Source organism: Kitasatospora sp. NPDC041917 (assembly GCF_055589745.1).
In genome coordinates this window covers 1-57,671 of sequence record NZ_JBVJBI010000008.1, presented here as the reverse complement: position 1 = coordinate 57,671, position 57,671 = coordinate 1, and the positions used below count along the sequence as shown (strand labels likewise).

Here is a 57,671-nt window from a genome sequence, read left to right as displayed (position 1 = left end):
TCTACGCCGTCGTGGAGAAGCTCACCTCGGACGCGCGCTCGGGCGTGATCGCGGCCGGCATCTGGGCGATCGTCCCGGGCTCGGGAGCCGAGTGGGCCGTCTACTCGGACTCGCTGTTCGTCGCGCTGGCCGCCTGGGCCTGCTACTGCGTGATGACCAAGCAGTGGATCGCGGCCGGGGTGATCACCCTGGTCGCCGGGCTCAACCGGCCCACCTCCGCGGCCCTGATCGGCGCCGTCGGCCTGGCCGCGATCGTCGAGCTGTACCGCCGGGAGAGCGGCGTCCTGCGCCCGCTGACCGCGATGGTGCTGGCCCCGGTCGGCCTGCTCGGCTACGTCGGCTGGGTGGGCTGGCGGACGGGCGAGTGGGGCGGCTACTTCCGGATCCAGCAGGACGCCTGGATGCACTACTTCGACTGGGGCCAGGGCACCTGGCACGCGATCCGCGGGGTGATGCTGGGCCGCAGCGACTACCCCTACGGCTTCCCGGTGCCGGACCTCCTCGCCACCCTGATCGTGTTCAGCCTGCCGGTGCTGATCGTGCTGCTGGTCCGGCTGCGCCCGCCGCTGGTGCTGACCGCCTACACGCTGGCCACGATCGTCTCGGTGCTCGGCAGCCTCGGCATCTTCGGCAACGTCTCGCGCTACCTGATGCCCGTGTTCCCGCTGTTCATCGCGCTGGCGGTGGCGATGCGCAAGCTGAGCCTGCCGGTGCTGGCCACCGTCCTGGGCACCGGGGCGGTCGCCTCCGGCTGGTACGCCGGGTACATCATCTTCGAGCTCGGCGTGCCGTAGACCCGGATCACCCGAGCCCACGGGGGCGCGTCCGCCATGGACGCGCCCCCTGTGCGTTCCCGCCGGATTCCCCCGCTGCACCCCCTTGAGCCGACCGATCGTTCGGTTACTCTGTGACGTGTCCCGTCCTGCTTTTCGAGGCCCTCCGAGGAGCGCACAGATGTCCGCAGCGGTCACCCACCCCCTCGTCAGCGAGCTGGTCGAGCGCCACCAGGCCACCCTGGACGCCGCGCTCACCGCCGCCACCGAGCGCGACTACTGGTCGCCCTACCCCGAGTTCCCGAAGGCCTACGGCGAGAGCGGCCCGGCGGACGGCAAGGCCGCCTTCGACGCCCTGCTCGGCAAGCCCTTCGCCCTCGACGGCCACCCCACCGACGGCGACCAGGTCGGCGGCGAGGCCTCCCCGTACGGCGTCGAGCTGGGCATCACCTACCCGCACGCCGCCCCGGACGCGCTGATCGCCGCGCTCACCGCCGCCCGCCCCGGCTGGGCCGCCGCGACCCCGCTGGAGCGCGCCGCCGTCTGCCTGGAGATCCTGCACCGGATCAACGCCCGCTCCCACGAGTTCGCCCAGGCCGTCATGCACACCACCGGCCAGGCCTACGGCATGGCCTTCCAGGCCGGCGGCCCGCACGCCCAGGACCGCGGCCTGGAGGCCGTCGCCTACGCCTACGCCGAGCAGACCCGGCTGCCCCGGCAGGCCGCCTGGACCAAGCCGCAGGGCAAGCGCGACCCGCTGGTGATGACCAAGGAGTTCACCGTCGTCCCGCGCGGCCTCGCGCTGCTGATCGGCTGCAACACCTTCCCCACCTGGAACGGCTACCCGGGCCTGTTCGCCTCGCTGGCCACCGGCAACCCGGTGCTGGTCAAGCCGCACCCGCGGGCCGTGCTGCCGCTCGCGCTGACCGTGCGGATCGCCCGCGAGGTGCTCGCCGAGGCCGGCTTCGACGCCGATCTGGTCTGCCTGGCCGCCGAGCACGAGGGCGGCACCGTCGCCCAGGCGCTCGCCGTCCACCCGGCGATCAAGCTGATCGACTACACCGGCTCCACCGCCTTCGGCGACTGGCTGGAGGAGCACGCCAAGCAGGCGCAGGTGTACACCGAGAAGGCCGGCGTCAACGCGGTGGTGATCGACTCCACCGACGACTACAAGGGCATGCTGGGCAACCTGGCCTTCGCGCTCTCGCTCTACAGCGGCCAGATGTGCACCACCCCGCAGAACGTGCTGATCCCGCGCGGCGGCATCGCCACCGACCAGGGTGACAAGTCCTACGACCAGGTGGTCTCCGACCTGGCCGGCGCCATCGAGGGCCTGCTGTCCGACGACGCCCGCGCCGCGGCGATCCTCGGCGCCGTGGTCAACCCCGGGGTGCTCCAGCGCTCGGCCGCCGCGGCCGGCGGCGAGTACGGCGAACTCGCCCTCGCCCCGCGCGCGGTGACCTCGCCGGACTTCCCCGGCGCGACCGTCCGCACCCCCGCGCTGGTCAAGCTGGACGCCGACAAGCCGGACGACCGCGCGGTCTTCCGCAGCGAGTGCTTCGGCCCGGTCTCCTTCGCCGTCGCCGTCGAATCCACCGCCGCCGCCGTCGAGTTGCTGCGCACCACGGTCCGCGAGAAGGGCGCCATGACCGCCTCCGGCTACACCACCTCGCCCGCGGTGGAGGCGCTGCTGGTCGAGGCCGCGCTGGACTCCGGCGTCTCGCTCTCGCTCAACCTCACCGGCGGGGTCTACCCCAACCAGACCGCCGCCTTCTCCGACCTGCACGGCACCGGCGCCAACCCGGCCGCCAACGCGGCCTACTGCGACGGCGCGTTCGTCGCCAACCGGTTCCGCACGGTGGAGATCCGCCGGCACGCCTGAGCCGTTCGACGAGTACCCGGATCCCGGCGGTCACCCACCGCCGGGACCCGGCGGTTCACAGCCCCGACGGCGCCCGCGATGATGGAGGCTGGGAGAACGCCGGGAACGGCGTCCGACCGCCCTCCGAGGAACGGGAGCTGAATACATGGCCGTGAAGCCGACGACCGAAACCGACGTCCTGATCGTCGGCGCCGGACCGACCGGACTGCTGCTGGCCGGCGACCTCGCCGCCGCCGGGGTCGGCGTCACGGTGCTGGAGAAGCGGGCCGCCGAGTCCAACCTCACCCGGGCCTTCGCCGTGCACGCCCGCAGCCTGGAGCTGCTGGACGCCCGGGGCCTGGCCGAGGAGCTGATCGCCACCGGCCGTCCGCTCGCCGAACTGAGGATGTTCGACCGCTTCGGCATCGACCTCGGCTCGCTGCCCACCCGCTTCCCGTTCGTCCTGATCACCCCGCAGTACCACGTCGAGCGGGTGCTGCTGGAGCGCGCGGAGCACGCCGGCGCGACCGTGCTGCGCGGCGCCGAGGTCACCGGGCTGCACCAGGACGCCGAGGGCGTGACGCTGGAGACCCGGGACGGGCACAGCCACCGCGCCGCGTACGCGGTCGCCACCGACGGCGCCCACTCCACCGTCCGCGACCTGCTGGGCATCCCGTTCCCCGGGGAGTCCGTGGTCGACTCGGTGGTGCTGGCCGACGTCCGGCTGGACCGCGAGCCCGCCCAGGCGATCACCGTCGGCGCCAACCAGGCCGGCTTCGCCTTCATCGCCCCGTTCGGCGACGGCTGGTTCCGGATCATCGCCTGGGACCGCGAGGAGCGGTACCCGGACGGCACCACCCCCACCACCGAGCAGCTCACCGACCTCACCCGGGCCATCCTCGGCGAGGACTACGGCCTGCACGAGGTGCGCTGGAGCTCCACCTTCCACAGCGACGAGCGACAGGCCCCCAACTACCGCTCCGGCCGGGTCTTCCTGGCCGGCGACGCCGCGCACTGCCACTCCCCGGCCGGCGGCCAGGGCATGAACACCGGCCTCCAGGACGCCGCCAACCTGTCCTGGAAGCTCGCCGCCGCGCTCCGGGGCCACGCCACCGACGCCCTGCTGGACACCTACCAGACCGAGCGGCACCCGGTCGGCCGGACGGTGCTGCGCACCTCCGGCGCGCTGATCCGGCTGGCGCTCGCCGAGTCCGCCCCCACCCGCGCCCTGCGCGGGGCGCTGACCGCGCTGGGCGGCCACCTCGACCCGGTCACCGAGCGCGGCGCCAGGCTGGTCTCCGGCATCGGCATCTCCTATCCCGCCCCCAAGGACGCCCACCCGCAGGTCGGCAAGCGCGTCCCGGACCTGCGGCTGACCGCCCTGAGCAAGCCCGTCGAGGGCGCCCCCGCCGCCCCGGAGCGGCTCTACGAGGCGCTGCGCGCCGGGAAGTTCGTCCTGGTCAGCAATGACGAGCTGGCCGCCGCCGAGCCCTGGACCGACCGCGTGGTCTGCGCCGCCCCCGCCGACCCGCACGGCAAGCTGCGCGACACCGTCCTGCTGATCCGCCCGGACGGCTACGTCGCCTGGGGCGCCGTCGACCCCGGCCAGGGCGAGCTCCGCGCCGCCCTCACCGACTGGCTGGGCACTCCGGCCTGACCGTCCTGCGGGCGGGCGCGCGATGAGCCGCGGGCCCGCCCGCACTGCTCCGGCCCGCCCGCCGGCCCGCCGGCCCGCCGATCAGCCTCGGGCCTTCACATAGTGCCGCGCCGCCTTCGCCCGGTTCCCGCACACCGCCATCCGGCACCACCGCCGGCGGCCGTTCTGCGAGGCGTCGAAGAAGTGCAGGATGCACGCCTCGTGCGCGCACTGCCTGACCCGGTGGGCCCCCTCGCCGAGCAGCGCGAGGAAACCGTCCGCCGCCAGCCAGGGCGCCAGCCACTGCGACCCGTCGGCCTCGATCCGGTCCTCGGCCCCGCCCGGTGCCGCCGTGCGCCGGATCCGGCCGCGCGCCAGCACCGCGTCCAGTCCGTCCCGCGCCGCGGCGCCCAACTCGCCGTGCTCGCGGGCGTCCCGGGCGGCCGACAGGATCGCCTCGCGGGTCTGCCGGATCGCCGCCAGGCCCTCCTCGTCCGCCGCGCAGCGTCCGCCCAGCCCGGCGGAGGAGAGCCAGATCGCGTACCCCTCGACATCGGTGAGCAGGTCGTTGACGGGCGTTCCGGCCCAGCGGGTGTTGAGCAGGTCGAGCGCGAGCGGCTCGCCGATCAGCGGTCGCGGGTCCCTCGGGTCGGGCTGCGCATCGGTCATGGCTCTCCCTCGGCTCGGTCCGATTCTACGTCCGCCCCCCTCGGCCGAACCGGGCCGGACCGGCCCCGGAATCCCGGCCATTCACTGTATGGAACCGCCGAGTTTCCCACTCTCCACAGTTGACTGTTTTTTAGCAACGAATTGCCCGGCCATGAGCCAATTCGCACACGGGTTCTGTCATGTTCGAGCCAGCGTTCTCGACCCCCTGAACGCCTGGCCCCGGGCCGGCCCCCACAGCCGGCCAGAGGAGGATCCGTTGCGTCCCCGCTCCCTTGCCCTCGCCGCGGCGATAGCCGTGCTGCCGCTGACCGCCGTCTCGCTCGGTGTCTCCACCGCGCAGGCCGCCACGCCCAACGCCACCCCGCGCGTCGCCCTGCCGAACACCGTGAACCCCGCGGTGGCCCACTCGGAGAAGAAGGGTGACGTTCCGGCCGCGCAGCAGATCGCGGTGTCCGTCAGCCTGAAGCTGCGCGACACGGACGCCCTGGACCGCTTCCTCGCCGCCGTCGCCACCCCGGGCACCCCGGAGTACGGCCACTACCTGACGCCGGAGCAGTTCACCGCGCGGTTCGGCCCGACCCAGGCCGCCGTCGACCAGGTCAGGACGTACCTGGCCCAGCAGGGCCTGACCGTCGGCGACGTGAGCGCCAACCGCCAGGTGGTCAACGCCCACGGCACCGCCGCCCAGGTCTCCCAGGCCTTCGGCACCCACGAGAGCTCGTACCTGGACCCGCAGCTGCAGCGCGCCTTCTTCGCCAACGACGCCGCGGCCTCGATCCCCTCCGACCTGGCCGCCGTGGTCCAGGGCATCAGCGGCCTGGACAACCACGCGGTGCGCAAGAACCGCATCGCCACGCCGAACGCGGTCACCCCGAACGCGGCGAGCGCCACCCCGAGCGGCATGGCCCCGGCCCAGTACACCGGCGCGTACAACCTCAACAAGACCGGCGCGGACGGCACCGGCACCACGGTCGCGCTGTGGGAGTTCGACGGCTACAAGTCCTCGAACCTGACCACCTACGACTCCCAGTACGGCCTGTCCGGCCCGGCCGTCTCCACCGTCTCGGTGGACGGCGCCAACTACGACTCCGCCCCCGGCCAGGGCCAGGGCGAGGTCGAGCTGGACAGCGAGATCGTCCGCGGCGCGGCGCCCAAGGCCACCCAGCTGGTCTACGAGGCGCCCAACAGCGACCAGGGCGAGATCGACATGGCCAACAAGATCGTGACCGACAACAAGGTCTCGGTGGTCTCGATCTCCTGGGGCTCCTGCGAGCCGGACACCACCGCCTCCTCGATGACCGCGGTCGACAACGCCTTCAAGCAGGCCGCCGCCCAGGGCATCTCGATCTTCTCCGCCTCCGGCGACGACGGCTCCCGCGACTGCACCCGCTCCACCAGCGGCTCCTCCGTCAAGGCGGTCGACTTCCCGGCCTCCAGCCCGCACCAGACCGGCGTCGGCGGCACCAACCTCAAGGTCTCCAGCGGCAACGCCTACTCCTCGGAGAGCGCCTGGAGCACCGCCGGCGGCGGCGTCTCCACCGTGTTCGCCAAGCCGAGCTGGCAGACCGGCACCGGTGTCAGCGGCACCATGCGCACCGTCCCGGACGTCTCCTCCAACGCCGACCCGGCCAGCGGCTTCGCGATCTACACCGCCGGCGGCTGGCAGGTCTACGGCGGCACCAGCGCCGCCGCGCCGCTCTGGTCCGGCTACGCGGCCCAGTTCAACCAGAAGGCCAAGACCGCCGGGCAGCCGGTCCTGGGCGAGGCGAGCCCGCGGCTGTACTCGGTCGCGAACAGCAGCGCCTACGGCAGCACCTTCCACGACGTGACCACCGGCGCCAACCAGGACTTCTCCGCGAAGACCGGCTACGACCAGGTCACCGGCTGGGGCTCCCCGGTCGCCGACGCGCTGACCACCGCCCTGCTCGGCGGCGGCACCACCCCGCCGTCCGGCGGCTGCACCGCCGCCCAGCTCGTCACCAACGGCGGCTTCGAGACCGGTACCGCCTCCCCGTGGACCACCTCCAGCGGCGTGGTCGACAACAGCTCCTCCCAGGCGGCCCACTCGGGCAGCTGGAAGGCCTGGATGAACGGCTACGGCTCGGCCCACACCGACACCATGTCGCAGACCGTCTCGATCCCGGCCGGCTGCGCCTCCGCCAAGCTGACCTTCTGGCTGCACATCGACACCGCGGAGACCGGCACCACCGCGTACGACAAGCTGACCGTCCAGGCCAACAGCACCACGCTGGCGACCTACTCCAACGCGAACGCCGCCGCGGGCTACGTCCAGCGCACCCTGGACCTGACCTCCTTCGCCGGCCAGACCGTGACCATCAAGTTCACCGGCACCGAGGACTCGTCGCAGCAGACCAGCTTCGTGATCGACGACGTCGCGCTGAACGTGAGCTGATCACCGACCGATAGCACCACCGAACCCCCGCCGGGGCGGAGCCGTCAGGGCCCGCCCCGGCGGTGTCCGTCCGGGCCCGCCCACGGCGGTGTGCGGGCCCAGGTCGGCGGCTCGTGTTTCCGGACTGTTTCAAGATCGCTAACCCTTCGGTCCACCTGCCGTGACCACTGTCATACGCACGACTGATGACGTAGCCTCTCGACCGTGCATAGGGTTCCCCAAAGCTCGGTGAAGCCGCTGGCGGCGCGCCCCGGCGCCGGCCCGGTCCCGCCGAACTCACCTGGTGGGGAGGGTCACCGCATGGCCGCACAGCAACCACAGGACGCCGCGCGACTGCGGCTGGTCGGGTCGCACACGGAGCGCCCCGGACCGGCTCCCGCCGGCGCCCCCGCACCACCGCCCGGCCGGCTCGCCCCGGTCGGCGGCTTCGCGGACACCCTGCACCTGGCCATCGAGGCCAGCGGCCTCAGCCTGGACCGCATCCGCGCCGCCCTCGCCGGACGGGGCGTCAGGGTCAGTGTCACGACCCTGAGTTACTGGCGGCGCGGCCGCAGCCAGCCCGAACGGGCCAGCTCGCTGCGCGCCGTCCACCTGCTGGAGGAACTGCTCGGCCTGCCGCACAGCGCGCTCTCCTCCCTGCTCGGCCCGCCGCGCCCGCGCGGCCGCTGGGCCGCCGCGGCCAACACCTGCCACCTCGGGCTGGAGGACGTCTGGCCGGGCGAGCAGGAGATCGCCAACATCTTCGCCGAGCTGAACGCCCCGCCGGCCGGCGAGCTGGAGCGGCTGAGCATCCACGACTCCTACTACGTGGACGCCGAGCGGCGCGGCAACCTGCTGCGGATGCGCCAGGTGGTGCGCGCCACGGTCGGCGGCGTCGGCCGCTGCCTGGTGGTGCACATGGCCGACGAGGAGGCGGCCGGCTGCCCGGAGATCACCTCGGTGCGGCACGGCCGGCTGGGCCGGGTGCGCCGCCGCCCCGAGGCCGGGCTGATCGTCGCCGAGCTGATGCTGGACCGCCCGCTCGGCCTCGGCGACAGCACGGTCTTCGAGTACGAGGTGGAGATCCCGCCCGGCGGCCCGACCATGGAGTACAGCCGCCGCTTCGCCAGCCCGGTGCGCGAGTACGTGCTCCAGGTGCACTTCGACCCGGCGGCCGTCCCCGCGCACTGCGAGCGCTACGACCGCGAGCCCGGCGCCGACGTCGACCACCGCCGCGAACAGCTGTGGATCGGCGCCTCGGCGAGCGCCCACGTCCTGGCCCCGGACCAGCAGCCGGGCCACATCGGCATCCGCTGGGAGTGGGCCTAGCCAGGGGCCGGGCCCTTCCCCCTTCCGAGCCCCGTCGGGACCGTCAGGCCCGGCGGGGCTTTCGCGTGCCCCCCGCAAAACCTAACCGCTCCAGTGCCATTCACTGGTTGACGCTGCATCATCTAACTCCTACTCTCATGAGTACCGGTTAGGCGGCAGCCTCGCCGGACGCCGAAGCCTCCGGGAGTGACCAGGCATGTCCGCCACCACCCAGCTCCGCACCCTGCAGACCGGCCACGTGGGACTGAACGTCACCGACCTGGCCCGCTCGCTCGACTTCTACCGCGCCGTGTTCGGCCTGGAGGTCACCGCCGAAGGCACCGACCCCGAACGCCGCTACGCCCTGCTCGGCCGCGACGGCCGCCTGGTGGTGACGCTCTGGCAGCAGAGCGCGGGCACCTTCGCCACCACCGGCCCCGGCCTGCACCACCTCTCCTTCGAGGTCGAGAGCCTCGACGAGGTCCGCGCCACCGAACGGCTGCTGCGCGGGCTCGGCGCGGAGTTCGCCTACGACGGCGTCGTCCCGCACAGCGAGGGCTCGGCCTCCGGCGGCATCTTCTTCACCGACCCGGACGGCATCCGGCTGGAGGTCTACACCCGCACCGGTGTGGACGGGACCGAGGCCGAAGCCCCCACTGCCGACGCCCCGACCTGCGGCTTCTTCTAGAACGCGTCCCGACCACCGCCAGGGAGCCGACCATGACCACCAGCACGCCGTACCACCCCGGCGAGCGGACCGTCCAGGCCCGGGCCGACCGGACCGGACGGGCCGACCACGCCGGCCGGTCGATCCGCCGCACCGTCCCGACGGTCGCCGCCCGCTTCCTGACCGAGCGCCGGATGCTGGTCGTCGGCGCCGCCGACCGGGACGGCCGGGTCTGGGCCACCCAGCTGGCCGGCCCGGCCGGCTTCCTCTCCGCCCCGGACGAACACACCCTGGCCGTCGCCGCCCTCCCGTCCGGGGCCGACCCGCTGGCCGGGGCGCTGGACCGCCCGGCCCGGGTCGGCACCATCGCACTGGACCCGGCCGGCCGGCGCCGGATGCGGCTCAACGGGCGTTCCGTCCCGGACGGCCGGGGCGGGCTGCTGGTGCACGCCGAGGAGGTGGTCGCCAACTGCCCGAAGTACATCCAGCGCCGCACCCCGACGGACCGCCCGGCCGCCGGCCCGCCCCGCACGGTCGCCACCGGTCCGGCGCTGACCACCGCGCAGCGCCTGGCGGCGGCCACCGCGGACACCTTCTTCATCGCCAGCACCGGCCCGGACGGCAGCGTGGACGCCTCCCACCGCGGTGGCCTCCCCGGCTTCCTGCGACCGGTGGCACCGGACCGGCTGCGCTGGCCGGAGTACCCGGGCAACAGCATGTTCCTGACGCTCGGGAACCTGGAGCTGGACCCGCGCGCCGGCCTGCTGCTGCCCGACTGGGAGACCGGCGGGGCGCTGCTGGTGACCGGCGAGGCCCGCGCCGACTGGTCCGAGGAGGCCCGGCAGGGCGTCCCGGGCGCCGAACGGATGGTCGAACTGACCGTCACCGGCGTCGTCGAACTGGCCGACGCCACCCCCCTGACCTGGAGCGACCCCGAGTACTCGGCCGCCATTCCACGCTGACCACGGCTCACCTCTCCTAGGCCATCCCACCGATCGACGCCACGCCCGGGAGCCGAACGGGTCTCACCCGTTCGGCCTAACCCACCGTGACTCATCCCGCCCGCTTTGGGACTTTGGTCCGGATAACACGCGGAATAGTCCGGGAAAGAGGCGGAGCATGACCCTGACCGACCCCCTGTCCCCGCTCATCGAGTTCGACGACGTCGAACCGGCGGAGGACTGCATATGCGGGGGCTGCAACGCCCGCCGACGCGCACGGCTGCACGCCGCGCCGGTCCACGAGGGCGGCCACGCCGCCGCCCGCAGCGTCCGCCGCCGGGCCGCCGTCCTGATGGCCGCCGTGGGCACCGCGATAGGCGGCGGAACGGCCGCCGCCGGCTCCGCCACCGCGGCCCCCGCGCCCGGCCCCACCCCGGGCGGCAGCAGCAATGCCCGGTCACAGACCCCCCAGGGCGAGGTCAGCGGCCTCTACGGCCAGGCCCCCGGCGCCCGCGCCTTCGCCGCCCCGCGCACCGCCGCGGCGCCGCTCACCCGGGCCCAGATCATCCAGCGCGCCCAGACCTGGGTCGACCAGGGCGTGCCGTACAGCATGAGCCGCTACTGGTCGGACGGCTACCGCCAGGACTGCTCCGGATTCGTCTCGATGGCCTGGGGCCTGGGCAGCAGTCAGACCACCTGGACACTGCCCGACTTCGCCGAGCGGATCGGCAAGAACGACCTCCAGCCCGGCGACGTCCTCATCTACAACAACCCGGCCAACCCCTAGGCCGGCTCGCACGTGACGATCTTCGGCGGCTGGACCGACTCCTCCCGCACCACGTACGTCGCCTACGAGCAGACCGGCCCCGCCACCAAGAAGCGCTCCACCCCGTACGCGTACTGGAACAACTCCGGCGGCTACGTCCCGTACCGCTACACCGGCCTGTCCGCCGGCGGCAACGGCGGCGGCACCTCCTCGACCGCCTTCCCCGGCACCGCCAAGTTCGGCCCCGGCGCCAACAACGCGTACGTCACCGAGCTCGGCCAACTGCTGGTGCGGCGCGGCGGCGCCGCGTTCTACTCCGAGGGCCCCGGCCCGCGCTGGGGCGAGGCCGACCGCAGGGCCACCCAGGCCTTCCAGCAGGCCCAGGGCTGGCGCGGCAACGAGGCCGACGGCATCCCCGGCAAGGACACCTGGGACTACCTGGTCAACGGCAAGGGCCGCGACATCGGCGGCGGGGGCGGCACCCCGCTACCGCCCCCGCCGCCCACCACCGGCGGCTCCGCCTTCCCCGGTGCGCGGTACTTCGGCCCCGGCCAGAACAACGACCACGTCCGTCTGCTCGGCGAACAGCTGGTCCGCAAGGGCTTCGGCGGCTCGTACGGCGTCGGCCCCGGCCCGCGCTGGACGGAGAGCGACCGCCGCGCCGTCCAGGCCTTCCAGCAGGCCCAGGGCTGGCGCGGCAGCGAGGCCGACGGCTACCCGGGCCCCGACACCTGGCGCCGGCTCTTCTCCTGACGGCCCCGCCGGGGCACGGTGCCCTCCCGGGCACCGCGCCTCAGCGCCGCCCCGACATCCAGTGGAAGAGGCCCATCCCGACGCTGGTCGCCAGGTTGAAGCTGGACACCCCCGGCTGCATCGGCACCGCCACCAGGTGGTCGGCGCGCGCCTTGAGCTCCTCCGACACGCCGTGCCGCTCGGTGCCGAAGACCAGCAGCGCCTCGTCGGGGAACGGCACGTCCCGGATGTCCGCCCCCTCCGGATCCAGCACGTACAGGGGCCCGTCCGGCAGTTGCTCCGGATCCAAGTGCTCGACCGCGGTCGCGAAGTGCAGTCCCGCGCTGCCCCGCAGCACGTTCGGGTGCCACGGATCCAGGTCCCCGGTGGTCACCACCCCGGTGGCACCGAACCCCGCCGCCAGCCGGATCACCGCCCCGACGTTCCCCAGGTTGCGCGGATTCTCCAGCACCACCACCGGCGCCGTCCGCGGCCGGCGGGCCAGCACCGCCCGGTTCGCCCGCGCACCGGGCCGCACCGCCGACGCGGCCACCCCCGTCGGGTGCAACCGCGGCACCAGCCCCCGCAGCACGGCCTCCGGCACCTCCACCGCGAGCCCCTCCAGCGCCGGCACGACATCCGGCGCCAGCTCACCCGCCAACGCCAGCAGAGCCGCCCGGTCGGCGGTCAGCACCCGCCGCACCTCGCCCCCGAACCGCAGCGCGTGCTTCAGCGCGTGGAACCCGTCCAGCAGCACCGCCCCCGGCTCCCGCTCGGCCGCCCGCCAGGCCCGCACCAGCTCGTCCTCGTCCATGGCGGTCACTCTGTCACCCGCCCCGGACCCGGCTCACCGGGCCGCCCGGCCGCGGCGATCACCTCGTCGAAGCCCAACGCGCGCCCCGGCGGTCCGTCCGGTTCGCCGGCCAACCCGGCCAGCGCGAGGTCCAGGTGCCGGTGGACCAAGGAGCCGTCCGCGTCCAGCGCCGCCAGCGCCCCCGGCAGCGGACGGGACACCCGGACGCAGAGCAGCACCAGGTCCCCCATCCCCACGTCGGGGCGCAGCCGCCCGGCCTCCCGCGCGGCCCGCAGCAGCCCCTCGACCGCCACGACGGTGCCCCGGCGAACCGCCACCAGCTCCTCGTCCACCACCAGGTGCTCCAACAGCACCACGATCGCCGCCCCCATCCGCAGATCGGCGGCGGCGTGCACGAAGCGGCGCAGCGCCAGGTACGGATCCGGCTCGGCCGCCCGCGCCTGCTCGGCGGCCTCGGTGAGCCGGGCCAGCAGGTCGGTGACCAGTTCGTGGACCAGCGCCTCCCGGTCGGGGAACCGCCGGTAGAGCGTGCCCGGGCCGACCCCGGCCCGCCGCACCACCGCGTCCAACGGGGCGTCCGGGCCCCGCTCCAGGAACACCTCGCAGGCGGCGTCCAGGATCCTGCGCCGGCTGCGCTCCGCGTCGGCCCTCATCCACAACTCCCTAACCGGAGAAAATCTCTCCCCCTATGCTAGCGTCACCAGAAGCGGAGAAAATTCCTCCGCCTTCTCGCCCTCTTCAAGGAGCGACGCCATGCAGCCCGGCCTCACCATCCGCACCGAGATCGACGGCACCCCCCACCCCCGGGAGGCCGTCCTCGCCTGGGAACTCGACCGCGCCCGCGCCGCCCTGCGCCTGCTCAAGCAGCGCCTCGGCGACGACCGGACGCGCGAACTGCTCACCCCCGACACCACCGCCGCCGACACCGCCCTGGCCGGCTGGGCCCGGGCCTCCGCCGGCCGCCGGCGCACCGCCGTCACCGAACTCACCGCCACCGGCATCGACGCCGACACCTTCCTCACCTGGTGGCAGTCCCGCCTGCAGACCGGCGACCGCGCCGCCCTGCTCGCCGCCAACCCCGAGCACTACCTCGCCGACTCCACCGGCGAGCAGGTCGAGATCATCGAAACCATCGGCACCGGCCCGGCCCGCTTCTTCCTCCACTTCCACCACGACCTCCCCGGCGACGACACCTTCCCGGTCCGCATCGGCGGCACCGGCACCCTCGCCGACGGCACCGAGGTCCTCCACGTCCTCCACGAATTCGCCGACACCCCCGACGGCCTGCGCATCCGCCTCACCGTCCAGTTCCCGGAAGCCGCCCCCGACCTCCTCCCCACCGGCCACCAGTGGCACTTCGCCTGCGAGTTCACCAACTGGCTCCAAGCCGCCCACGCCGCCTGACCCCAACACCCCACCCCCCAACCCCAACCCCACCCCCAACCCCCACCCCCACCGAGAGGAGCACCCCCACCCCCCAGCGCGAAAGGTGCCCCTCCCTCCCCAGCGAGAGGGACGCGCTGCGGAAGGGGGCGGCGCAGGGGGTGGGTGCGGAGAGGGGCGTGACGGGTGATTTTCAGACTGCCAACGGTCTCAACGCCCCACCCCTCGGAGTGGGCAGTCTGAAAATCATCCAGCCCCCGGAGCACCCACCCCCGGAGCCGCCCCCGGCCCCCCACCCTCCCGAGAGCCCCCCTCCCGAGAGCCCTCCCCCGCAGAAGACCCCCGCAGAGCCCGCTCCAAATCCCGCAAAGCCTGCCCCACCAACCGGGTCCCCGCCCTCACCACATCCCGCTGCACCCCCGCCGGCGCCCCCGCCAGCCCCTCCTCCAACCACACCTGGGCGTCCCGCACCGCCCCGAACTCCACCGTCCGCCCCGTCAGCATCGCCCCCGCCGCGAGCGCCGTCGCCAGCCGCAGCTCCTCCGCGTACGCCCCCGCCCCCGGCACCGGCTCCGCGTCCCCCGCCGGCAGGTGGGCCTCCAGCAGCACGGCCGCCCGCCCGAGGGCCCCGACCGCCGCCCGGGCCCGGTCGATCTGGCGCCGGCTCACTCCGGCCAGCCCGGATTCGTGCCGCCCCGGTTCGGCGTCGGCCCGCTGCATCGCCTGGAACAGTTCGGAGCGCGCCTCCCGGGAGTCCAGCAGCGCGCTGCGCACCACCCGTCCGCGCGGCGCCGCCGGCTCCTCGTAGCAGGCGATCACCGCCGCCGCGTACCGTCCGGCGGCCGCCAGCCATTCGGCGAGCCGTTCGCCGAGCCGGGCGGTCTGCCAGGTCGGGAAGAGCGCGTACGTGACGAGTGCGATCGATCCGCCGAGCAGGGTGAGCCCGACCCGTTCGAAGGCTGTCACCAGCGGGTTGCCCTCCTGGAGTCCGAGCAGGAACACCACGTACGTGGAGATCCCGACCGTGGTGAGCGCGTACCCGGTGCGGAACGCCAGGTACGACCCGCCGATGCAGATCACCGCCAGCGCGGCCAGCACCCATTGCCCGGGGTGGGCGAGCTGCACCACGAGCGTCGAGACGGCGACTCCGACCACCGTTCCGGCCAGCCGGGCGACGCCCCGGCTGTAGGTCTGGGCGAAGTCCGGCCGCATCACCATCGCGGCGGTCATCGGCGCCCAGTACCCGTGGTGGAATCCGGCGAGCCGGGCCAGCAGGTAGGCGACGGTGACCACGCCGGCGAGCCGGACGGCGTGCTGGAAGATCGCCGAGCGCGGGTGCAGCTGCCGCCGCACGGCCCGTGCCGCGACCGGCAGCATCCGGGCGATGGTGGGCTTGCGCAGCGCCCCGCCGGCCCCGACGACGGGGGTGGTGATGGTGTCCTCGTCGTTGCGGTCCAGGGTGTCCGCGGCCTTCCGCAGCAGCCCGCCGAGCCGCCGGGCGGAGCGCCGGGCCGCGCCCTGGAGCCGCGGCCCGTCGTCGGAGCCGACCAGGGTGAGCGACGGCGCGGAGCGGGGGAGCCGGACGGGGTCGCCGGTGCGGATCGCCCGGGCGAGGGCGTCCATGACCTCGGCGGCGGCGGCCAGCACTTCCCGGGCCCGGTCCCGTCCCGGCCCTTCTTCGGGGGCGCCCACCTTGGGGTCGGCGAGTGCGGCGAGGGTGGGCCGGATGCGCTCGGCGATGCCGCGCAGTCCGCGCAGCTCGGGTGGCCGGTGGCGGTCCTGCCAGGGGGTGAGGGCGGCGGCGTGGCGGGCCGTCATGAACGGCTCCGGGTCGACGTGCGCGGTCGGGTCCTGTCGCAACCGGCGTGCGTAGTCGGCGAGTTCGGCGTAGGTGTCGGCGAGGGCCTCCCGTTGGGCGGTCCAGCTGCCGATCGGCCAGACGGTGATGACGGTGGCCTGGGCGACTCCGCCCAGGGCGGCGACGAGCCCGTGGCCGAGCGCGGTGACCGTGCTGACCGGGAGTTGTACGACGATCAGCATCACCGAGACGGTGTTGGTGGCGACCACTCCGGCGGTGGGCCCGATCGCCCAGGCCAGTCCGGCGCCGAAGGCCCACACCGCGAGCAGCACCGGGAACAGCCCGGGGACGCCGGCGGCCAGGTAGCCGAGGAAGGTGCTGATGCCGAGTCCGGCCCCGGCGGCGACGGCGAGGCTGGCCCGGGGCCGGAAGCTGCGCTGGAAGGTGGCCGAGCCGGCGATGAACGCGCCCATCGCGGCCGAGGTGGCGAGCGCGACCCCGCCGAGCGCGAGGGTGGGGAAGAGCACCAGCGCCACCGCGACGGCCCCGCGCACCGCCCGCTTGGGGTCGGTGAGCGCCCGGTCCAGGGTGAGCCCGGTCCGCGCGGTGTCACGAAGTGCGGCGAACCAGGACATAGCGACATCCTAGGCCGGATACCTCCGCCGGATCCGGCTCAGCCGCGCCGCCGCCCACAGCAGTGCCCCGGTCGGCAGGAACACCGCGTCCGCCGCGATCATCGCGAGCGAGAAGACCGGCAGCCCGAGCACGACCGCGATCCCCGCGTGCTCCAGCATCATGACGGCCAGCAGGCCGTTCTTGACCCGCCGGTCGAGCAGCGTGAACGGGAACGCCACCTGGAGGATCACGGTGCCGTACGAGATCAGGAAGACCGGCAGCAGCGCCGAGCCGACCAGCGCGGACAGCCCCGGCCAGGGCGTGAAGTAGTCCAGGTGCAGCGGGTAGTACAGCGCGGTGCCGTCCTGCCAGCGCGAGCCCTGCACCTTGTACCAGCCGGCCGTGGCGTAGATCAGCACCACTTCGACGGCGATCACCAGCATCGCGCAGTTGTGCACCATGTTCGCCAGCGCGTCGAGCACCGCCCGCGGCTCGCCGTCGGGCCGCAGCCGGCCGAGCGTCCACCGGAGCCCGGCCGCCGTCCAGAGCGCCCAGAACAACGGCGACCAGCCGAGGTACGGGAAGGCCCGGTCGGTCCAGGTCAGGGTGTCCCCGGCGAAGCCGCCGAACTGACAGGCCGCCAGGACGGCTCCGAGCACCGCCCAGAGCACCACCCCGGTCCGCCCGGGTCCTCGGCGCCGGGCGTCCAGCGACCAGACCTCGGCGCAGCGGGTGAAGACCAGGTAGACCGCCATCAGGTGGACGACGTTGTCACCGCCGTCGCCGAGGAAGACGTCGCGGTTCTGCAGGGACAGCACGGTGACCAGGAACAGCACCCTGCTCGCCCTGGTCCGCCAGCCCAGCAGTACGGCCAGGGCGGCCAGCACGGCCAGGTGGTAGACCAGCTCGGACCAGAGCCGGCCGCCGAACCAGGGCAGCACGGTGAAGGCCCCGTTGTCGGCCAGCAGCTGTTCGGCCAGCTCCGCCGACCAGGGGGAGAGGTCGCCGTACAGCACCCGCCGGTGCGGCCACTCGCGCAGCAGGTAGGCCAGCCAGACCAGTCCGAAGCCGATCCGCACCACCGCCGCCTGGTGGCGGCCGAGCGCCCGTCCGGTGAACGCCTCGGCGGCCCGCCCGAGCGGTGCCCGCGGCCCGCGTGCCGTCCCCGCCGCCCCGGACTCCACCGGCCGCGCGGCCCCGGTCTGCCGGGGCACCCCGCCGTCCGGCCCGGCCCCGCCCGGTGCCGCCCCGCCCGGTGCCGTGGCCCGCACCGTCGCCTCGTTCATCCGAGCAGCCCCCGGTAGTCCTCGTCCGTCACCGGCCACCACGGCAGCTCCCGCACCCGGGGCGCCGCCGGCGCGGGCTCGCCGCTCCAGGACGGCGGCGGGACGGTGGCCGCGGTCGACCGGAACTGGATCTCCACGATCCGCCCCCCGTCCGCCTCCCGGCCGATCCGCTGCAGGGCGATCCGCTTGAGGTACTGCTCGGCGAGCCTGCCGCGCGGGGAGGCCGGGGTCTCGTCCTGCGGGTTGTGCGAGCCGTCGTAGAAGTCCCAGGCCCGGCGCAGCAGGTTCTGCTCGACGTGGCTGGGCGCCGGGTTGCCCCGTATCGCGGCGACGTCCTGGGCGGTCAACCCGATCCAGTCGTGGGTGCGGGTGGACCCGTCGGGCGCGGCGGTGCGGATCCGGGCGTCCACGCTCACGTTCTGCTGGAGCGGGTTGGGCGCGAACAGCTTCCAGTTCTGCTCGAACTCCGGGTACACCACGCCGTCGAGTTCGTCCCGGTACTGCCGGGACACCGAGTTGGCGGGCGCGACGTGCAGGAACACCGCGGCGAGGAACAGCCCGGTGCCGCCGGCCAGCACCGACCCGGCGAAGCCGAGGACCAACTGCGCGGGCCTGGACCAGGTCCTCCCGGCAGCCGGCCGGTCCGTCGTCTCGGTCATGGCCTCCCCGACCGGTCGGCGGGCGCCACCGGCCCGGTGCCGGCGCGCTCGCGCGCGCCCATCCTGCCGCACGGCACGGGCGGCGGGTGCCGGGCCGTCAGAGGACGAAGGCCTCCTGGCCGGTGCTGCTCACCATCGGACGGCCCGCACCCTGCCAGGCGTGCATCCCGCCGTCCACGTTCACCGCGTCCCGACCCTGCTGGACCAGGTACTGGACGACCTGAGCGGAGCGGCCGCCGACCCGGCAGAGCACGTACAGCTTCTCCTCCGGCAGCTCGCCGAGGCGGGCGATCACCTCGCCGATCGGGATGTGCAGCGCGCCGTCGACGTGGCCGGCGTCCCACTCGTCCTGCTCGCGCACGTCCAGCAGGGCGGCGTCGGCGGGCACGGCGGCGGCGTCGGCGGAGGGGATCTGCGGGAACATCGTGTGGCTCTCCTGGGATTCGCGGGGATGCGTGTCATTGTCGCCCACCGGCGCCGTGCCGCGGCCGCCGGAGGCCGTACCGTCCGCCGGAGCCGGGCCGCCGAGCAGCCGTTCCAGCTCGGTCCGCCGTTCGGCGGCCTTGGCCAGCAGTTCCTCGGCGAGCTGTTCCAGCAGCCGGTCCGGGTCCTGCGGGGCCAGGGCGAGCAGCTGGCCCATCGGGGTCTGCTCCAGCCGGACCTGCTCGGTGGCGGTCTCGGTGATCTTGGCGGTCAGCCAGTCCAGCCGGCGGCGCAGCCAGTCCGCGCGGTCGGGCGCGTCGACGGCGGGCGCGGCCTGCGGCGCGGTGGACCACTCGGCGGCCAGGGCCCCCAGAGCGGTCGCGTCCCCGTACGCGTAGGCCTCGTTGACCCGGGCCAGGAAGGCGGCCCGGCGCTGCTGCTCGGCCGGGTCGGTGGTCAGGTCGGGGTGGGCGCGGCGGACCAGCTCGCGGTAGATCCGCTGGGCGTCCTTGCCGGGCCGCACCCGCTCCGGTGCGGCGGGCGGCGGGGCCGCCTCCCCGTCCTGGCCGGACTGCTCCCGCACCGAGTCGAAGAGCGCGTCCAGGTCCGGCAGGTCCTCGACCTGCTGCCGTGCCTCGGCGGCCCGGCGCAGGTCCTCCGGCCGGCCGGTGCGGGCCGCGACGGCCTCGGCGACCAGCGCGTCCAGTTCGTCCAGCCGGGCGTACAGCGGGCCGAGCAGCTGGTGGTGGATCAGCGCGAAGTTGTCGATCTCGACCCGCAGCGTCTGGACGTCCACGTCCATGCTGAGCCAGGCGAGCTCGGCGGCGGCGACCCGCTCCTCCAGTGCCTGCTGCTCCGGGTCCGTCCAGCGGGCGGGGCTCTGCGCGCTCACTTGTCGCCTCTGTCTCGTCCGGCCGGCTGCGTCCTGCGGACCACCCGTACGGGCGGTCCGGCCTGCCACCCTACCGCCGTGGTCGCGGGCCCCGTCCGGGTGAACCGGGGGCACGAACCGGCGTGCGGCACACGACACGCAACCGATCCTGAGGAATCTCCCCGTTTCGGTGTCGAGCCCGGCCCGGTCCGTGCTTCGCTGGTATCCGCACAGCGTGCCTTCCTCCGGAGCGACGGCCGCCCCCGGGCGCGGCGGCCAGGCGGGAGCAGAGCGAATCCATGGTGGCCGAGTCCAACTCCACACCGCGGCCGGCGGGCGACGGAACCGCGCCGGGCGACCACCCGACGGGTGTGGCCGCCCTGGTCCGGCTCGTCCCCGTCCTGGTCGACCGGTCCGGCCGGATCGCCCAGTGGGGCCGGGCCGCCGAGGAACTCTTCGGCCACCGCGCCGAGGTCGCCCACGACCGCCCGGCCTCCGGCCTGCTGCCCGCCCTGGAACCCCGGGCGCGCGAACGCTGCTCCGTCCGCCGCCCCTGCGACGCGTTCGACACCCTCGCCGAGCGGACCGCCGACGGCCGCCCCTGGGCCGGCCGGCTGACCGTCACCGACCGCGAGGAGCACCAGCGCGACGTGCTCTGGTGGGCCTACCCGCTGCCCGGCCCGGCCGGCGGACTGCTGGCGCTGGCCGCCGACGCCCGCCCGCTGCGCTCCGCCGGGCCGCGGCTCGCGCTCGGCGAGCGGCTGCTCCCCTTCGCCGCCGCGCCCGGCGCCCGGGGCGGCTTCCACACCCTGACCGCGGCGCTCACCCCGGCCGCTCGGCCGGTGCCCGAGCCACTGGCCCGGCTGCTGCCCGCCGGCCACCGCGCAGCGCTGCTGGCCGCGCTGGACCGGGGCGGACTGCCCGCCCTGCGGCTGGACCCGGCCACCGTGCTGCCGGTGCTGCCCGCCGACGCGCAGACCGGTACGGCGCACGCGGCCGCCGGCCTCGGCCGCCGCTACCCGACGCCCCAGCAGCGCGCCGCCCGGGTCGGCCCGCCGCCGCAGCCCGAACAGGGCGCGCCCGGCCGCCGGCCGCCCGGCCCGCTGCCCGTCCAGCGCGAGGCCGCCGAACGCCCCGCCGCCCCGGCCGCCGTCCCCTCCGCCGTCCGGCCGGTGGCCGCCGTCGCGGGCGCCGCGGCGGGCGGCGGCCCGCCCGTCCCTCCCCCCGCCTCCGGCCGGGAGGCGCCCCCGCCCACCGCAGGAGCCCCCGCCATCGAGCACACCGCCGTCGAACCTCCCGCCAACGGCCATCCGTTGCCGCGCACCGACCAGGCCCCGCCCGCCACCGTCCCGGTCCCCGCGCCCGCGGCCGGGGAGGGCCCGCCCGCCGGACGGCTCGGCCCCTTCCTCACCAACGGGCAGGCCGGCGAACAGCTGGCCCTGCTGAACGAGGTCGGCGGCAAGGTCGGCACCACGCTGGACCTCGGCTTCACCGCCCACGAGCTGTGCCAGGTGCTGGTCCCCCGGATCGCCGACTTCGCCTGCGTGGACCTGGTGGACGGGCTGATCTCGGACTCCGAGCTGCCCGCCGCCCGCCCGGACGACGACACCATGCTGCGCCGGGTCGCCCTGGTCTACAACGAGACCGGCGGCGCCTGGGACCACGTGCTCTCCGAGGGCTCGCTGGTCAGCATGCCCCGCCGCACCCCGCCCGGGATGGCCCTGCAGCTGAACCAGCCGGTGCTGGTCCCGGTGGTCAGCCCGGACGTGGCGGTCGACTACGCGATCGCGCTCGGCGGCGCCCGGCTGGCCCCGGTGGTCACCGGCCGCTCGATGCTGGTCGTCCCGCTCTCCGCCCGCGGCACCGTGCTCGGCATCCTCAAGCTGCTGCGGCTGCCGGACCGCGCCCGGTTCGACGAGGGCGACGCCGCGACCTTCAAGGAGCTGGCCGCCCGCGCCGCGCTGTCGCTGGACAACGCCCGGCTGCACCGCGCCGAGGCGCGGGTCGCCACCACCCTGCAGCGCTCGATGATCCCGACCCGCCCGCCGCAGATCCCCGGCGTGCAGATCGCCCACCGCTACCTGCCCGGCGACCCCAAGGCCGAGGTCGGCGGCGACTGGTTCGACGCGATCCAGCTGCCCGGCAGCCGGGTCGCCCTGGTGGTCGGCGACGTGATGGGCCACGGCCTGCACTCGGCGGCCGCGATGGGCCGCTTCCGCACCGCCATGCAGACCCTCGCCGCCCTGGACCTGCCACCCGGCCAGCTGCTGCGCCACCTGGACAACCTGGCCCACAAGCTCGGCGACGACCACCTCGCGACCTGCCTGTACGCGGTCTACGACCCGATCAACCGGACCTGCGAGCTGGCCAGCGCCGGCCACGTCCCGCCGGTCCTGGTGCACCCGGACGGCAGCGGCGAGCTGCTGGAGATCCCGGCCGGCGCGCCGATCGGCGTCGGCGGGGTGCCGTTCGTCGCCAAGACCATCGACGTCTCGGACGGCTCGATGCTGGTGCTCTGCACCGACGGTCTGGTCGAGGTCCGGGGCGGGGACATAGGGGCCGGCCTGGCCGCGCTCTGCGGCAACCTGATCGACCCCCGGCAGAGCCCCGAGCAGGCCTGCGACGAGGTGCTGCGACGGCTGCACTCGGACGACCGCAAGGACGACGTCGCCCTGCTGGTGGCCCGCTTCGACGGGGTCGCCCCGTCCGAGGTGGCCACCTGGGACCTCGCCGTGGACCACCGCGAGGTCGGCCGGGCCCGCTCGCTGGTGCGCGAGCAGCTGGCCGGCTGGCACCTGGAGGCGCTCAGCGACACCACCGAACTGCTGGTCAGCGAACTGGTGACGAACGCCGTCCGGGTCGCCCGGGACACCGTGAAGCTCCAGCTGATCCGGGTGGACAAACTGCTCGTCGAGGTCAGCGACGACAACCACAACCTGCCCTCGCTGGAGCCGGCCGAGCAACTGGGCGAGACCGGTCGCGGCCTCACCCTGGTCACCAAGCTCGCCGAACGCTGGGGCACCGCCCGCAAGGCGGTGGGCAAGGTCGTCTGGTTCGAGCTCCCGCTCCCGCACGCCTGACGGCCGCGCCGACGGCCGCCGGGCGCCGAACGGCCGCGTACGGGCACCCGTACGCGGCCGGTGGAACGTCGTCGGCACCCGTCAGGGGATGACGGCGCCCGCCGAGCGGCGCCGCCGGGCCTCCACCGCGACCTCCCGCGAGGCGGCCGCGGCCACCGAGGCGGCGGCGCCGACCCCGGCCAGCACCCTCGGCCAGAAGTCCCCGAAGACCTCGACCGAGACGGCGATCAGCAGCGCGGTGACCACCGCGACCACGTGCTCCAGGCCGGCCAGGTTCGGCAGCACCACCGCCTCGCCGATCATCACCGCCACCACCAGGCCGCCGGTGAACCAGGCCCGGCAGCGGAACGCGATGCAGATCGCCAGCGCCACCACCGCGGCCGAGGGCCCGGTGTCCCGCACGTAGGCGACCCACTTCGGGAAGCCGAACAGGTGGTGCGGCCCGATCGCCACGCCGACCCGGGCGAACAGCGTGCCCGCCAGGGTGCAGGTGTAGGCGACCACCAGGGTCATCCGCCGGCCGAGCACGATCTCGGCGATCGCGAAGACCACGAAGACCTGGGCCAGCGCCCCCCAGACCGGAAGGTCCAGCGCCGGCACGTACAGCGAGAGCGGGGTCCGCAGCAGCGAGACGTCCAGCGGCAGCGCCGCCCGCACCACCCCGATGTTGTTGACGAAACGCTCTCCGCCCGGCAGGTGCTGGACGATGCTGAACAGCAGGATCAGAAACGTCGCGACCGTGGCCAGCGGAACGGCGGCGAACTTCTTTCGCACCACCGTGTCCCGGACCGTCGCGAACAACGTTCCCCACTCGGCGACAGCGGCCGATCCGGCGATTGCCAGCGGCCCCTTTCGCACGCCCCCCGCGTGGGTCCTGTGAATCACAACTTTCTCCGAATCCCCGAACTCTCGACTACTCCAACATTAGAAGCCTCTTGACAAAGCCACATCGGCACGGATGTGGAGCGGGGTCATCCTCTGGGGGGAGGCAATCCCCCCATCGGCCCCCCATTTCGACCGACCGGCCCCCTCCGCCCCCCGACGGAGGGCTACCCCTTCCCGTCCCGGGCCGCGACCGGGACCCGGGGCGCCACCACGGCGGCCCGGGCGTGCCGGCGGCGGAACAGGGCGGGCAGGCTCGGCGCGACGATGAAACCCTCGGCGCGCGCGCTCGCGATGCCGATCCGCGGAATCTCGCTGCTCTTCTCGAAGAGCAGGTAGCGCGGTTCCCAGATCGGCCGGTACTTGGCATTGGCGCGGTACAGCGACTCGATCTGCCACCAGCGCGAGAAGAATCCCAGGACCGAACGCCACAGCCGCAGCACCGGGCCGGCGCCGAGGCGCGAACCGCGTTCGAAGACCGAGCGGAACATCGCGAAGTTCAGCGAGACCCGCTTCAGCCCGACCTCCTCGGCGCGCTGCAGCAGCTCGATGACCATGAACTCCATCAGGCCGTTCTCGGTGTCCCGGGCCCGGCGCATCAGGTCCAGCGAGAGCCCGTCCGGGCCCCACGGCACGAAGCTGAGCAGCGCCTTGAGCTCGCCGTCGCCGTCGTGGCACTCCAGCATCACGCAGCGGCCGTCGCCCGGGTCCCCGAGCCGGCCGAGGGCCATCGAGAAGCCGCGCTCGGTGGCCCCGTCGCGCCACTCGTCGGCCTTGGCCACCAGCTCGGCCATCTCCTCCTCCGAGATGTCCTCGTGGCGGCGGATCCGCACCGTGTACCCGGCCCGCTTGACCCGGTTGTAGGCCTGTCGGACCACCCGCATCGCGCGGCCGTCCAGCGAGAACTCGTCCAGCTCGACGATCGCCTCGTCGCCCAGCTCCAGCGCGTCCAGCCCGTGCCGGGCGTAGATCACCCCGGCCTCCTCGGAGGCGCCCATCACGGCCGGCGCCCAGGCGTGCTCACGGGCCTCGGACAGCCAGGCGTCGATCGCGCCCGGCCAGGCCTCCGGGTCGCCGATCGGGTCGCCCGAGGCGAGCGAGACGCCGCCGATCACCCGGTAGGTGACCGCCGCCTTGCCGCTGGGGGAGAAGATCACCGCCTTGTCCCGGCGCAGCGCGAAGTAGCCGAGCGAGTCCCGCTCGCCCTGCTTGTCCAGCAGGCCGCGCAGCTGCGCCTCGTCCTCGGCGGTGAGCAGCTCCTTGCCGCGCGGGCTGCGGAAGGCCACGTACAGCACCAGCAGGAAGAGCACCGCGCCCATCGCGTTGATCGCGGCGTTCACCCAGGTCGGCGCGGCGATCACCGAGCGCAGGTGCTCGGACGGGGTGATCGTGATCATCCGGCCGACCGAGTAGCGGAACAGGTCCCAGAAACCGGCGCCGGACAGCTCGTTGGTCAGCCAGACCAGCAGCGCGCCCACCCCGCCGCCGAACGCCAGCCCGGCGACGAAGGTGGCCGCCGCGGTCTTCGGGTTGGAGCTGTCGCCCTTGGACGTGAACTCCTTGCGCCCGATCAGCAGCGCCAGCACGAACAGGCAGGTCAGAACGGTGGAGATGTAGTTGAGCGGGTGGGAGTCGAAGCGCTCGTCCGGCACCAGCATGGCCGCCAGGTACAGCAGCGCGAACATCCCGCCGAGCGCCGTGTTGAAGATCCACGCGGCCCGCTTGCGCCGCCGCATCGCGATCGCGAGGAACACCGACAGCACCGCGCTGGCCAGGCCGGCGGTCATCAGGTACGGGGTGAAGTACTCGCCCTCGTTGTGCTCGTAGACCTGGTCGCGGAAGGGCACCAGGAGCACCGTCGCCACGTTCAGCAGCGCGATCAGCCGCAGGTACCAGACGGAGGCCGCGGCGGCCCTCGGACGCCAGCGGTCCAGCACGTCGCCGGGCCGGGGTCCGTGGGACGTGGCGGACGGCTCCGACTTCACAGTGGACGACACAGCTCAATTCCAAACGATCAGATGGTGGGGCGCATCCGCAAACGGCCCGGCGTCGGGCGCCCGCTCGGGCCCGACGGACTGACCGGCGACCTCACCCGGCCGACCGCCCGATTGGAGGATGCGGCCGGAAAAGGGTCAGCCAACTCCATGTTTCCCCACCGAACCTGAGAATTGCGTGAACCGGGTAGCGGATTCCCACCCCCGCCGAACGGCGGGGGTGATCAGCCCCCGGCGTTCGGCACCCCACTCGCACAACCCCTACTCTCGAAACGACCCACGCGGACCGCCCCGACCCGGCCGCCCGAACCGAGGAGGCACCATCACCACCACCCGCGTGCTGATCGTCGACGACGAGATCCTGGTCCGCTCCGGCCTGGGCCTGATCGTCGGCTCCGCCGACGACCTGGAGGTGGTCGGCGACTGCTCCGGCGGACAGGCCGAGGAACACGTCCAGCGGCTTCGCCCGCACGTGGTGCTGCTCGACATCCGGATGCCCGACCTCGACGGCATCTCGGTGCTGCGCCGCCTGCGCGCCCTGCCCGAACCGCCCGCCGTGGCGATGCTCACCACCTTCGACACCGACGAGTACATCGGCACCGCGCTGCGGGCCGGCGCGGCCGGGTTCCTGCTCAAGGACACCGCCCCCGAGCAGTTGGTGCACGCCGTCCGGGTGCTCGCGGCCGGCGGCAACATCCTCTCCCCGACCGTCACCCGCACCGTGATCGGCGGCTACGTGGACGGCGGCGGCCCGGACGCCGAGGCCACCGCGCTCGCCCGCACCCTCACCGGCCGCGAGCTCGACGTGCTCGCGCTGCTCGGCGAGGGCCTGTCCAACGCCGAGATCGCCGACCGGCTCTTCCTCGGCACCGGCACCGTCAAGGACCACATCAGCGCGATCCTCGGCAAGCTCGGCGCCGCCAACCGGGTCCAGGCCGCCGTCCTGGCCCACCGGGCCGGGCTGGTCCGGCCCAAGCCCGGCGACGGGGCATGACGACCGCCGACCAACTGCCGTCCAGACGGCTGCCGGCCTGGTGCACCGCCCCCTGGCTGATGCTGCTGCTGCCCGTCCTCTACTCCCTGCTGGACGCCGCCCTGGTGGCCCGGGAGGCCGCCTGGTGGCAGGTGGCGCTGTCCACGCTGGCCGCCGTCGCCCTGTTCTGGCGCCGGCGCTTCCCGGTGACCGTGCTGCTGCTCACCATGCCGGGCAGCTTCGTGGACGAGATCTGGCTGGCCCCGATCACGGCCGTCTACTCGGTGGCCGCCGAGCGCCCCCGCCCCCGGATCGTGATCCCCTGCGGCGTCCTGTTCGCCCTGGTCGAGTTCTTCCACTGGCCGCTGCCCGAGGGCGTCCTCGACCTCAGCCGCGCCACCGCGCTGGACGCCATCCAGGCCGTGATGCTGGCGGCCGGCCCGGCCGCCACCGGTCTGCTCGCCCGCACCCGGCGGGAGCTGGCCGCCCGCCTGGACGAGCTGACCCGCGGCCAGGAGCGGGAGAGCCGGCTGCTGGCCGAGCGGGTGCTGATCAGCGAGCGCGGCCGGCTGGCCCGGGAGATGCACGACGTGGTCTCGCACCAGGTCAGCCTGATCAGCATCCAGGCCGGAGCGCTCCAGGTGAGCAGCCCCGACCCGGCGGCCGTGACCGCCGCCCGCACCATCCGCGAGCTGTCCGTGCGGACCCTGGACGAGCTGCGCCAGATGGTCGGGGTGCTGCGCGGCACCGGCGGGCTGCCGGACGCCCCGCTCGCCCCGCAGCCCCGGCTGGCCGACCTGCCCCGGCTGATCGAGGAGAGCGGCCTGACCGCCGACTCCGAGCTGGTCCCCGGCGACCGCCCGTGGCCGGAGGCGGTCGAACGGGCCGCCTACCGCACCGTCCAGGAGGCGCTCACCAACATCACCAAGTACGCCCCGGAGGCGGCGGTGCACGTGCGGGTCCGGGCGAAGGGCCGCCGGCTGCGGGTCGAGGTCCGCAACGACGCGCCGCCGGTGCACCCCACCGAGACGCTGCCGGGCGGCGGCCACGGGCTCGTCGGCCTGCGCGAGCGCGCCCAGCTGCTGGGCGGCACCCTCACCGCCGGGCCGACCCCGGACGGCGGCTTCGAGGTCCGCGCCGAACTCCCGGCCAGCCGCGGCTGATCCGCCCCGGCCCGGCGAAGGCACCGGTGCCGGCGGCCGTCGGGCAGGGAACGGACGACAAAAAAGCCCCGCAGATCCATAGATCTGCGGGGCTTCGCTGTGCGCGAGGGGGGAGTTGAACCCCCACGCCCTTTCGGGCACTGGAACCTGAATCCAGCGCGTCTGCCTATTCCGCCACCCGCGCATGGGTGTTGTCCTCGTTGCCGACCGATCTTCCGGAGTGCTCGGTACCATCGGTACTTCGCACTTCCTTGGACCGGCCTCCCTTTCGGGCGGCCCTTCCGACATGGAAAACATTAGCACGACCTGGGGGGCTGCTCCGAATCCGTTGTCCGGGGACCCCGGTGACACTCGAACCAATGCCCGACGAACGCCCGTACGACTTCCGGAAGGGCGATCCGACGGGCGCACCTGGCGTGCCGTACCCGGAATGCGTCACCCTGTGTGTCCGAGCCCACCCCCGGGCACCACACGGTCCGGGAACCGTACGGAAGGGCCCGGCGTGGATACGATCAGTACGGAAGTACCGCAAGTAGGAGGCGCGACCGGGTCCCGGGCGGGATCCGGCCGGCAGGCAGGCGAACGAACCCTGGAAGGGGGTGCCCCATGGGAGTGCTGAAGAAGTTCGAGCAGCGGCTCGAGGGTCTCGTCAACGGCACCTTCGCCAAGGTGTTCAAGTCCGAGGTCCAGCCCGTGGAGATCGCCGGGGCGCTGCAGCGCGAGTGCGACAACAACGCGAGCATCTGGAACCGCGACCGCACCGTCGTGCCGAACGACTTCATCGTCGAGCTGAGCCCGCACGACCACGAGCGGCTCAGCCCCTACTCCGGGCAGCTCGGCACCGAGCTGGCCGGCATGGTCCGCGAGTACGCGGAGGCCCAGCGGTACACGTTCATGGGTCCGCTCCAGGTGAACCTGGAGAAGGCCGACGACCTGGACACCGGGCTGTACCGGGTGCGCAGCCGCACCCTCGCGGCCGAGGAGCCCCCGCAGCAGCAGTACGCGCCGCCGCAGCCGGGCTACGACCGTCCGCCGGCCGCTCCCGCCCCCGGCGCACCGTGGCAGCAGCCCGGCGCCGGCCAGTACAGCGCGCCCCCGCCGCCGGCCGCGCCCCCCGCGATGCCCCCCGGCCCGCCCGCGCCCGCCGGTGGCAACGTCCGGGCCTTCCCCGGCGCCGGCCACGGCGGCGCCGGCATGCGCCGCTGGGTCGAGGTGAACGGCGCCCGGCACCAGATCACCGGCTCGGCCTGCGTGCTCGGCCGGTCGACCGAGGCGGACGTGCGGATCGACGACCCCGGGGTCTCCCGCAAGCACGCCGAGATCCGGCCCGGCACGCCCTCGATGGTGCTCGACCTGGGGTCCACCAACGGCATCGTGGTGGACGGACAGCACACCCAGCGCGCTACGCTCCGCGACGGCTCCCGAATCGTCGTGGGCTCCACCACCATCGTCTACCGGCAGGTCGAAGGGTAGTGTCCGAATTGTTCGCGCGCCTCGCTCACCGACTGGCGGGACGGCCATGTCAGAACTGACCCTCACGGTCATGCGGCTGGGCTTCCTGGCCGTGCTGTGGCTGTTCGTCATCGTCGCGATCCAGGTGATCCGCAGCGACCTGTTCGGCACCAAGGTGAACCCGCGGTCCTCCCGTCGCGGCACGAACGCCACGGCCGCCGGCGGCGCCGCCACCGCGACCGCCGCCACCGCCGCGCGTGCCGCGGCACCGGCCCAGGCCGGCCCCGCGGCGGGCCAGACCCAGGGCGGCGGGGGGCGCCGTCGCGGCGGCCCGACCCAGCTCGTCGTGGTGCAGGGCTCGCTGGCCGGCACCACGGTGGCGCTCCAGGGCCAGACCATCACGCTCGGCCGCGCGCACGACTCCACCATCGTGCTGGACGACGACTACGCGTCCTCCCGGCATGCCAGGATCTATCCGGATCAGACTGGGCAGTGGACGGTCGAGGATCTAGGCTCCACCAACGGCACCTATCTGGACCGGCAGCGCCTGACCGCGCCCACCCCGCTCCAGCCGGGCATGCCGATCCGTATCGGCAGGACCGTCATCGAACTGCGGAAGTAGTTGGCGCATGAGGGACAGCATCCCGTCCATGACCCAGAGGGGGGCACAGGTCGCATGACCCTGGTGCTGCGCTTCGCCGCCGGCTCCCACAAGGGACTGATCCGGGAGGGGAACGAGGACTCCGGCTACGCCGGGCCGCGGCTGCTGGCCGTGGCCGACGGCATGGGCGGTGCCGCGGCCGGCGAGGTCGCGTCCTCCGAGGTGCTCGGCTCGATCGTCCGGCTGGACGAGGACGTGCCGGGCGCCGACCTGCTGACCCTGCTGGGCGACGCCGTCCAGGGCGCCAACGACCGGCTCCGGCTGATGGTCGAGGAGGACCCGCAGCTGGAGGGCATGGGTTGCACCCTGACCGCCATGCTGTGGACGGGTCAGCGGATGGGCCTGGTGCACGTCGGCGACTCCCGCGCCTACCTGCTGCGCGACGGCTCCCTGGTGCAGATCACCCAGGACCACACCTGGGTGCAGCGTCTGGTCGACGAGGGCCGGATCACGCCCGAGGAGGCCGAGACCCACCCGCAGCGCTCGCTGCTGATGCGGGCGCTGGACGGCCGCGGCCAGGTCGAGCCCGACCTGTCGATCCGCGAGGTCCGGGCCGGCGACCGCTACCTGATCTGCTCCGACGGCCTCTCCGGCCCGGTCAGCCACCAGACCCTCCAGGACACCCTCGGCAGCTACTACGCGCCCGAGCAGACCGTGCAGGAGCTGATCCAGCTCGCGCTGCGCGGCGGCGGTCCGGACAACATCACCTGCATCGTGGCGGACGTCATCGACGTCGGCGCCACGGACACCATGAGCGGCCAGTTCAACGACGTCCCGGTGGTGGTCGGCGCGGTCGCCGACGCCCCGCCGTCCTCGGCCGCCGCCGACCGCTCGATCGCGGACACCCCGGCCGGCCGCGCCGCCGGCCTCGGCCGCGGCCCGCAGGGCGCCTTCGGCCCGGCCGAGGGCTACCAGGAGGGCTACGGCGCCGCGCACGGCGGCTTCGGCCCCGCCGAGGGGTACGAGGGCGAGTACGGCTCCGGCGAGCCCTCGGTGTACGGCACCGAGGACTTCGACGAGGAGCGGCCCGCGAAGCGCAAGCGCAAGGGCCTGACCGTCTCGCTGGCCGTCCTGGTCACGCTCGGCCTGCTCGGCGGCGCCGGCTGGTTCGGCTACCAGTGGACCCAGGACCAGTACTACGTCGGCACCCAGGACGACCACGTCGCGATCTACCAGGGCATCAACCAGAACCTGGCCGGTCTGAGCCTGTCCTCGGTGCACTCCTCGTACAGCAGGATCCAGCTGAAGTGGCTGCCCGAGGACCAGCAGGTCCACGTGAAGAAGACCATCTCGGTCGGCAGCATGAAGGACGCCCAGTCCACGGTCAACGAGCTCGACGGCTGGGTCCAGCTCTGCCAGCGGGCGGCGAGGGCGACCGCCCCGGCCGCACCGCCGGCCACCCAGGCGGTGCAGGCCGCGTACCTGGCCACCACGCCCACCCCGACCGAGAAGAACCGCGGCCCGGCCGCGGCGACACCGACCACCTCGCCCTCGGGCACGCCGACGCCGACCGCTCCGGGGGCACCCGCCCCGGCGCCGAACACCACCCCTCCGGTGACCGGCGCACAGGGCGACCAGGCTCCGCTGACCGACGAGGAAATCAGCCGGGCCAACTCCTGCCCGAAGCAGTGACATCCGTGATCCGACATAGGTCCGCCCCGAGCGGGCTTGCCGGCCGTCAGGGAGCGGTCACCACGTGAGCAGCTACGACCTGAGCGAAGAAACCACCCGGTCCGGCCGGCGCCGGGCGGCTGAACGTGCCGTCCCCCGCCGCCGGGGCAACACCACGATCTCCCCGCAGGAGACGCCCAACCGGCGCAACACCGAGCTGGCCCTGCTGGTCTTCGCGGTGCTGGTGCCGGTCCTCGCGTACGCCAACGTCGGCCTCGCGATGGACGGCAAGCTGCCCACCGGCATGCTCGGCTACGGGCTCGGCATGGGCGCCCTGGCGGTGGTCGCGCACCTGCTGGTGCGCCGCTTCGCGCCGTACGCGGACCCGCTGATGCTGCCGATCGCCACCCTGCTGAACGGGCTCGGGGTGGTGATGATCTGGCGGCTCGACAAGGCGGGCAAGCTGCTCAGGGGCAACTACCCGGCGGCCGAGAACCAGCTGATGTGGTCGGCCCTCGGGATCGCCGGCTTCATCGGGGTGATGGTGCTGCTGAAGGACCACCGGGTGTTGCAGCGCTACACCTACATCTCGATGGTGGTGGCCCTGGTCCTGCTCGCCGCGCCGGCCTTCTTCCCGTCCCGGGCGGAGGACTTCGGCGCCAAGATCTGGATCCGGATGGGCAGCTTCTCCATCCAGCCGGGCGAGTTCGCCAAGATCGTCCTGACGGTGTTCTTCGCCGGCTACCTGATGGTCAAGCGGGACGCCCTGGCGCTGGCCAGCCGCCGGTTCATGGGCCTGTACCTGCCGCGCGGCCGCGACCTCGGCCCGATCGTCGTGATCTGGCTGCTCAGCCTGCTGATCCTGATCTTCGAGAACGACCTGGGCACGTCCTTCCTGTTCTTCGGCCTGTTCGTGGTGATGCTCTACGTCGCCACCGAGCGGACCAGCTGGATCCTGTTCGGCCTGCTGATGTCGGTCGGCGGCGCCGTCGCGGTCGCCTCGACCGCCAGCCACGTGAAGGTCCGCATCGACGCCTGGCTCGACCCGATGGCCGCCTTCAGCGCGAACCCGCCGAAGGGCGCCACCGAGCAGATCGGCCAGTCGCTGATGGCGCTCGGCTCGGGCGGGGTCACCGGCTCCGGCCTCGGCCAGGGCCGCTCCTGGCTGATCGCCTTCGCGGCCAAGAGCGACTTCATCCTGGGCTCCTTCGGCGAGGAGCTCGGACTGACCGGTCTGATGGCGATCTTCCTGCTGTACGCGCTGCTGGTGCAGCGCGGCCTGCGCACCGCGCTCGCCGCCCGCGACCCGTTCGGCAAGCTGTTCGCCGTCGGCCTCTCCTCGGCGATGGCGATCCAGGTGTTCGTCGTGGCCGGCGGTGTCACCGGGCTGATCCCGCTCACCGGTATGACCATGCCGTTCCTCGCCCAGGGCGGTTCGTCCGTGGTCGCCAACTGGGCGCTGGTCGCGATCCTGCTGAAGATCAGCGACAGCGCCCGCCGGCCCGGGGCCGAACCGGCCCCGGCCGCCACCGAGGGCCAGGGAGGACCCGCCCGATGAACAAGCCGATCCGCCGGGTCTCGATCTTCTGCCTCGTCCTGATCCTGGCCCTGATGGTGCGCACCAACTGGGTGCAGGGCGTCCAGGCCGAGTCCTGGGCCACCAACAAGAACAACAAGCGCCAGCTGTACGACCGCTACGCCCACCCGCGCGGCAACATCATCGTCAGCGGCCAGCCGGTCACGAAGTCGGACTTCGTCGACGGCCTGCGCTACAAGTACAAGCGCTCCTGGGTCGACGGCCCGATGTACGCCCCGGTGACCGGTTACTCCTCCCAGGCCTACGGCTCCAACCAGTTGGAGAACCTGGAGGACGGCATCCTCTCCGGGACGGACGACCGGCTGTTCTTCCGCAACACCCTGGACATGCTGACCGGCGAGCAGAAGCGCGGCGGCGACGTCGTCACCACCATCAATGCCAAGGTCCAGAAGGCGGCCTTCGACGCCATGGGCAACAAGAAGGGCGCGGTGGTCGCCCTCGACCCGAAGACCGGCGCGATCCTCGGGCTGGTCTCCACCCCGTCCTACGACCCCGGCACCTTCGCCGGCGGCGAGGCCGCCGACACCAAGGCGTGGACGGACCTCAACGCGGACCCGAACAAGCCGATGCTCAACCGGGCGCTGAAGGAGACCTATCCGCCCGGCTCGACCTTCAAGCTGGTCACCGCGACCGCGGCGTTCGAGAACGGCCGGTACCAGAGCATCGACGACGCCACGGACACGCCCGAGCCGTACATCCTGCCGAACACGACCACCCAGCTGAAGAACGAGAGCCCGAACGAGCGCTGCGAGAACGCGACCGTCAAGTCCGGGATGGACCAGTCCTGCAACACGGTCTTCGCCAAGATGGGCGCGGACCTGGGCAAGGAGCGGATGCGCGCGCAGGCCGAGAAGTTCGGCTTCAACAGCACGATCGACACCCCGGTCCGGTCCGAGAAGAGCGTCTTCCCGGACAGCCCGAGCCTGGACGGCACCGCCCAGGACTCGATCGGCCAGCACGACACCCGCGCCACCCCGCTCCAGATGGCCATGGTCTCCGCCGCCATCGCCAACAACGGCAGCCTGATGCAGCCGTACCTGGTCGACCAGGAGCGCTCGGCCACCCTGACCACCGTCTCCAAGCACACCGAGAAGCAGTTCTCCCAGCCGATGAGCCCGGCCACCGCACAGAAGATGCAGGACCTGATGATCTCGGTGGTCGAGAACGGCACCGGCACCAACGCCAAGATCCCCGGCCTCCAGGTCGGCGGCAAGACCGGCACCGCGCAGCACGGCGAGGACAACGCGGGACTGCCCTTCGCCTGGTTCACCTCCTGGGCCAAGACCGCGGACGGCCAGTCGGTCGCGGTCGCGGTGGTGGTCGAGGACGGTTCCCAGAACCGCGACGGCATCAGCGGCGGCCGGCTCGCGGCCCCGATCGCCAAGGCGGTGATGCAGGCCGCTCTCGGCAAGTAGGAGCGTGGATCCGAGGTGAGGGGAACGTCACGATCGCCGGCCCCGTCCGGATACCGGTCTGATATCGGCCGACGGCTGACTCCGGTCCGGTGCGGTGCGACCGGTAGCGTATCCGCCAGCAGCGGGTGTGCCCGTTGCCGCCCGCGAGGCACCGCACGGCTCGGCCGGAGAACCGGTCGCGGGCCGCGCGGCGTCACCCAGAGCGTGCGGGGACACCTACGTCACAACCTCACCGGCGGGTGAGGGAGAGGGTCTGAACTATGGAAGAGCCTCGTCGCCTCGGCGGCAGGTACGAGCTCGGCGGCGTCCTCGGACGCGGCGGCATGGCCGAGGTGTACCTCGCCCATGACACCCGACTCGGCCGCTCCGTCGCAGTGAAGACGCTCCGGGCCGACATGGCCCGGGATCCGTCGTTCCAGGCCCGCTTCCGCCGCGAGGCGCAGTCGGCCGCGTCCCTGAACCATCCCGCGATCGTCGCCGTGTACGACACCGGCGAGGACTACATCGACGGCATCTCCATCCCGTACATCGTGATGGAGTACGTCGAGGGGTCCACGCTGCGCGAGCTGCTGCACTCCGGCCGCCGGCTGCTGCCCGAGCGCGCCCTGGAGATGACCATCGGCATCCTCCAGGCCCTGGAGTACTCGCACCGGGCCGGCATCGTGCACCGCGACATCAAGCCGGCCAACGTGATGCTGACCCGGCAGGGCAACGTCAAGGTCATGGACTTCGGCATCGCCCGTGCGATGGGTGACGCCGGTATGACCATGACGCAGACCTCGGCCGTCATCGGCACCGCCCAGTACCTCTCCCCCGAGCAGGCCAAGGGCGAGCAGGTCGACGCCCGCTCCGACCTCTACTCCACCGGCTGCCTGCTCTACGAGCTGCTGACCGTCCGCCCGCCGTTCGTCGGCGACTCGCCGGTCGCGGTGGCCTACCAGCACGTCCGGGAGGAGCCGCAGCCGCCGTCCGTCTTCGACCCCGAGGTGCGCCCCGAGGTCGACGCGATCGTGCTGAAGGCGCTCGCCAAGGACCGCGACTACCGCTACCAGACCGCCGACGAGATGCGCGACGACATCGAGCGCTTCCTCGACGGCCTGCCGGTGGCCGCCGCCCAGCAGGCCGCGTACGGCATGGGCGCGGCCGGGTACGGCTACGACCAGAACGGCTACCCGCAGCAGCACGACCCGTACGGCCAGACCAACGTGCTGCCGCAGCAGCCCGGCGGCGGCCCGACCACCGTCCTGCCGCAGGCCTCCGGGCAGCCCGGCTACGGGCAGCAGGGCGGCTACCCGGACGACGGCTACGGCCAGACCTACGCCGGCGCCGCGGGCGGCGGCAACGACGGCTACGACGACGGCTACGGCCGCGGCGGCGGCCGGCGCGGCGAGGACCCGCCGAAGAAGAGCAACACCTCCTGGGTCGTGCTGGCGGTGGCCGCCGTGCTGGTCCTGGTCGGCACCTTCTTCGTCGCCCAGGCGATGTTCGGCGACAAGGGCACCAAGGAGGCCGCGAAGGTCACCGCCCCGAACCTGGTCGGCAAGACCCTGGCCGAGGCCAGGACGGCCGCCGCCGGGGTCGGCCCCAAGCTCGTGGTGACCGAGGGCGACAAGATCGCCTGCCCGGACACCAACGTCAAGAAGGACCAGGTCTGCACCCAGACCCCGACGCCGGGCACCCAGGTCGCGGAGACGTCCACCATCACGGTGCAGGTCTCCTCGGGCCCGGCCAAGGCGCAGGTCCCCGGCGTGGTCGGCAAGCCCAAGGACCAGGCCGTCAAGGCGCTCGCCGACCTCGGCTTCACCAACGTCACCACCGAGTACAAGGACGACGACAACGCCGCGCAGGACACCGTCACCGCCCAGGACCCGGCGGCCAACGCGGCCGTCGACCCGAGCGCCGCGATCAAGCTGACCGTGTCGCAGGGCAAGACCAAGGTGAACGTGCCGAACGTGGTCGGCTCCCAGAAGGAGGACGCGACGGCCACCCTCCAGGGCCTCGGCTTCCAGGTGGACGCCTCGAAGACCGTGCCGGCCCCCGACCCGAGCAAGGTCAACACCGTCGCCTTCCAGTCGGTCCCGGCCAACACCAAGGCCCCGGCCAACACCAAGATCTCGCTGACCGTCTTCAAGGCACAGGACAAGCCCCAGGTCCCGCCGCTGGCGAACGTCAAGCTGGGCGACGCCGCCAACCAGCTGAAGGCGCTCGGCCTGACCTACGTCGTGGTCAGCGGCCCCGCCGACCCGAACGCGACGGTGCAGCAGACCAACCCGCCTGCCGGCACCCAGGTCGACCCGAACACCCAGATCCAGCTGTACACCAAGGCGGCCGAGCCGCCCAAAGGGGGCGACCCCACCACCACACCCCCCAAAGGGGACCACTAAGCCTCCGATATTCCCCTGGTTCGGCTGAACCGGGGGACCAGCAGCACGGAGCACGCCCGAGGGCCCGCCGCAACGCTTGCGGCGGGCCCTCGGGCGTTCCGTACCCGGCCCCGGGAGGTCCCCGGGAGGTCCCGAGGAGGCCTGTGAGGGGCCTCAGGGGCGCCGCAGCTCCGGCGGCGGGGTGCGCTTGGCGTCCATGTCGTCCACCCGCACCAGGCTGCCCCAGACGGCCATCCGGTAGCGCGAGGTGTACACCGGCGTGCACGTGGTCAGGGTGATGTAGCGGCCGGGCCCGGCGTAGCCGGAGCGGGCCGGGACGGGCGCCACGATGCCGGTGTCGTACTTGGACGTCTCCGCCAGGGTGCTGTCGACCTTGTAGACGTACCACTTGTCCTGGGTCTCGACCACGACCGCGTCGCCCTGGTGGACGGCGTCCAGGTCGTGGAACTTGGCGCCGTGGCCGTCCCGGTGGGCGGCCAGCGCGAAGTTGCCCTCCTGGTCCCAGGGCATCGCGGCCTTGTACGGCTGCTCGTACACGCCCGCCACGCCGTCGTCCAGGACCTCGGTGGAGGTGCCCAGCCGGATCAGCACCTGGAAGTCCCTGCCCATCGCCGGGACGTGCAGGAAGCCGACGTCGTCCCCGACCGCGAACTGCTTCGGCGCGGCCGTGGGCGCGGCGCCGGGGGCACCGGACGCGCCGGGGGCCGGGGCGGCGCCGGAGGCGGCCGGGGGGCCGGGGTTCGGGCCCGCCGCCCAGCTGCCGCGCAGCCGGTCCGCGGCCGCCGAGGCCGAGCGGTCCGCCTGCACGTTGGTCCACCAGAGCGAGTAGGCCACGAACAGGCCGAGCACCAGGCCCAGGGTGATCAGCAGCTCGCCGAAGACGCCGAGCGCGGCCAGCGCCCGGTTCCGGCCCCGCCCGGCCCGCGGCTCGGGTGGGGGGAAGGCCTCCTGCGCCGGTTCGGCCGACTGCGCGGTCTCGTCCTGCATCTGCGGTGTTCCCCCTCCGGGCCGGGCGGCCGGGCGGCTACCCGCCCGTGATCGCGGCCGGCTTGCCCTGGGCACGCGGCCGTTCCTCGATCATCTTGCCAAAGACGATGAGACGGAACTTGGAGGTGAACTCCGGGGTGCACGTCGTCAGCGTGATGTAGCGGCCGGGACCGGTGTACCCGGCGCCGTTCGGCACCGGCTTGATCACGCTCACGTTGTTCGGGGAGGTCTCCGGGATGCCCCCGGTGACCTCGTAGGTGTAGTACCCGGCGGCGGTCTCCACCACGATCTTGTCACCCTTGCCGAGCTGGTTGATGTACCGGAACGGCTCGCCGTGGGTGTTGCGGTGGGCCGCCAGCGCGAAGTTGCCCGCCTTGTCGCCCGGCATGCCGGTGCCGCTGTAGTGGCCGACCAGGCCGTTGTCGAGCACCGCCGACTTGGAGGTGCCCTCGGCGATCGGGAACTTCAGCCCCAGCTTGGGCAGGTGGATGATGGCGAAGCCCTTGCCGGGCTCGAACACCTCGGGCTTGTTCGGGTCCGGGGCCGGTTGGCCCGGCTGGACGGGCGGGGCGACCGCGTTGAACTGCTGCTCCAGCTTGTTGCGGGCCCCGTCGGCGGCCTCGTCGGCCTGCACGTTGGTCCACCAGAGCTGGTACGCCACGAAGAGCAGCATCACCACGCCGAGCGTTATGCACAGCTCGCCGACGCCCCGGGCGGCCACCACGAGCAGGGACTCCTTGGGACGCACCCGCCCGGCGGCGCGGCCGCCCGCCCGGCGCCGGCCGTTGCCGGAGCGCAGCGAGGTGCGGCCCTGGGCGGCGCGGCGGCGCTCGGCCCGGCCGCCGGTGGGGGCCGGTTCGGCGGCCGGCGCGCCGAGGTCCGGGGGCAGCCGCAGCTGGAGGGTCTGGTCGGGCAGCCAGGGGTACTCGGGCCCGTCCACCAGGGGCTCCTGGGCCTGCTCGTAGACGCCCCAGGCGTCCTCGGGCACGGTCTGTCCCGGGTGCTGCCGGTAGGGCGCACCGCCGGTGCCGTCCTCCTGGCCCGGGTACCCGGGCCCGCCGTACTGCTGCACGGTGCCGTACGGGTCCGCCTCCGGCTGGAAGCGCCGCTCCGGACGCAGCGCGGTCACGCCGGTCAGCCCCGGCCGATCACCGGGGCGAGCCCGGCCGACCGGTCGACCGCCTGCGGGAAGCCGCACTCCGCGAGCCAGTTGGCGAGCATCCGGTGCCCGCCCTCGGTGAGCACCGACTCGGGGTGGAACTGCACGCCCTCGACGGGCAGTTCACGGTGCCTCAGGCCCATGATCACGCCGCTCCCGGTGCGCGCGGTGACCACCAGCTCGGCCGGCACGGTGGCCGGCTCGACCGCGAGCGAGTGGTAGCGGGTCGCGGTCAGCGGCGAGGGCAGGCCCTCGAAGACCCCGCCGTCCTCGTGCTCGACCGGCGAGGTCTTGCCGTGCAGCAGCTCGGGCGCCCGGCCGACCACCGCGCCGTACGCGGCCGCGATCGACTGGAGGCCCAGGCAGACGCCGAACACCGGCAGCCCGATCCGCGCGCAGTGGTGCACCATCTCGATGCAGACCCCGGCCTCCTCGGGGGCGCCGGGCCCGGGGGAGAGCAGCACTCCGTCGAAGCCCTCCTCGCCGGAGCGGCGGACGGCGTGCTCGACGGTCACCTCGTCGTTGCGCACCACCTCGCAGGTGGCGCCGAGCTGGTACAGGTACTGGACCAGGTTGAAGACGAAGCTGTCGTAGTTGTCCACCACCAGGATGCGGGGCGGGGTCGTCCGGGTCGTCATGCGCGCGTGGTCTCCGTGGGGTGCGGTGCGGGAAGGGAGTGCCGGGCCCGCCGGCTCAGCCGGTCGCGGCGCCGTCGCCGCCGTCCACTGTGACGTCGCCGAAGGGGAGCAGCGGTTCCGCCCACGGGAAGACGTAGGTGAAGAGGAGGTAGACGATCCCCAGGACGAGGAGCAGCGAAATGACGGCCCGGACCAGGGTGTTCCCCGGGAGGTGACGCCAGATCCAGCCGTACATGGTGCTCCCTCGACGTAGCGGACTGGGTTAAAGAGTAGACCCGCCGTGCACGGCCGCGGGGCCGGTCCGCTACTGCTGCCCGCCCGCCGACCGCAGCTCGGTGGTGCCGGAGTAGCCGGGCAGGTTCAGCTCGCCGCTCTCCTGGACCTTCCAGCCCAGCCCGTACGCCTGGACGTACTGGAGGTACTTGCGGATCGTCGGGTCCGCGTCGACGGCCGAATGCAGGGCGTCGGTCCGGCCCACCGCCTTGACCACGTACGGCGGGGAGTAGACCCGGCCCTGGAGGAGCAGGGTGTTGCCGACGCAGCGGACGGCGCTGGTGGAGATCAGGCGCTGGTCCATCACCTGCACGCCCTCGGCGCCGCCCCGCCACAGCGCGTTGACCACGGCCTGGATGTCCTGCTGGTGGATGACCAGGTCGTTGACGCGGGGCTCGGGCACCCCCGGGATGCGCGCGGTGGCGTTCGGCGGGGCGTCGTTGAGGGTGACGGTCAGGCCGCCGCCCTGGAGCGGCTCCAGCGCGGCATCGGAGCGCAGGCCGTCCAGCTGCGCGGTGTCGGCGGGGTCGTGGCCCTGCTGCTCGGTGAGCTGCTGGGCGCGGGCCTGGAGGTCGGCGAGCTGGGACTGCGCCTGCTGGTTCTGCGCGCTGCGCTGGCGGACCACGTCGCCGAGGCTGAGCAACGAGTTGTCGGTCCGCAGGTCGGTGCCGCGGGCGGTCTGCGCGCTGATGTAGAAGAGCAGGCCGGCGAGCGCGAAGACGGCGCAGGTCAGGGCACGTCCGACAATTCGGGTGCCGGAACGGCGGGTAGGGGCCGGCTCAGGGGGAATCGACAAATTAGTCACCGTACCCTTATCTCCTCAAGACCCGCCGAGCCACTACGCTAACGGACGCCGGTGGCATGTGGCGGAGCGGTCCCCAGGACGTTCTCCACGGCCGACCGCAGCCGATTCCACCCGCTGCACCCTGCGCGGTCTCACAGCGCATCGACAGGAGAGCTCCTCGTGCCGAAGTCTCGACTCCGCAAGAAGTCCGACTACACCCCGCCGACGACGGCCGCGGTGAAGATCAGTTCGGGCCGCAGTTGGGTCGCCCCACTGATGCTGGCGCTGTTCCTGATCGGCCTGGTGTGGATCGTCACCTACTACGTGACCAGCGGCACCTATCCGGTCGAGAGCTGGCGGAACTGGAACATCCTGGTCGGCTTCGGCTTCATCGCCGCAGGGTTCGGCGTCTCCACCCAGTGGAAGTGACGGCCCGCCCGTCCTGAGGCTCTGATTCGAGCCGTTTCCCGCCGCTCCGGATCGCTCGTCCCGGGGCGGCGGTGAGGCGTGCCCGGAACCGGTCGGGAATCCGGTCGTTTGTCCCCACCATCGGACTGGCGTGCTTATCCACATGGTTATCCACACTGGGGAAAAGTCTCCCCAGCCTGTGGATAACTTTCCCGGGCGGAGTCGTGCACAGCTGTGCGCAACTCCCCGGAAACGAGAAAACCGCACAGCAGGACACGCGTAGAACAGCAGTCCGCAACCGGGTGGCCGCACAGCCTGTGCACAACCCCGCACCCGCTGTGGACAAACGTCCGGGCGGTCAGGCCCCGTAGAGGGCCATCCCGGTCAGCAGCATCCCCGCCTCGACCGCCACCGCGCCCGCCACCGCCAGCGCCTGGACCAGGCCGCGGCGCTCGCGCGGGGCGTACATCAGGCCGGCCGCGGTCAGCGCGCCGAGCACCAGCCCGCCGACGTGCGCCCGCCAGTCGATGCCCGGGCGGGAGAAGGTGACGACCAGGTTGAAGACCAGGAACGCCATCGCCGGGCCGAGCGGGCCCCTGTTCCGCAGCTGGAGCACGATCGTGGCGCCGATCAGCCCGAAGACCGCCCCGGAGGCGCCCACCGAGTTCATCCAGTCGCCGGCCACCAGGAAGGCGAAGGTGCTGCCGCCCAGACCGGAGACCAGGTACAGGGCCAGGAAGCGCAGCCGGCCGAGCGCCTCCTCCAGCGTCGGGCCGAGCCAGAACAGCACCAGCATGTTCATCCCGACGTGCCACCACTCCAGGTGCAGGAAGGTGGCGGTCAGCAGCCGGTACCACTGGTCCGGGCCGTCGGCGATGCCCGCCGGACCGCCGAGGATGTCCCGCCCCGCGCTGAACAGCGACCAGGTCTGGCCCAGCCGCGGGGTGAGCACGTAGGCCGCCAGCACCCAGACCACGACGTTGAGGCCGATCAGCACCCGGGTGACCAGCCCGCCGTCGGCGGCCAGGGCACCGCCGAACCGGGTGGTCGCCCGACGCGTCCCGGCGTGGCCGTCGCCGACGCACTCCGGGCACTGGAACCCCACCGAGGCGGTCACCATGCACTGCGGGCAGATCGGCCGCTCGCAGCGGGTGCAGGAGACCCCGGTGGGGGTCCGCGGGTGCCGGTAGCAGCCGGGCGGACCGGCCTCCGGGGACCGATCGGCCGACGGCCGCGGCTCGTCCGGGAGCATCAGCGGAGTCCCCTTCCCGTACACGACCTCCGAAACCGCCAGCCTACTGCCGCGCCCCCCGCTCCCGGACCGGCTCCCCCACAACCGCCCGCCCGCCGCACGGGCCCGGGTACCGCCCGCCCCTCCGCCCCCACCCGTCGCCGCCCCGCGCCCTCCGCCACCCCGCGGGGCCCCGCGAACGGCCCACCCCGACCTGCCGTCGGACAAATCAGGATGCATGATCAGCATTCAGGTGGATATGTGCATATAGGACGCCACCCAGGAGGAGAGAGACTCGTGAGCTTTTCGGATTCGGCCCGAGAGACGGCCACCAGGACCCGGGACACCGCCGCACACTTCGCGGACGGCGCCAAGCAGCGCCTCGGCCCCGCCTTGGACGCCTTGGGCCCGAAGGCCGCGCTGGCCGCCCACAACCTCCGCATCCAGTACGACAGGCATCTCGCCCCGCAGTTCGGCCACGCCTTCGCCAGCCTGCCGCCGGAGGCCCAGCAGAACGCCCTGAAGGCCCTCCACCGGGCCCAGGAGGCCGCTCTGGCGGCCCGCCTGTCCGCCGCCCGGGCCGCGGACCAGGCCCGCACCACCGTGGCCCCCAGGGTCGCCCAGGCGGTCGAGGAGGCCCGCGCCACCGTCGGCCCGGTCGCCCACGAGGCCCAGACCCGCGGCGCCGCCGCGCTGACCGCCCTCCAGGGCAACGTCAGCTCGGCCGAGATCAGCGAGCTGGCCGCCCGGAACGCCAGGAAGAAGGACTGCAACCGCCTGGCCACCGGCCTGGCCGTGGCCGGTCTGCTGGCGATCGGCGGCGGCATCGTGGCCTGGCAGTGGTGGCGCCGGCACAGCAACCCGGAGTGGCTGGTCGAGCCCCCGGCACCGCAGGAGCCCCGGCCCACCGGCGCACACGCCGCGTCCGCGCCGGTGAACGGCTCCGGCCCGGACGCCGGCGCCGAGGGCCCGGACGGGGGCCCGGTCGGCGAGAACGACGGCCCCGCCACCGAGGACGGCCCCGGGCCGCGCTGACCGTGCGGAGACCGCCCGGAAACGCCGATCGGCCGTCGACCAGGATCCTGGTCGACGGCCGATCGGCTACTGCCGTGGATTGTGGAGCATAGGAGACTCGAACTCCTGACATCTGCCTTGCAAAGGCAGCGCTCTACCAACTGAGCTAATGCCCCTCGACGGCACCGCGCGCGTGCCAACGGGCACTAGCGTACCGGTTTCCGGCGCGATTCCCAGCGCCGTCCCCCTGGAACGGTGCTGTTCCATGGGGTCGGCCGGTCCGGTTCGTCGACCGGGCCGGCCGGCCCGGGAGGCACCGACGGGCGCCTCCGGAGTTCGTCGATCGTCAGATCGCCGGGGGCTCAGCGACCGGCCGGAACCGGGTCGGTGGCCTCGGTCCACAGGTCCTGCTCGGCGCGGTCCGCCTGGACCTGACGGTAGACAAAGAAGCCGCCGAGGGCGACCAGGGCGACCAGGAGAAGCTTCTTCACCGCGGGACCTCGTCCTTCTTGCGTTGATGGACTCAAGAGCCGGATCCGGCCTGACTGACCGGGCCGACGAGTCCAGTTGTGTTTCGAGCGCGAACGGGCTGCCGAGTGCCAGACTGCCCTTGCGGCCGATGATACACACCGGTGTCCCAATCGTGACCAGCCACCGGTACGGCCAACCCGGCGGTCCGGTCCCGGGATTGACGCCGCACCTCCTGGCGGGCGGTCCGACCGCCCCCGGACCGTCCACCGCACCCACGGGTCAGGCCCCGCCCCCCGGGCCCCGCACCGCCCCGGCCGCGGGGCCGTTCGCCGGGCGGTCCGGCACCACCACCACGGCCGTGCCGCCCGCCAGGTCCACCCTGGTCCGCGGCGGCGCCCCCTCGCCCTCCTCGTCCCGCAGCATCAGCGTGCTGCCGCGTTCGTCCAGCTCGTGCTGCTTGCCCGCGGCGAACTGCGCGTGCAGCTGCTCGAACCCGGTTGCCGAGATCTGCCCCTCCCGACCGGTCCCCCGCCAGGGCACCCAGCGGGCGCGGCCCGCCCTCAGTGCCAGCTGGTCGAGCACCGCCAGCACCGCCAGGGCGCAGACCAGTCCGGGGATGCTCATCGCCCACAACACCGCCATGCCGTCACCAACCCTCCACCGTGTTTCCCCGGGGAACCGTCGGGACGGGCGCACGGTTCCCGGTCCGGCGGCGGGAAAAGCGGCGGGAAGGGCGGCGGGAAAGGCCGCGGGAAACGCCGAAGGGCCCGGAGTGGATCACTCCGGGCCCTTCGGGGAGGTGGGCCTAACAGGACTTGAACCTGTGGCCTCTTCCTTATCAGGGAAGCGCTCTAACCGTCTGAGCTATAGGCCCTCACCGAACAGAGATCGTACCGGATCCCGGCCGCTCCACGGCCCCGTCCGATCTCGAAAGAGTCGAAGGGCCCGGAGTGGATCACTCCGGGCCCTTCGCGGTTGTGGGCCTAACAGGACTTGAACCTGTGGCCTCTTCCTTATCAGGGAAGCGCTCTAACCGTCTGAGCTATAGGCCCTTGCCGCACTGAAAGATTAGCGGACCGACGGCCGATCTCCCAAATCCGGCTCGGCCGGGGCCGCGGCGACACCCCCCGCGACCAGCCCCGGCGCACCGGCGGAGGGCCGCAGCAGCCACTCCTCGCGGGTCGGCGGCAGGCCCGCCGAGCCCTCCTCGGTACTGCGGACGGCGAGGACCTGGTTGATCCCGATCCGGTTCTGCTCGAAGGCGAGCGCGGAGGCCGCCATGTACAGCCGCCAGACCCGGGCCCGGCCGCGGCCGACCAGCCGGACCGCCTCCGTCCAGTGCGCCTCCAGGTTGGCCACCCACTCGCGCAGGGTCAGCCCGTAGTGCTCGCGCAGCGACTCGACGTCCCGGACCTCGAAGCCGGCCTCCTCCAGCCGCGCCACGGTGGAACCGACGGGGGAGAGCTCGCCGTCCGGGAAGACGAAGCGGTCGATGAAGGGGCTGGTGCGGTGCTGTTCACCGGGAAGGTCGGGGCGGCGGGCGATCTGGTGGTTGAGCAGCCGGCCGCCGGGCACCAGCAGCCGGTACAGGCCCTCGGCGTAGACCCGGTACTGCTCGGCGCCGACGTGCTCGGCCATCCCGACGCTGGAGATCGCGTCGAAGGGCCCGTCGGCGATCTCCCGGTAGTCCTGCAGCCGGACCTCGACCCGGTCGGACAGGCCGGCCTCCTCGACCCGGGCCCGGGCCAGCGCGACCTGCTCCCGGGAGATGGAGACGCCGACCGCGGTGACCCCGTAGTGCTTCGCCGCGTGCAGCAGCAGTGAGCCCCAGCCGCAGCCGACGTCCAGCAGGCGCATCCCGGGGCGCAGGCCGAGCTTGCGGCAGATCAGGTCGAGCTTGGCCTCCTGGGCGGCCTCCAGGCTCTTCGCCTCCGGCGTCCAGTAGGCGCACGAGTAGACCATCGAGGAGCCCAGCACGATCCGGTAGAAGTCGTTCCCGACGTCGTAGTGGTGGCTGATGGCCGCGCGGTCCCGGCTGCGGCTGTGCAGGCGCCCCGCGGCCCTGCGGACCTCCTCGCGGGGCGGCTCGGGTTCCAGGCCGACCGCCCCGGCCCGCAGCGCGGCGGCGAGCACCCGGCGGCCCCTGGCACCGACCACGTCCCGCGGGCCGAAGGTCAGGGTGCGGATCTCCGGCCGCTCGGCGAAGCGGGCGACGGCGGAGAGCGTCTCGTACAGGTCGGTGCCGGGGGCGAGATCGAGGTCCCCGGCGACGTAGGCCCGGGCCAGGCCCAGTTCGTCCGGCCGCCAGATCAGCCGGCGCAGCGCCCGACGGTTGCGCAGGACCACGGTGGGCGCGCCCGGAGGCCCGGCGACGCTGCCGTCCCAGGCCTGGACCCGCAGCGGTACCGGGACCCCCAACAGCCCTTCCAGGGCCTCCACCAGTTGACCTGCGAGCTTCGCCACCGCGCGCCTCCGTCCAGTCGTCCTGCGGAACCTCAGCCGACCCGGTCGGGCGGATCGGGGGCGGCCTGCGGCACTCCCGGGATTCGGGACGGGTGGCACCCAGCTAATCCCACGGCGGTCGCCCGCTTTCCGGGCGGCACGCCGCGGGCGGCCGGCTGTCACCCGAAATGCCGACGGGCCCCACCGGCTGCAACAGCCGGTGGGGCCCGTACATTCCGTCCCCGGACGGGGAACTGAGCGTGCGTCAGGATCCGGCCGGAATCAGTCCTCCTCGGCCAGGGTGAGCTCCACGCCGCCGGTGAAGCCGGCCGCCGCGTTGTAGATGAACGCGGAGAGCGTGGACAGGGCGGTCAGCAGGACGACGTCGACCACGGCGATCAGCGTGGTGAAGGTCATCACCTTGCCGAAGCCGACGTAGTCCATCAGGTTGAGGCCGCCGCTGCTGTCCGAGCCGGTGACGTCCTTGAGGGTCTTGGTCAGCGAGTCGAAGACGCCGAGCGAGTCCAGCGTCATCCACAGCACGGCCGCGGCCACGATGATGATGATGCCGACGGCCAGCGACAGCAGGAAGCTGACCTTCATCACGGACCACGGGTCGACCTTGGTCACCCGCAGCCGGGCCTTGCGCGTCCGGCCGAGCGCGGAGCCGCCGGCCGCGGGGGCCGGGGCGGGGGCCGCGCCGGGGCGGCGCGCCGCTCCGCCGGTGGGGGTGCCACCGGGCGGGGTGTGCCCCGGGACCCGGGTGCCCCGGGCCGGGGTCGGCTGCCCCTTGGCGTAGGTGGTCGGCTGCGAGAAGCCGCCCGATCCGGCGGCCTGGCCGCCGCTCGCCGACGCGGCCTGCTGCCCGCCGTAGGTCGCACCGCTCTGGCCCGCTCCACCGGCCGGCGGCATCAGCGAGGTGGACGCGGCCGAGTGATCGGTCGGCGGCTGCGGAACGCCGTACGAACCCCCGCCCTGCGCGCCCGGACGGCCGCCGGAGGTTCCTCCCGCAGCACCCGTGGCTCCACTCACCTGGTCCTCCCGCACTTCCCACCAGGACGGCGGTGCCGCCCTGCTTCGTCAATCGTCATCCAGCGCCCGGCGGGATTGCCCGGAACTGGTCGGCGGCCGATGCCGCCGCGCCCGTTGATGGGACGCGGCTGCACCGGTCTGCGGTTCGGTTCAGGCCTCGACGTCTCCGTCGACCGCCGTCACCGCGCCCTCGGCCGTCTCGGTGGACTCGGTGGACTCAGTACCCGCCACCTCGTCCTCCACCGTCTCCTCGTCCTCGGCCTCCGCGTTGCGGGCCATGCCCACGACCGCGTCGCGCTTTCCGAGGTTGATCAGTTGGACGCCCATGGTGTCACGTCCGGTTTCACGAACCTCGGAAACCCTCGTGCGGATCACCCCACCCGAGAGGGTGATCGCCATGATCTCGTCGGATTCGTCGACCACGAGCGCGCCGACCAGCGAGCCCCGGCCCTCGACGATCTTCGCCGCCTTGGTGCCGTAGCCGCCGCGCCCCTGGACACGGTACTCGTCCACACCGGTGCGCTTGGCGTACCCGCCGTCAGTGGCGGTGAAGACATAGGTACCCGGACGGACGACGTTCATCGACAGCAGTTCGTCGTCCTCCCGGAACGCCATGCCCTTGACGCCGGAGGTGGCGCGGCCGGTGGGGCGCAGGGCGTCGTCGGTCGCGGTGAAGCGGATCGACTGGGCCTTCTTGGAGACCAGCAGCAGGTCGTCCTCGGCGGAGACCAGCTCGGCGCCGATCAGCTCGTCGTCCTGGCCCTCCTCGTCCTGGCGCAGGTTGATCGCGATCAGGCCGCCGGAGCGCGGCGAGTCGTAGTCCTTGAGCGCGGACTTCTTCACCAGGCCGGCCCGGGTGGCGAGGACCAGGTACGGCTTGTCCTCGTAGGTGCGGACGGCCATCACCTGGGCGATGTGCTCGTCCGGCTGGAAGGCCAGCAGGTTGGCCACGTGCTGGCCGCGGGCGTCGCGCCCGGCGTCCGGCAGCTCGTAGCCCTTGGCCCGGTAGACCCGGCCCTTGTTGGTGAAGAACAGGATCCAGTTGTGGGTCGTCGTCACGAAGAAGTGGTCGACGATGTCGTCCTGCTTCAGCTGGGCACCGCGCACGCCCTTGCCGCCGCGCTTCTGCGAGCGGTAGAGGTCGGAGCGGGTCCGCTTGACGTAGCCGCCACGGGTGATGGTGACGACGATGTCCTCCTCGGCGATGAGGTCCTCGATGGAGAGGTCGCCGTCGGAGGGGATGAGGGTGGAGCGCCGCTCGTCGCCGTACTTCTCGACGATCGCGGTGAGCTCCTCGGAGATGATCTCCCGCTGACGGGTCGGCGAGGCCAGGATCGCGTTGTACTCGTCGATCTTGCGCTGGAGCTCGTCGTGCTCGTCCATGATCCGCTGGCGCTCCAGGGCGGCCAGCCGGCGCAGCTGCATCTCCAGGATGGCGTTGGCCTGGAGCTCGTCGATGTCGAGCAGGCCCATCAGGCCGGTGCGGGCGGCGTCGGCGCTGGCCGAGGCCCGGATCAGCGCGATGACCTCGTCGATCAGGTCCAGGGCCTTGAGCAGCGCGCGCAGGATGTGGGCGCGCTCCTCGGCCTTGCGCAGCCGGAAGGTGGTGCGCCGGACGATGACCTCGACCTGGTGGTTGACCCAGTGCCGGATGAAGGCGTCCAGCGACAACGTGCGCGGCACGCCGTCGACCAGGGCCAGCATGTTGGCGCCGAAGTTGGTCTGCAGCTCGGTGTGCTTGTAGAGGTTGTTCAGCACCACCTTGGCGACGGCGTCGCGCTTGAGCACGACGACCAGGCGCTGGCCGGTGCGCGAGGAGGACTCGTCGCGGACGTCGGCGATGCCGGCGATCTTGCCGTCCTTCACCAGGTCGGCGATCTTCAGCGCGAGGTTGTCCGGGTTGACCTGGAACGGCAGCTCGGTGATCACCAGGCACTGGCGGCCCTGGATCTCCTCGACCTCGACCACGGCGCGCATGGTGACCGAGCCGCGGCCGGTGCGGTAGTAGTCGTCGATGCCGCGGCGGCCGACGATCAGCGCGCCGGTGGGGAAGTCCGGGCCCTTGATCCGCTCGACCAGGGCGTCCAGCAGCTCCTCGGCGGAGGCCTCCGGGTTCTCCAGGTACCAGAGCGCGCCGGAGGCGACCTCGCGGAGGTTGTGCGGCGGGATGTTGGTGGCCATGCCGACCGCGATGCCGGTGGCACCGTTGACCAGCAGGTTGGGGATGCGCGCGGGCAGGACGGTGGGCTCCTGCGAGCGGCCGTCGTAGTTGGCCGCGAAGTCGACGGTCTCCTCGTCGATGTCGCGCATCATCTCCATGGCGAGCGGCATCATCTTGCACTCGGTGTAGCGCATGGCCGCCGCCGGGTCGTTGCCCGGGGAACCGAAGTTGCCGTTGCCGTCCACCAGCGGCATCCGCATCGACCACGGCTGGGCCAGGCGGACCACGGTGTCGTAGATCGAGGTGTCACCGTGCGGGTGGTAGTTGCCCATGACGTCGCCGACGACGCGGGCGCACTTGTAGTAGCCCTTCTCGGGGCGGTAGCCGCCGTCGTACATCGCGTAGAGCACGCGGCGGTGCACCGGCTTGAGGCCGTCGCGGACCTCGGGCAGCGCACGACTGACGATCACGCTCATCGCGTAGTCGAGGTACGAGCGCTGCATCTCGGTCTCGAGCTCGACCGGCTCGATCCGCATCGTCACCTGGGCGGTGGCCTCGGCGGCTTCGGGAGTCTCGGGCTGTTCGCCTTCGGGACGGTTGTCGTCGACCACTGGTGGTCAGTTTCCTTTCACGCGGACTGGAACGTGCGGGGCCTGCGGTGCAGGCGTCACACGTCCAGGAAGCGGACGTCCTTGGCGTTGCGCTGGATGAAGGAGCGGCGGGCCTCGACGTCCTCGCCCATCAGCACGGAGAACAGCTCGTCGGCGCGGGCGGCGTCCTCCAGGGTGACCTGGAGCAGCAGCCGGTGCTCGACGTCCATGGTGGTGACCCGGAGCTCCTCGGCGTTCATCTCGCCGAGACCCTTGAAGCGCTGGATCGCGTCGTCCTTGGGCAGCCGGCGCCCGGCCGCCACCCCGGAGGCGATCACGGCGTCGCGCTCGCGGTCGGAGTAGGCGTACTCGAAGTCGTCCTTGCCCCACTTGATCTTGTACAGCGGGGGCATCGCGAGGTAGACGTACCCGGACTCGACCAGCGGCCGCATGAAGCGGAACAGCAGGGTCAGCAGCAGGGTGCGGATGTGCTGTCCGTCGACGTCGGCGTCGGCCATCAGCACGATCTTGTGGTACCGCAGCTTGGACTCGTCGTAGTCCTCCTGGATGCCGCAGCCGAACGCCGAGATCAGCGCCTGGACCTCGGTGTTCTGGAGGACCTTGTCGATCCGGGCCTTCTCGACGTTCAGGATCTTGCCGCGGATCGGCAGGATGGCCTGGGTGCGCGGGTCGCGGCCCTGCTTGGCCGAGCCGCCGGCGGAGTCACCCTCGACGATGAAGATCTCGCACTCGGACGGGTCCTTCGACTGGCAGTCGGAGAGCTTGCCCGGCAGCGAGGCGGACTCCAGCAGACCCTTGCGGCGCGTCAGGTCGCGGGCCTTGCGGGCGGCGACGCGCGCGGTGGCGGCCTGGATGGACTTGCGGATGATGTCCGCGGCCTCGTTGGGGTTGCGGTCCAGCCAGTCGTTGAGGTGCTCGTGGACGACCTTCTGGACGAAGGTCTTGGCCTCGGTGTTGCCGAGCTTGTCCTTGGTCTGGCCCTCGAACTGCGGCTCGCCGAGCTTGACCGAGATGATCGCGGTCAGGCCCTCGCGGATGTCCTCGCCGGAGAGGTTGTCGTCCTTCTCCCGGAGCAGCTTCTTGTCCCGCGCGTAGCGGTTGACCAGACCAGTCAGCGCCGCGCGGAAGCCCTCCTCGTGGGTGCCGCCGCCGTGGGTGTGGATGGTGTTGGCGAAGCTGTAGACCCCCTCGGTGTAGGAGGAGTTCCACTGCATCGCGATCTCCACCGAGATCGCCTTGTCCTTGTCCTCCGCCTCGAAGTCGATCACCGAGGGGTGGACGACCTCGCCCTTGCGGGAGTTGAGGTGGGCGACGAAGTCGGCGATGCCGCCGTCGTACTTGTACGTGACGGTGAGCGGCTTGCCGTTCTCGTCCGCGTGCTCGGAGCGCTCGTCGGTCAGCGAGATCGACAGGCCCTTGTTGAGGAAGGCCATCTCCTGGAAGCGCCGGGAGAGCGTCTCGAAGGAGTAGACGGTGGTCTCGAAGATGTCGGGGTCGGCCCAGAAGGTCACCGTGGTGCCGGTGCGGTCGGTCTCCGCGCCCTTGGCGAGGGGGGCGGCCGGGGCACCCATCTTGTAGTCCTGGGTCCAGATGTGGCCGTCCTTGTGGATCTCCACCGAGAGCCGGGTGGACAGCGCGTTCACCACGGACACGCCGACGCCGTGCAGACCGCCGGAGACGGCGTACCCGCCGCCGCCGAACTTGCCGCCCGCGTGCAGGACGGTGAGCACGACCTCGACGGCGGGCTTGTCCTGACCGGGGACGATGTCCACCGGGATGCCGCGGCCGTTGTCGACGCAGCGGATGGCGCCGTCGGCCATGATCGTGACGTCGATGGTGTCGGCGTACCCGGCCATCGCCTCGTCGACGGAGTTGTCCACGACCTCCTGCACCAGGTGGTGCAGGCCGCGCTCGCCCGTCGAACCGATGTACATGCCGGGGCGCTTGCGGACGGCGTCGAGGCCTTCCAGCACCTGGATGTTGCTACCGGTGTAGGAAGCCTGGTCGGACTGGTCTGGGGTCTGGCTGGGGTTGCCGGAATCGGCCACGAAGCGCCCTCTCTGGCACAGCACGGGCCGCACGCCCACCCCGTGCGGGCGGGCGTGCGACCACAGCGTTTCGACTCGGTTGCCACTAGCAACAGTGTTTGGCTCTCAGTCTACCGGTACGACTGACATAGATGGGCGTTTGGCAGCCCTTGAGGGCAGATATGCCGCCCTGAATCCCCTCTGCACATGTCCCGATACTCGACCGGGGGGCCCAGGGCGCCTGGAAGGGCTGTCAGGGGTTCCGGAAGATCGTCGTCCGATCCGTGCCCCCGGCGGCCGCCCGGTCCCCCGGTCAGCCCCAGGTGTCGCCCGGCCCCTTGCTCCCCGGCGCACGCAGCCGGCCGTAGCCGCGGGCGGGCGCCGCCGGGCCGAGCACCTTGATGGTCCGGACCGTCCCGTGCCCCAGCTCGTGGTTCAGACGGGCCACCAACTGCCGTGCCAGCCAGCGCAGTTGGGTGGCCCAGGCGGTGGAGTCGCACTGCACGGTGAGCACCGCGGCGGCCTCGTCGTAGGAGGAGGGATGGCAGTGCGCGGCGATGTCCGGGCCGACGATCTGCGGCCAGCGGCCCATCACCCCGCCGACGGCGGCCGAGGACTCCCAGCCGCGCTCGGTCAGCAGCCGGTTGAGCGCCGCACCCAGCGGGACGGGGTCGCGGCCGTCCGAGCGGGCACCACTGCGCAGGCCGTGCCGCTTCGCCTCGCGCTTCTCGCGGACCTGCTCACCGCGCTGGCGGGCCTGGGCACGGGCCGCCCGCAGCGCGGAGCGGGCGAGGTCGGCACCGGTCGGCGCGGGAGCGCCGGGCTCGGCGGCGTCGGACCGGGGTGCTCCGGGCTCGGGAGCTCCGGGCTTGGGTGCTCCGGACCTGGGGGAGTGCTCCGCCGGCTCGCTCACGGCGATCTCCTTTCCCCAGCCTGTGGACAACGGTCGCGGTCGCGCGCCCGCCGAGCCGTCCAGCCTACGGGAGCGGCCGGACCCCTCGGACCGGAGCGGGGGTGGGCGGTGCGCGGAAGTGGTCGCGGTGCGTGACGGCGGTGTGGTGGTCCGGGTGCGGCGGCACCGGTGAAAGGGGACTCCGGCGAGCGGGGGCACCACCGGCGCCGGTGAAGGGGGTACCCGGGCGGAAGCCGCCGCTGGAAGAGCGTTCGGTCAGGCGTCGATCCGGCGCACCGCGCCGTCGGAGACCGCGAACCGGGCGCCGGCCAGCGCCTTCGGCACGTCCTCGGCGACCGCCGCGGTCACCAGCACCTGCTCCCCGTCGGCCACCAGCTCGGCCAGCCGGTCCCGGCGGGCGGCGTCCAGCTCGGCGAACACGTCGTCCAGGATCAGCACCGGCTCGCCGCCGTCGGCGCGCAGCAGCTCGTACGAGGCCAGCCGCAGCGCCAGCGCGAACGACCAGGACTCGCCATGGCTGGCGTAGCCCTTGGCGGGCAGCGGGCCGAGCCTGAGCAGCAGCTCGTCGCGGTGCGGGCCGACCAGGGTGACGCCGCGATCGACCTCCTGCTTGCGGGCCGCCTGCAGCGCGTTCAGCAGCTGCTCCTCGGCCTGCTCGCGACTGGTCGGCAGTTCGCCCTCGAAGGAGCTGCGGTACTCCAGGGCGGTGTCGCCGCCGCCCGGGGCGAGCTGCCCGTACGCGGCCGCCACCAGCGGCTGCAGGGCGGCCACCAGCTGGATCCGGAAGGCCGTCAACTCGGCGCCGGCGCGGGCGAGATGGCCGTCCCAGACCTCCAGGGTGGACAGGTCGGCGCCCTTGCCGCCGCCGGCCCGGCGGGCCATCGCGGCGGTCTTCAGCAGGGCGTTGCGCTGCTTGAGCACCCGCTCGTAGTCCTGCCGCACCCCGGCCAGCCGGGGTGCCCGGGCGGTCAGCAGCTCGTCCAGGAAGCGCCGCCGCTCACCCGGGTCCCCCTTGACCAGGCTGAGGTCCTCGGGGGCGAACAGCACGGTGCGCAGCAGGCCCAGCACGTCGCGCGGGCGGACGTTGTCGGAGCGGTTGATCCGGGCCCGGTTGGCCTTGCCCGGGGTGAGCTCCAGCTCGATCAGGGTGGAGCGGCCGCGGTCCACCACCGAGGTGCGGACCACCGCCCGCTCGGCGCCCAGCCGGATCAGCGGGGCGTCGGTGGCGACCCGGTGGCTGCCCAGGGTGGCGACGTAGCCGATCGCCTCGACCAGGTTGGTCTTGCCCTGGCCGTTCGGTCCGACGAAGGCGGTCACGCCCGGGTCGAGCGGAACCTCGGCCCGGGCGTACGACCGGAAGTCGGCGAGCGACAGATGCGCGACGTGCATGGCTGTGGACTGCGCCCGCCTTCTTGTGGAGGACCTGCTGGTTACTTGGACTCGACCGCGTGGCCGCCGAACTGGTTGCGCAGCGCGGCGATCATCTTCATCTGCGGCGAGTCCTCCTGGCGGGAGGCGAAGCGGGCGAACAGCGAGGCGGTGATGGCCGGCAGCGGCACGGCGTGGTCGATCGCGGCCTCGACGGTCCAGCGGCCCTCGCCGGAGTCGGCGGCCCAGCCGCGCAGCTTGTCCAGGTGCTCGTCCTCGTCCAGGGCGCGGACGGACAGGTCCAGCAGCCAGGAGCGGATGACGGTGCCCTCCTGCCAGCTGCGGAAGACCTCGCGCACGTCGGTGACCTCGGGGGCGGCCTCCAGCAGCTCCCAGCCCTCGGCGAAGGCCTGCATCATCGCGTACTCGATGCCGTTGTGGACCATCTTGGCGAAGTGGCCGGCGCCCACGGCACCCGCGTGCACCGAGCCGAACTCGCCCTCGGGCTTGAGGGCGTCGAAGACCGGCTGGGCCTTGGCGACGTGCTCGGCGTCGCCGCCGTACATCAGCGCGTAGCCGTTCTCCAGGCCCCAGACGCCGCCGGAGACGCCGCAGTCCACGAAGCCGATGCCCTTGGCGGCCAGCGCCTCGGCGTGCTTGATGTCGTCGGTCCAACGGGAGTTGCCGCCGTCGACCACCACGTCGCCGGGGGAGAGCAGCTCGGCGAGCTCGTCGACGGTGGCCTGGGTGGCGGCGCCGGCCGGGACCATGACCCAGACCACGCGCGGGCCCTGGAGCTTGGTGACGAGCTCCTGGAGGCTGTCGACGTCGGAGATGTCCGGGTTGCGGTCGTACCCGATGACGGTGTGGCCGGCGCGGCGGATCCGCTCGCGCATGTTGCCGCCCATCTTGCCGAGACCGATGAGGCCGAGCTCCATGACCAAGTCCTTACCTGTGGTGACGTGCCTGCCGGCGGCGCCGTTGCCGCACTCCTTGAGCCTACGCGCTGGAGCGGACCCGGCCGTCTGCGGTCGGGCCGGGCGGGGGAGACGTCCACAGGCTGTGCACAGCGGGTGTGCACAGCCTGTGGACGGTAGGACGCGGCGGGATCAGCCGGAGAGGCGGACCGGCATGATCAGGTACTGGTAGGCCTTGTCCTCCTCGGCGTCCACCGAGACCTTGCCGCTGAGCAGCGCGGGCTTGGTCGGGGTGGTGAAGCTGAGCTGGGCGAAGGGGGAGTCGATGGCCTTGAGGCCCTCCTCCAGGTAGCCCGGGTTGAAGGCGATCGAGATGGCGTCGCCCTCCAGGGAGGCCTCGATCCGCTCGGTGGCCTGGGCGTCGTCGCCCGAACCGGCCTCCAGGGTCAGGACGCCCTCCTCGAAGTTGAGGCGGACCGGGGTGTTGCGCTCGGCGACCAGCGAGACGCGCTTGAGCGCCTCCAGGAAGGGCTGGGTCTGGATCGCGGCGATCGCGTTGAACTCGGTCGGGAACAGGCTGCGGAACTTGGGGAACTCGCCCTCCAGCAGCCGGGTGGTGGTCCGGCGGCCGGCGCCCTCGAAACCGATCAGGCCCTCGCCCGCGCCGCCCGAGGAGAGCGCGATGGAGACGTTGTCGCCGCTGCCCAGGGACTTGGCGATGTCCTGGAGGGTCTTGGCGGGGACCAGCGCGACGGCGGAGATGTCCGACTGCTCGGGCTTCCACAGCAGCTCGCGGACGGCGAAGCGGTAGCGGTCGGTGGCGGCCAGGGTGATCCGGTCGCCCTCGATCTCGACCCGGACACCGGTGAGCACCGGGAGGGTGTCGTCCCGGCCGGCGGCGACCGCGGCCTGGCTGACGGCCGAGGCGAAGACGTCGCCGGAGACGGTGCCGGTGGCGGTCGGCATCTGGGGGAGCGCGGGGTACTCGTCCACCGGGAGGGTGGGGAGGGTGAAGCGGGAGCTGCCGCAGACCACGCTGACGCGCTGGCCGTCGGTGGAGATCTCCACCGGCCGGTTGGGGAGGTTGCGGGAGATGTCGTTCAGCAGCCGGCCGGAGACCAGGACGGTGCCGGCCTCCTCGACGTCCGCCTCCAGCTCGACCCGGGCCGAGACCTCGTAGTCGAAGCCGGACAGCGCCAGACTGCCCTCCTGCGCGGTCAGCAGCAGGCCGGCCAGCACCGGCACCGGCGGCCGTGCCGGGAGGCTGCGGGCAGCCCAGGCCACCGCCTCCGCGAGGACGTCACGCTCCACCCGGAACTTCACCGGTAACCGCCTCCTGGATCGAGCGCTCCCGCTCGCACTCTGGTTCGTCTGATCTTGATCGTCGGTTCGGCTGTCCGCCGAGCTCGGTCACTCCGCTTCCAGTCGCAAGGACAGTCTGACGTACTCCGCCGACAGACGGGGCAGACGGGCGCAAGCAACCCGAACGGTTGTCGGAGACCGGTTGTCCACAGATTCGGGGCCCACCCACTTTGAAAGCAAGTCCGGGGTCTAAATGTGTAGTGGTAGTAGTAGGGCCTGTGGAAACCGTGGATAACCCCGTTTCCCCAGGTCAGAGCCCGAATTTTGTCCACAGCGGCTGTGGACGGCGGCTGTGGACGGGCAGGCCGCGCTGTGGACAGCCGAGCGTTACCCACAGGCCACGCTGGGTATCCACAGGTTATCCCCAGGGCTGTCCCCAGATCCGGGCCCGGTTATCCACGGGCGCCGGTCAACTTTTCGTGACGCCTTTCACACCAGGGTATGAACGGTAGCCCACGGTTGTCGAACTGTGGACGCCGCTGTGGACAACCTGGGGATAACCGCCCTTCCCCTGGGGACAACCGGTGGATAACCCGGACGGCCCAGTGGCGGCCCGTCAACTGTCCACAGCCTGTGGATAACCGTTGTGCACAAGTCCACAGGCACGTGACCTGCGCGGAAGAGCGTAGCGGTGACGGGCCTGTGGACGAATTCTGGATAACTCCGCACTCCCCACCCTGTGGACGGTGGAGGAGGGGCCGGTCCTGTGGACAACGGCCTTGCGCGCCCTCGGTTTTCGAATCACCGGTCAGTTGTTCGGCGCGGGCTGTGGACTGGCGGAACGTCCGTCGACGGCATCCCTGCCCAGCCGGCGCGCGCCGCACACCTGTGGACGTGCGAAAGGGCGTCAGGATTCGCTCCTGACGCCCTGGGGCCGTGCCGCGTCGTGCCGTGCCGGGTGTTCGTGCGGTACCGCGCCGCGTGCCGTGCAGCGCCGCGTGGCACCCGGCACGACACCCGGCACGGAGTCGGCTAGTGCCGCATCAGACTGCGTTCGCCCCGTTGTGACGCATCGCTCGGTTGCCGCCAGGTGGCAACCGAGCGGCCAGAATGATCACGTGGCTGAA

The 57,671-nt window shown here is 72.8% G+C and carries 44 protein-coding genes, 4 tRNA genes and 1 pseudogene (1 of these 49 running past the window's edge); 20 read left to right on the top strand and 29 right to left on the bottom strand.

Going from position 1 to position 57,671, the window contains the following annotated elements; genetic code table 11:
• From ACZ6EM_RS12025 to ACZ6EM_RS12015, 3 genes are all read left to right on the top strand, one after another.
• Nucleotides 1-794 carry the 3' portion of a hypothetical protein gene (locus ACZ6EM_RS12025; protein ID WP_401050875.1) on the top strand. Its footprint begins 445 nt before the window's first position, so the window shows 794 of its 1,239 coding nt (coding positions 446-1,239); its start codon lies beyond the left edge, outside the window; it ends in the stop codon at nt 792-794.
• 160 nt (nt 795-954) lie between these two features.
• A complete protein-coding gene (paaN, locus tag ACZ6EM_RS12020; RefSeq protein WP_401050877.1) occupies nt 955-2,655 on the top strand; it encodes a phenylacetic acid degradation protein PaaN in 1,701 nt (566 codons plus the stop codon).
• A 145-nt stretch (nt 2,656-2,800) separates the two neighbouring features.
• Entirely contained in the window at nt 2,801-4,291 is a 1,491-nt protein-coding gene (locus ACZ6EM_RS12015) for an FAD-dependent monooxygenase (RefSeq protein ID WP_401050879.1), read from the top strand.
• An 81-nt stretch (nt 4,292-4,372) separates the two neighbouring features.
• Here the strand turns inward: ACZ6EM_RS12015 and ACZ6EM_RS12010 are convergent, their stop codons facing one another.
• Nucleotides 4,373-4,939: a CGNR zinc finger domain-containing protein gene (locus tag ACZ6EM_RS12010; protein WP_401050746.1), complete on the bottom strand. Its 567-nt coding sequence runs from the start codon at nt 4,937-4,939 to the stop codon at nt 4,373-4,375.
• A 256-nt stretch (nt 4,940-5,195) separates the two neighbouring features.
• Here ACZ6EM_RS12010 and ACZ6EM_RS12005 point away from each other — a divergent pair, with 256 nt between their 5' ends.
• The 5 genes and pseudogenes from ACZ6EM_RS12005 (at nt 5,196) to ACZ6EM_RS11985 (ending at nt 11,766) form a co-directional block, all read left to right on the top strand.
• Nucleotides 5,196-7,352, top strand: coding sequence for a protease pro-enzyme activation domain-containing protein (locus ACZ6EM_RS12005; protein WP_401050743.1), 2,157 nt, complete (start codon nt 5,196-5,198; stop codon nt 7,350-7,352).
• 300 nt (nt 7,353-7,652) lie between these two features.
• Complete coding sequence (locus tag ACZ6EM_RS12000) at nt 7,653-8,660, top strand: XRE family transcriptional regulator (RefSeq protein WP_387694032.1); 1,008 nt, start codon at nt 7,653-7,655, stop codon at nt 8,658-8,660.
• 196 nt (nt 8,661-8,856) lie between these two features.
• On the top strand, nt 8,857-9,327 hold the full coding sequence (locus tag ACZ6EM_RS11995; protein ID WP_401050740.1) for a VOC family protein: 471 nt from the start codon (nt 8,857-8,859) through the stop codon (nt 9,325-9,327).
• A 32-nt stretch (nt 9,328-9,359) separates the two neighbouring features.
• Nucleotides 9,360-10,268, top strand: a complete 909-nt coding sequence (locus ACZ6EM_RS11990) for a pyridoxamine 5'-phosphate oxidase family protein (RefSeq protein ID WP_401050737.1) — start codon at nt 9,360-9,362, stop codon at nt 10,266-10,268.
• Between the two features lie 157 nt (nt 10,269-10,425).
• Nucleotides 10,426-11,766 (top strand): annotated as a pseudogene (locus tag ACZ6EM_RS11985) (peptidoglycan-binding protein).
• Nucleotides 11,767-11,806: 40 nt separating this feature from the next.
• Here the strand turns inward: ACZ6EM_RS11985 and ACZ6EM_RS11980 are convergent.
• Together ACZ6EM_RS11980 and ACZ6EM_RS11975 are read right to left on the bottom strand one after the other, a co-directional pair.
• The gene (locus tag ACZ6EM_RS11980) at nt 11,807-12,559 is read right to left on the bottom strand and encodes a TrmH family RNA methyltransferase (protein ID WP_452180870.1); all 753 of its coding nucleotides are present in this window, start codon (nt 12,557-12,559) and stop codon (nt 11,807-11,809) included.
• 5 nt (nt 12,560-12,564) lie between these two features.
• The gene (locus tag ACZ6EM_RS11975) at nt 12,565-13,212 is read right to left on the bottom strand and encodes a TetR/AcrR family transcriptional regulator (RefSeq protein WP_465772309.1); all 648 of its coding nucleotides are present in this window, start codon (nt 13,210-13,212) and stop codon (nt 12,565-12,567) included.
• Between the two features lie 100 nt (nt 13,213-13,312).
• On the opposite strand from ACZ6EM_RS11975, the gene ACZ6EM_RS11970 reads away from it, so the two are divergent.
• A complete protein-coding gene (locus ACZ6EM_RS11970; protein ID WP_380545794.1) occupies nt 13,313-13,963 on the top strand; it encodes a hypothetical protein in 651 nt (216 codons plus the stop codon).
• Between the two features lie 225 nt (nt 13,964-14,188).
• Here the strand turns inward: ACZ6EM_RS11970 and ACZ6EM_RS11965 are convergent, their stop codons facing one another.
• The 4 genes from ACZ6EM_RS11965 to ACZ6EM_RS11950 all read right to left on the bottom strand — a co-directional run bounded on the left by ACZ6EM_RS11965 (nt 14,189) and on the right by ACZ6EM_RS11950 (nt 19,615).
• Nucleotides 14,189-16,375 carry an FUSC family protein gene (locus ACZ6EM_RS11965; RefSeq protein WP_465772308.1) on the bottom strand — a complete coding sequence of 729 codons (2,187 nt, stop codon included), beginning with the start codon at nt 16,373-16,375 and terminating at the stop codon, nt 14,189-14,191.
• 9 nt (nt 16,376-16,384) lie between these two features.
• Nucleotides 16,385-17,641, bottom strand: coding sequence for an HTTM domain-containing protein (locus ACZ6EM_RS11960; protein WP_465772307.1), 1,257 nt, complete (start codon nt 17,639-17,641; stop codon nt 16,385-16,387).
• A complete protein-coding gene (locus ACZ6EM_RS11955) occupies nt 17,638-18,300 on the bottom strand; it encodes a DUF5819 family protein (RefSeq protein WP_401054642.1) in 663 nt (220 codons plus the stop codon). Before ACZ6EM_RS11955 ends, ACZ6EM_RS11960 begins: the two co-directional genes overlap by 4 nt.
• 97 nt (nt 18,301-18,397) lie before the next feature.
• Nucleotides 18,398-19,615: a rhodanese-like domain-containing protein gene (locus ACZ6EM_RS11950; RefSeq protein ID WP_387694043.1), complete on the bottom strand. Its 1,218-nt coding sequence runs from the start codon at nt 19,613-19,615 to the stop codon at nt 18,398-18,400.
• A 278-nt stretch (nt 19,616-19,893) separates the two neighbouring features.
• Between ACZ6EM_RS11950 and ACZ6EM_RS11945 the strand changes: the two genes are divergently transcribed.
• Entirely contained in the window at nt 19,894-22,674 is a 2,781-nt protein-coding gene (locus ACZ6EM_RS11945; RefSeq protein ID WP_465772306.1) for an ATP-binding SpoIIE family protein phosphatase, read from the top strand.
• Nucleotides 22,675-22,755: 81 nt separating this feature from the next.
• Here ACZ6EM_RS11945 and ACZ6EM_RS11940 read toward each other — a convergent pair whose 3' ends face one another.
• Both ACZ6EM_RS11940 and ACZ6EM_RS11935 read right to left on the bottom strand, forming a co-directional pair.
• Nucleotides 22,756-23,448: a hypothetical protein gene (locus ACZ6EM_RS11940; RefSeq protein ID WP_401054941.1), complete on the bottom strand. Its 693-nt coding sequence runs from the start codon at nt 23,446-23,448 to the stop codon at nt 22,756-22,758.
• Between the two features lie 275 nt (nt 23,449-23,723).
• Complete coding sequence (locus tag ACZ6EM_RS11935) at nt 23,724-25,553, bottom strand: phosphatidylglycerol lysyltransferase domain-containing protein (protein ID WP_380357471.1); 1,830 nt, start codon at nt 25,551-25,553, stop codon at nt 23,724-23,726.
• A gap of 340 nt (nt 25,554-25,893) precedes the next feature.
• Between ACZ6EM_RS11935 and ACZ6EM_RS11930 the strand changes: the two genes are divergently transcribed.
• Nucleotides 25,894-26,544, top strand: coding sequence for a response regulator transcription factor (locus ACZ6EM_RS11930; RefSeq protein WP_359912234.1), 651 nt, complete (start codon nt 25,894-25,896; stop codon nt 26,542-26,544).
• Nucleotides 26,541-27,686 carry a sensor histidine kinase gene (locus ACZ6EM_RS11925; protein WP_359912196.1) on the top strand — a complete coding sequence of 382 codons (1,146 nt, stop codon included), beginning with the start codon at nt 26,541-26,543 and terminating at the stop codon, nt 27,684-27,686. The genes ACZ6EM_RS11930 and ACZ6EM_RS11925 overlap by 4 nt, the downstream gene beginning before the upstream one ends.
• 100 nt (nt 27,687-27,786) lie before the next feature.
• On the opposite strand, the gene ACZ6EM_RS11920 is transcribed toward ACZ6EM_RS11925, so the two are convergent.
• Nucleotides 27,787-27,870, bottom strand: a tRNA-Leu gene (locus ACZ6EM_RS11920).
• Between the two features lie 422 nt (nt 27,871-28,292).
• On the opposite strand from ACZ6EM_RS11920, the gene ACZ6EM_RS11915 reads away from it, so the two are divergent.
• The 6 genes from ACZ6EM_RS11915 to pknB all read left to right on the top strand — a co-directional run bounded on the left by ACZ6EM_RS11915 (nt 28,293) and on the right by pknB (nt 36,806).
• Nucleotides 28,293-29,159: a DUF3662 and FHA domain-containing protein gene (locus ACZ6EM_RS11915; protein WP_359912199.1), complete on the top strand. Its 867-nt coding sequence runs from the start codon at nt 28,293-28,295 to the stop codon at nt 29,157-29,159.
• A 46-nt stretch (nt 29,160-29,205) separates the two neighbouring features.
• Nucleotides 29,206-29,760, top strand: a complete 555-nt coding sequence (locus tag ACZ6EM_RS11910; protein WP_359912202.1) for an FHA domain-containing protein FhaB/FipA — start codon at nt 29,206-29,208, stop codon at nt 29,758-29,760.
• A gap of 54 nt (nt 29,761-29,814) precedes the next feature.
• On the top strand, nt 29,815-31,431 hold the full coding sequence (locus ACZ6EM_RS11905) for a PP2C family protein-serine/threonine phosphatase (RefSeq protein WP_401045842.1): 1,617 nt from the start codon (nt 29,815-29,817) through the stop codon (nt 31,429-31,431).
• Nucleotides 31,432-31,588: 157 nt separating this feature from the next.
• A complete protein-coding gene (locus ACZ6EM_RS11900) occupies nt 31,589-32,968 on the top strand; it encodes an FtsW/RodA/SpoVE family cell cycle protein (protein ID WP_359912237.1) in 1,380 nt (459 codons plus the stop codon).
• Nucleotides 32,965-34,422 carry a peptidoglycan D,D-transpeptidase FtsI family protein gene (locus ACZ6EM_RS11895; RefSeq protein WP_401045839.1) on the top strand — a complete coding sequence of 486 codons (1,458 nt, stop codon included), beginning with the start codon at nt 32,965-32,967 and terminating at the stop codon, nt 34,420-34,422. Before ACZ6EM_RS11900 ends, ACZ6EM_RS11895 begins: the two co-directional genes overlap by 4 nt.
• 260 nt (nt 34,423-34,682) lie before the next feature.
• On the top strand, nt 34,683-36,806 hold the full coding sequence (gene pknB / locus ACZ6EM_RS11890; RefSeq protein ID WP_465772305.1) for a Stk1 family PASTA domain-containing Ser/Thr kinase: 2,124 nt from the start codon (nt 34,683-34,685) through the stop codon (nt 36,804-36,806).
• Between the two features lie 153 nt (nt 36,807-36,959).
• Here pknB and ACZ6EM_RS11885 read toward each other — a convergent pair whose 3' ends face one another.
• The 5 genes from ACZ6EM_RS11885 to ACZ6EM_RS11865 form a co-directional block, all read right to left on the bottom strand.
• A complete protein-coding gene (locus ACZ6EM_RS11885; RefSeq protein WP_452180308.1) occupies nt 36,960-37,793 on the bottom strand; it encodes a class E sortase in 834 nt (277 codons plus the stop codon).
• A 37-nt stretch (nt 37,794-37,830) separates the two neighbouring features.
• Nucleotides 37,831-38,922: a class E sortase gene (locus tag ACZ6EM_RS11880; protein WP_452180307.1), complete on the bottom strand. Its 1,092-nt coding sequence runs from the start codon at nt 38,920-38,922 to the stop codon at nt 37,831-37,833.
• Nucleotides 38,923-38,927: 5 nt separating this feature from the next.
• Nucleotides 38,928-39,590, bottom strand: a complete 663-nt coding sequence (locus ACZ6EM_RS11875) for an aminodeoxychorismate/anthranilate synthase component II (RefSeq protein ID WP_359912219.1) — start codon at nt 39,588-39,590, stop codon at nt 38,928-38,930.
• Nucleotides 39,591-39,645: 55 nt separating this feature from the next.
• Entirely contained in the window at nt 39,646-39,825 is a 180-nt protein-coding gene (locus ACZ6EM_RS11870) for a hypothetical protein (protein ID WP_049656795.1), read from the bottom strand.
• Nucleotides 39,826-39,894: 69 nt separating this feature from the next.
• Nucleotides 39,895-40,659, bottom strand: a complete 765-nt coding sequence (locus ACZ6EM_RS11865) for a DUF881 domain-containing protein (protein WP_401045029.1) — start codon at nt 40,657-40,659, stop codon at nt 39,895-39,897.
• A gap of 168 nt (nt 40,660-40,827) precedes the next feature.
• On the opposite strand from ACZ6EM_RS11865, the gene crgA reads away from it, so the two are divergent.
• A complete protein-coding gene (gene crgA / locus ACZ6EM_RS11860) occupies nt 40,828-41,076 on the top strand; it encodes a cell division protein CrgA (protein ID WP_224283164.1) in 249 nt (82 codons plus the stop codon).
• A 337-nt stretch (nt 41,077-41,413) separates the two neighbouring features.
• Here crgA and ACZ6EM_RS11855 read toward each other — a convergent pair whose 3' ends face one another.
• Nucleotides 41,414-42,307: a rhomboid family intramembrane serine protease gene (locus tag ACZ6EM_RS11855; RefSeq protein ID WP_387691272.1), complete on the bottom strand. Its 894-nt coding sequence runs from the start codon at nt 42,305-42,307 to the stop codon at nt 41,414-41,416.
• A 276-nt stretch (nt 42,308-42,583) separates the two neighbouring features.
• Between ACZ6EM_RS11855 and ACZ6EM_RS11850 the strand changes: the two genes are divergently transcribed.
• Complete coding sequence (locus ACZ6EM_RS11850) at nt 42,584-43,321, top strand: DUF5324 family protein (RefSeq protein WP_401056098.1); 738 nt, start codon at nt 42,584-42,586, stop codon at nt 43,319-43,321.
• Between the two features lie 82 nt (nt 43,322-43,403).
• Here ACZ6EM_RS11850 and ACZ6EM_RS11845 read toward each other — a convergent pair.
• The 13 genes from ACZ6EM_RS11845 to dnaN form a co-directional block, all read right to left on the bottom strand.
• A tRNA-Ala gene (locus ACZ6EM_RS11845) sits at nt 43,404-43,476 on the bottom strand.
• A 186-nt stretch (nt 43,477-43,662) separates the two neighbouring features.
• Nucleotides 43,663-43,791, bottom strand: a complete 129-nt coding sequence (locus tag ACZ6EM_RS11840) for a DLW-39 family protein (protein WP_014137031.1) — start codon at nt 43,789-43,791, stop codon at nt 43,663-43,665.
• 259 nt (nt 43,792-44,050) lie between these two features.
• Entirely contained in the window at nt 44,051-44,395 is a 345-nt protein-coding gene (locus ACZ6EM_RS11835) for a DUF6191 domain-containing protein (protein WP_359906979.1), read from the bottom strand.
• Between the two features lie 176 nt (nt 44,396-44,571).
• Nucleotides 44,572-44,645: transfer RNA gene (locus ACZ6EM_RS11830), tRNA-Ile, on the bottom strand.
• Nucleotides 44,646-44,749: 104 nt separating this feature from the next.
• Nucleotides 44,750-44,823, bottom strand: a tRNA-Ile gene (locus ACZ6EM_RS11825).
• A gap of 16 nt (nt 44,824-44,839) precedes the next feature.
• Nucleotides 44,840-46,234, bottom strand: a complete 1,395-nt coding sequence (locus ACZ6EM_RS11820; RefSeq protein ID WP_465772304.1) for a class I SAM-dependent methyltransferase — start codon at nt 46,232-46,234, stop codon at nt 44,840-44,842.
• Between the two features lie 261 nt (nt 46,235-46,495).
• Nucleotides 46,496-47,245 carry a DUF3566 domain-containing protein gene (locus ACZ6EM_RS11815; protein WP_359906984.1) on the bottom strand — a complete coding sequence of 250 codons (750 nt, stop codon included), beginning with the start codon at nt 47,243-47,245 and terminating at the stop codon, nt 46,496-46,498.
• Between the two features lie 150 nt (nt 47,246-47,395).
• Nucleotides 47,396-49,942, bottom strand: a complete 2,547-nt coding sequence (gene gyrA, locus ACZ6EM_RS11810; protein ID WP_401052334.1) for a DNA gyrase subunit A — start codon at nt 49,940-49,942, stop codon at nt 47,396-47,398.
• Between the two features lie 131 nt (nt 49,943-50,073).
• The gene (gyrB, locus tag ACZ6EM_RS11805) at nt 50,074-52,089 is read right to left on the bottom strand and encodes a DNA topoisomerase (ATP-hydrolyzing) subunit B (protein ID WP_401052332.1); all 2,016 of its coding nucleotides are present in this window, start codon (nt 52,087-52,089) and stop codon (nt 50,074-50,076) included.
• A gap of 268 nt (nt 52,090-52,357) precedes the next feature.
• Complete coding sequence (locus ACZ6EM_RS11800) at nt 52,358-52,822, bottom strand: DciA family protein (RefSeq protein WP_223244507.1); 465 nt, start codon at nt 52,820-52,822, stop codon at nt 52,358-52,360.
• A 390-nt stretch (nt 52,823-53,212) separates the two neighbouring features.
• A complete protein-coding gene (gene recF, locus ACZ6EM_RS11795) occupies nt 53,213-54,346 on the bottom strand; it encodes a DNA replication/repair protein RecF (RefSeq protein WP_359906992.1) in 1,134 nt (377 codons plus the stop codon).
• A 41-nt stretch (nt 54,347-54,387) separates the two neighbouring features.
• The gene (gene gnd / locus ACZ6EM_RS11790) at nt 54,388-55,263 is read right to left on the bottom strand and encodes a phosphogluconate dehydrogenase (NAD(+)-dependent, decarboxylating) (protein WP_359906995.1); all 876 of its coding nucleotides are present in this window, start codon (nt 55,261-55,263) and stop codon (nt 54,388-54,390) included.
• Between the two features lie 171 nt (nt 55,264-55,434).
• Entirely contained in the window at nt 55,435-56,565 is a 1,131-nt protein-coding gene (gene dnaN / locus ACZ6EM_RS11785) for a DNA polymerase III subunit beta (RefSeq protein WP_074001900.1), read from the bottom strand.
• Between the last annotated feature and the right edge of the window lie 1,106 nt (nt 56,566-57,671).

Coding starts and splice junctions, on each gene's coding strand:
- paaN (WP_401050877.1), top strand. CDS start 955: ATGTCCGCAGCGGTCACCCACCCCCTCGTCAGCGAGCTGGTCGAGCGC.
- ACZ6EM_RS12015 (WP_401050879.1), top strand. CDS start 2,801: ATGGCCGTGAAGCCGACGACCGAAACCGACGTCCTGATCGTCGGCGCC.
- ACZ6EM_RS12010 (WP_401050746.1), bottom strand. CDS start 4,939: ATGACCGATGCGCAGCCCGACCCGAGGGACCCGCGACCGCTGATCGGC.
- ACZ6EM_RS12000 (WP_387694032.1), top strand. CDS start 7,653: ATGGCCGCACAGCAACCACAGGACGCCGCGCGACTGCGGCTGGTCGGG.
- ACZ6EM_RS11995 (WP_401050740.1), top strand. CDS start 8,857: ATGTCCGCCACCACCCAGCTCCGCACCCTGCAGACCGGCCACGTGGGA.
- ACZ6EM_RS11990 (WP_401050737.1), top strand. CDS start 9,360: ATGACCACCAGCACGCCGTACCACCCCGGCGAGCGGACCGTCCAGGCC.
- ACZ6EM_RS11980 (WP_452180870.1), bottom strand. CDS start 12,559: ATGGACGAGGACGAGCTGGTGCGGGCCTGGCGGGCGGCCGAGCGGGAG.
- ACZ6EM_RS11975 (WP_465772309.1), bottom strand. CDS start 13,212: ATGAGGGCCGACGCGGAGCGCAGCCGGCGCAGGATCCTGGACGCCGCC.
- ACZ6EM_RS11970 (WP_380545794.1), top strand. CDS start 13,313: ATGCAGCCCGGCCTCACCATCCGCACCGAGATCGACGGCACCCCCCAC.
- ACZ6EM_RS11965 (WP_465772308.1), bottom strand. CDS start 16,375: ATGTCCTGGTTCGCCGCACTTCGTGACACCGCGCGGACCGGGCTCACC.
- ACZ6EM_RS11960 (WP_465772307.1), bottom strand. CDS start 17,641: ATGAACGAGGCGACGGTGCGGGCCACGGCACCGGGCGGGGCGGCACCG.
- ACZ6EM_RS11955 (WP_401054642.1), bottom strand. CDS start 18,300: ATGACCGAGACGACGGACCGGCCGGCTGCCGGGAGGACCTGGTCCAGG.
- ACZ6EM_RS11945 (WP_465772306.1), top strand. CDS start 19,894: ATGGTGGCCGAGTCCAACTCCACACCGCGGCCGGCGGGCGACGGAACC.
- ACZ6EM_RS11925 (WP_359912196.1), top strand. CDS start 26,541: ATGACGACCGCCGACCAACTGCCGTCCAGACGGCTGCCGGCCTGGTGC.
- ACZ6EM_RS11915 (WP_359912199.1), top strand. CDS start 28,293: ATGGGAGTGCTGAAGAAGTTCGAGCAGCGGCTCGAGGGTCTCGTCAAC.
- ACZ6EM_RS11910 (WP_359912202.1), top strand. CDS start 29,206: ATGTCAGAACTGACCCTCACGGTCATGCGGCTGGGCTTCCTGGCCGTG.
- ACZ6EM_RS11905 (WP_401045842.1), top strand. CDS start 29,815: ATGACCCTGGTGCTGCGCTTCGCCGCCGGCTCCCACAAGGGACTGATC.
- ACZ6EM_RS11895 (WP_401045839.1), top strand. CDS start 32,965: ATGAACAAGCCGATCCGCCGGGTCTCGATCTTCTGCCTCGTCCTGATC.
- pknB (WP_465772305.1), top strand. CDS start 34,683: ATGGAAGAGCCTCGTCGCCTCGGCGGCAGGTACGAGCTCGGCGGCGTC.
- ACZ6EM_RS11885 (WP_452180308.1), bottom strand. CDS start 37,793: ATGCAGGACGAGACCGCGCAGTCGGCCGAACCGGCGCAGGAGGCCTTC.
- ACZ6EM_RS11875 (WP_359912219.1), bottom strand. CDS start 39,590: ATGACGACCCGGACGACCCCGCCCCGCATCCTGGTGGTGGACAACTAC.
- ACZ6EM_RS11870 (WP_049656795.1), bottom strand. CDS start 39,825: ATGTACGGCTGGATCTGGCGTCACCTCCCGGGGAACACCCTGGTCCGG.
- ACZ6EM_RS11855 (WP_387691272.1), bottom strand. CDS start 42,307: ATGCTCCCGGACGAGCCGCGGCCGTCGGCCGATCGGTCCCCGGAGGCC.
- ACZ6EM_RS11835 (WP_359906979.1), bottom strand. CDS start 44,395: ATGAGCATCCCCGGACTGGTCTGCGCCCTGGCGGTGCTGGCGGTGCTC.
- gyrA (WP_401052334.1), bottom strand. CDS start 49,942: ATGCGGATCGAGCCGGTCGAGCTCGAGACCGAGATGCAGCGCTCGTAC.
- recF (WP_359906992.1), bottom strand. CDS start 54,346: ATGCACGTCGCGCATCTGTCGCTCGCCGACTTCCGGTCGTACGCCCGG.
- gnd (WP_359906995.1), bottom strand. CDS start 55,263: ATGGAGCTCGGCCTCATCGGTCTCGGCAAGATGGGCGGCAACATGCGC.